Origin of the sequence: Bifidobacterium subtile (assembly GCF_000741775.1) — a bacterium.
GTDB classification, from domain to species: Bacteria; Actinomycetota; Actinomycetes; order Actinomycetales; family Bifidobacteriaceae; genus Bifidobacterium; species Bifidobacterium subtile.
On record NZ_JGZR01000001.1, the window covers coordinates 115,344 to 171,502 of the forward strand.

General features: G+C 62.0%; 57 protein-coding genes, 4 tRNA genes, 3 pseudogenes and 1 riboswitch (2 of these 65 cut by a window edge). Of the genes and pseudogenes, 55 read left to right on the forward strand and 9 right to left on the reverse strand.

Features of this window, described 5'->3' with window-relative positions; genetic code table 11:
• The 12 genes from BISU_RS00475 to dapC all read left to right on the forward strand — a co-directional run.
• Positions 1–249, forward strand: partial view of a hypothetical protein gene (locus tag BISU_RS00475; protein WP_024464306.1) — the final stretch only. It extends 1,260 nt beyond the left edge of the window; 249 of the gene's 1,509 nt are visible here — the last part of the coding sequence; the start codon falls outside the window, past its left edge; it ends in the stop codon at positions 247–249.
• A gap of 263 nt (positions 250–512) precedes the next feature.
• Positions 513–806, forward strand: a complete 294-nt coding sequence (gene groES, locus BISU_RS00480) for a co-chaperone GroES (RefSeq protein ID WP_024464307.1) — start codon at positions 513–515, stop codon at positions 804–806.
• Positions 807–1,069: 263 nt separating this feature from the next.
• Positions 1,070–2,182, forward strand: coding sequence for an AAA family ATPase (locus BISU_RS00485; RefSeq protein WP_024464308.1), 1,113 nt, complete (start codon positions 1,070–1,072; stop codon positions 2,180–2,182).
• A gap of 10 nt (positions 2,183–2,192) precedes the next feature.
• Positions 2,193–6,695 carry a transglutaminaseTgpA domain-containing protein gene (locus BISU_RS00490; RefSeq protein WP_024464309.1) on the forward strand — a complete coding sequence of 1,501 codons (4,503 nt, stop codon included), beginning with the start codon at positions 2,193–2,195 and terminating at the stop codon, positions 6,693–6,695.
• A 184-nt stretch (positions 6,696–6,879) separates the two neighbouring features.
• Positions 6,880–7,959 (forward strand): histidinol-phosphate transaminase, encoded by a 1,080-nt coding sequence (locus BISU_RS00495; protein ID WP_024464310.1) that lies wholly within the window; start codon positions 6,880–6,882, stop codon positions 7,957–7,959.
• Positions 7,960–8,235: 276 nt separating this feature from the next.
• Positions 8,236–8,317, forward strand: a tRNA-Tyr gene (locus BISU_RS00500).
• Between the two features lies 1 nt (position 8,318).
• Positions 8,319–8,390, forward strand: a tRNA-Thr gene (locus tag BISU_RS00505).
• A 4-nt stretch (positions 8,391–8,394) separates the two neighbouring features.
• Positions 8,395–8,468: transfer RNA gene (locus BISU_RS00510), tRNA-Met, on the forward strand.
• A 46-nt stretch (positions 8,469–8,514) separates the two neighbouring features.
• Positions 8,515–8,685: a 50S ribosomal protein L33 gene (gene rpmG, locus BISU_RS00515; protein ID WP_024464311.1), complete on the forward strand. Its 171-nt coding sequence runs from the start codon at positions 8,515–8,517 to the stop codon at positions 8,683–8,685.
• Between the two features lie 498 nt (positions 8,686–9,183).
• On the forward strand, positions 9,184–10,413 hold the full coding sequence (locus BISU_RS00520; protein WP_024464312.1) for an FAD-binding protein: 1,230 nt from the start codon (positions 9,184–9,186) through the stop codon (positions 10,411–10,413).
• Between the two features lie 346 nt (positions 10,414–10,759).
• The gene (gene fdxA / locus BISU_RS00525) at positions 10,760–11,083 is read left to right on the forward strand and encodes a ferredoxin (protein WP_024464313.1); all 324 of its coding nucleotides are present in this window, start codon (positions 10,760–10,762) and stop codon (positions 11,081–11,083) included.
• 9 nt (positions 11,084–11,092) lie between these two features.
• On the forward strand, positions 11,093–12,214 hold the full coding sequence (gene dapC / locus BISU_RS00530) for a succinyldiaminopimelate transaminase (RefSeq protein ID WP_024464314.1): 1,122 nt from the start codon (positions 11,093–11,095) through the stop codon (positions 12,212–12,214).
• Between the two features lie 406 nt (positions 12,215–12,620).
• Here the strand turns inward: dapC and dinB are convergent, their stop codons facing one another.
• Positions 12,621–13,895, reverse strand: coding sequence for a DNA polymerase IV (dinB, locus tag BISU_RS00535; RefSeq protein ID WP_024464315.1), 1,275 nt, complete (start codon positions 13,893–13,895; stop codon positions 12,621–12,623).
• 146 nt (positions 13,896–14,041) lie between these two features.
• Here dinB and BISU_RS00540 point away from each other — a divergent pair.
• The 3 genes from BISU_RS00540 (at position 14,042) to BISU_RS00550 (ending at position 17,018) form a co-directional block, all read left to right on the forward strand.
• Positions 14,042–14,129 (forward strand) — tRNA-Ser (locus tag BISU_RS00540).
• Positions 14,130–14,393: 264 nt separating this feature from the next.
• Entirely contained in the window at positions 14,394–15,914 is a 1,521-nt protein-coding gene (locus BISU_RS00545) for an amino acid permease (RefSeq protein WP_024464316.1), read from the forward strand.
• Positions 15,915–16,088: 174 nt separating this feature from the next.
• Entirely contained in the window at positions 16,089–17,018 is a 930-nt protein-coding gene (locus BISU_RS00550; RefSeq protein ID WP_161787734.1) for an AAA family ATPase, read from the forward strand.
• A 273-nt stretch (positions 17,019–17,291) separates the two neighbouring features.
• On the opposite strand, the gene BISU_RS00555 is transcribed toward BISU_RS00550, so the two are convergent.
• A complete protein-coding gene (locus tag BISU_RS00555; protein ID WP_024464318.1) occupies positions 17,292–17,999 on the reverse strand; it encodes a TenA family protein in 708 nt (235 codons plus the stop codon).
• Positions 17,996–18,703: a TenA family protein gene (locus BISU_RS00560; RefSeq protein WP_202805530.1), complete on the reverse strand. Its 708-nt coding sequence runs from the start codon at positions 18,701–18,703 to the stop codon at positions 17,996–17,998. Before BISU_RS00560 ends, BISU_RS00555 begins: the two co-directional genes overlap by 4 nt.
• Positions 18,704–18,819: 116 nt before the next feature.
• Positions 18,820–18,914: riboswitch (TPP riboswitch) on the reverse strand.
• 778 nt (positions 18,915–19,692) lie between these two features.
• On the opposite strand from BISU_RS00560, the gene BISU_RS00565 reads away from it, so the two are divergent.
• From BISU_RS00565 to rpsI, 5 genes are all read left to right on the forward strand, one after another.
• Positions 19,693–20,424 (forward strand): IMPACT family protein, encoded by a 732-nt coding sequence (locus BISU_RS00565; RefSeq protein ID WP_081672804.1) that lies wholly within the window; start codon positions 19,693–19,695, stop codon positions 20,422–20,424.
• Between the two features lie 109 nt (positions 20,425–20,533).
• Positions 20,534–21,370 (forward strand): AbrB family transcriptional regulator, encoded by an 837-nt coding sequence (locus BISU_RS00570; RefSeq protein WP_226839126.1) that lies wholly within the window; start codon positions 20,534–20,536, stop codon positions 21,368–21,370.
• Between the two features lie 103 nt (positions 21,371–21,473).
• The gene (gene malQ / locus BISU_RS00575; RefSeq protein WP_024464322.1) at positions 21,474–23,642 is read left to right on the forward strand and encodes a 4-alpha-glucanotransferase; all 2,169 of its coding nucleotides are present in this window, start codon (positions 21,474–21,476) and stop codon (positions 23,640–23,642) included.
• A gap of 352 nt (positions 23,643–23,994) precedes the next feature.
• Complete coding sequence (gene rplM, locus BISU_RS00580; RefSeq protein WP_024464323.1) at positions 23,995–24,444, forward strand: 50S ribosomal protein L13; 450 nt, start codon at positions 23,995–23,997, stop codon at positions 24,442–24,444.
• A 23-nt stretch (positions 24,445–24,467) separates the two neighbouring features.
• Positions 24,468–24,959 (forward strand): 30S ribosomal protein S9, encoded by a 492-nt coding sequence (rpsI, locus tag BISU_RS00585; RefSeq protein WP_033502755.1) that lies wholly within the window; start codon positions 24,468–24,470, stop codon positions 24,957–24,959.
• Positions 24,960–25,159: 200 nt separating this feature from the next.
• Here the strand turns inward: rpsI and glgX are convergent, their stop codons facing one another.
• Complete coding sequence (glgX, locus tag BISU_RS00590) at positions 25,160–27,436, reverse strand: glycogen debranching protein GlgX (RefSeq protein WP_024464325.1); 2,277 nt, start codon at positions 27,434–27,436, stop codon at positions 25,160–25,162.
• 324 nt (positions 27,437–27,760) lie between these two features.
• Between glgX and BISU_RS13305 the strand changes: the two are divergent.
• Positions 27,761–28,766 (forward strand): annotated as a pseudogene (locus BISU_RS13305) (zinc-dependent alcohol dehydrogenase family protein).
• A 263-nt stretch (positions 28,767–29,029) separates the two neighbouring features.
• Here BISU_RS13305 and BISU_RS00605 read toward each other — a convergent pair.
• Entirely contained in the window at positions 29,030–30,226 is a 1,197-nt protein-coding gene (locus BISU_RS00605) for an ROK family transcriptional regulator (protein WP_024464327.1), read from the reverse strand.
• A 371-nt stretch (positions 30,227–30,597) separates the two neighbouring features.
• Here BISU_RS00605 and adhE point away from each other — a divergent pair, with 371 nt between their 5' ends.
• From adhE to BISU_RS13455, 32 genes and pseudogenes are all read left to right on the forward strand, one after another.
• Positions 30,598–33,336, forward strand: coding sequence for a bifunctional acetaldehyde-CoA/alcohol dehydrogenase (adhE, locus tag BISU_RS00610; protein ID WP_024464328.1), 2,739 nt, complete (start codon positions 30,598–30,600; stop codon positions 33,334–33,336).
• An 848-nt stretch (positions 33,337–34,184) separates the two neighbouring features.
• Positions 34,185–34,493, forward strand: a complete 309-nt coding sequence (gene rpsJ / locus BISU_RS00615) for a 30S ribosomal protein S10 (protein ID WP_003827292.1) — start codon at positions 34,185–34,187, stop codon at positions 34,491–34,493.
• Between the two features lie 17 nt (positions 34,494–34,510).
• The gene (rplC, locus tag BISU_RS00620; protein ID WP_024464329.1) at positions 34,511–35,161 is read left to right on the forward strand and encodes a 50S ribosomal protein L3; all 651 of its coding nucleotides are present in this window, start codon (positions 34,511–34,513) and stop codon (positions 35,159–35,161) included.
• 4 nt (positions 35,162–35,165) lie between these two features.
• On the forward strand, positions 35,166–35,831 hold the full coding sequence (gene rplD, locus BISU_RS00625) for a 50S ribosomal protein L4 (RefSeq protein ID WP_024464330.1): 666 nt from the start codon (positions 35,166–35,168) through the stop codon (positions 35,829–35,831).
• 5 nt (positions 35,832–35,836) lie between these two features.
• Entirely contained in the window at positions 35,837–36,133 is a 297-nt protein-coding gene (gene rplW / locus BISU_RS00630; RefSeq protein ID WP_024464331.1) for a 50S ribosomal protein L23, read from the forward strand.
• 35 nt (positions 36,134–36,168) lie between these two features.
• Positions 36,169–36,999, forward strand: a complete 831-nt coding sequence (gene rplB / locus BISU_RS00635) for a 50S ribosomal protein L2 (protein ID WP_024464332.1) — start codon at positions 36,169–36,171, stop codon at positions 36,997–36,999.
• Positions 37,000–37,014: 15 nt separating this feature from the next.
• Entirely contained in the window at positions 37,015–37,293 is a 279-nt protein-coding gene (gene rpsS / locus BISU_RS00640) for a 30S ribosomal protein S19 (protein ID WP_024464333.1), read from the forward strand.
• 17 nt (positions 37,294–37,310) lie between these two features.
• Positions 37,311–37,670 carry a 50S ribosomal protein L22 gene (gene rplV, locus BISU_RS00645; protein ID WP_024464334.1) on the forward strand — a complete coding sequence of 120 codons (360 nt, stop codon included), beginning with the start codon at positions 37,311–37,313 and terminating at the stop codon, positions 37,668–37,670.
• A 2-nt stretch (positions 37,671–37,672) separates the two neighbouring features.
• On the forward strand, positions 37,673–38,497 hold the full coding sequence (gene rpsC / locus BISU_RS00650) for a 30S ribosomal protein S3 (RefSeq protein ID WP_024464335.1): 825 nt from the start codon (positions 37,673–37,675) through the stop codon (positions 38,495–38,497).
• Positions 38,498–38,503: 6 nt separating this feature from the next.
• The gene (rplP, locus tag BISU_RS00655) at positions 38,504–38,923 is read left to right on the forward strand and encodes a 50S ribosomal protein L16 (RefSeq protein ID WP_024464336.1); all 420 of its coding nucleotides are present in this window, start codon (positions 38,504–38,506) and stop codon (positions 38,921–38,923) included.
• Entirely contained in the window at positions 38,923–39,180 is a 258-nt protein-coding gene (rpmC, locus tag BISU_RS00660) for a 50S ribosomal protein L29 (protein WP_024464337.1), read from the forward strand. Before rplP ends, rpmC begins: the two co-directional genes overlap by 1 nt.
• Before the next feature lie 2 nt (positions 39,181–39,182).
• On the forward strand, positions 39,183–39,449 hold the full coding sequence (rpsQ, locus tag BISU_RS00665; RefSeq protein WP_024464338.1) for a 30S ribosomal protein S17: 267 nt from the start codon (positions 39,183–39,185) through the stop codon (positions 39,447–39,449).
• Between the two features lie 71 nt (positions 39,450–39,520).
• Positions 39,521–39,889, forward strand: a complete 369-nt coding sequence (gene rplN / locus BISU_RS00670; RefSeq protein WP_024464339.1) for a 50S ribosomal protein L14 — start codon at positions 39,521–39,523, stop codon at positions 39,887–39,889.
• Between the two features lie 2 nt (positions 39,890–39,891).
• Positions 39,892–40,227, forward strand: a complete 336-nt coding sequence (gene rplX, locus BISU_RS00675) for a 50S ribosomal protein L24 (protein WP_024464340.1) — start codon at positions 39,892–39,894, stop codon at positions 40,225–40,227.
• Entirely contained in the window at positions 40,224–40,796 is a 573-nt protein-coding gene (gene rplE, locus BISU_RS00680; RefSeq protein ID WP_024464341.1) for a 50S ribosomal protein L5, read from the forward strand. Before rplX ends, rplE begins: the two co-directional genes overlap by 4 nt.
• A gap of 1 nt (position 40,797) precedes the next feature.
• Positions 40,798–40,983: a type Z 30S ribosomal protein S14 gene (locus BISU_RS00685; RefSeq protein WP_024464342.1), complete on the forward strand. Its 186-nt coding sequence runs from the start codon at positions 40,798–40,800 to the stop codon at positions 40,981–40,983.
• 85 nt (positions 40,984–41,068) lie between these two features.
• Positions 41,069–41,467, forward strand: coding sequence for a 30S ribosomal protein S8 (gene rpsH, locus BISU_RS00690; protein ID WP_024464343.1), 399 nt, complete (start codon positions 41,069–41,071; stop codon positions 41,465–41,467).
• A 16-nt stretch (positions 41,468–41,483) separates the two neighbouring features.
• Positions 41,484–42,023, forward strand: coding sequence for a 50S ribosomal protein L6 (gene rplF / locus BISU_RS00695; RefSeq protein WP_024464344.1), 540 nt, complete (start codon positions 41,484–41,486; stop codon positions 42,021–42,023).
• Position 42,024: 1 nt separating this feature from the next.
• Positions 42,025–42,396 (forward strand): 50S ribosomal protein L18, encoded by a 372-nt coding sequence (gene rplR, locus BISU_RS00700; protein ID WP_024464345.1) that lies wholly within the window; start codon positions 42,025–42,027, stop codon positions 42,394–42,396.
• Positions 42,397–42,407: 11 nt separating this feature from the next.
• Complete coding sequence (gene rpsE, locus BISU_RS00705) at positions 42,408–43,181, forward strand: 30S ribosomal protein S5 (RefSeq protein ID WP_024464346.1); 774 nt, start codon at positions 42,408–42,410, stop codon at positions 43,179–43,181.
• Positions 43,181–43,363 (forward strand): 50S ribosomal protein L30, encoded by a 183-nt coding sequence (rpmD, locus tag BISU_RS00710; RefSeq protein WP_024464347.1) that lies wholly within the window; start codon positions 43,181–43,183, stop codon positions 43,361–43,363. Before rpsE ends, rpmD begins: the two co-directional genes overlap by 1 nt.
• Before the next feature lie 2 nt (positions 43,364–43,365).
• Complete coding sequence (rplO, locus tag BISU_RS00715) at positions 43,366–43,824, forward strand: 50S ribosomal protein L15 (protein WP_033502754.1); 459 nt, start codon at positions 43,366–43,368, stop codon at positions 43,822–43,824.
• A gap of 192 nt (positions 43,825–44,016) precedes the next feature.
• Positions 44,017–45,351: a preprotein translocase subunit SecY gene (secY, locus tag BISU_RS00720; protein WP_024464349.1), complete on the forward strand. Its 1,335-nt coding sequence runs from the start codon at positions 44,017–44,019 to the stop codon at positions 45,349–45,351.
• Between the two features lie 139 nt (positions 45,352–45,490).
• The gene (locus BISU_RS00725; RefSeq protein WP_024464350.1) at positions 45,491–46,051 is read left to right on the forward strand and encodes an adenylate kinase; all 561 of its coding nucleotides are present in this window, start codon (positions 45,491–45,493) and stop codon (positions 46,049–46,051) included.
• Between the two features lie 151 nt (positions 46,052–46,202).
• Positions 46,203–46,421, forward strand: coding sequence for a translation initiation factor IF-1 (infA, locus tag BISU_RS00730; protein WP_003808114.1), 219 nt, complete (start codon positions 46,203–46,205; stop codon positions 46,419–46,421).
• A gap of 23 nt (positions 46,422–46,444) precedes the next feature.
• Positions 46,445–46,558 carry a 50S ribosomal protein L36 gene (gene rpmJ / locus BISU_RS00735; protein ID WP_024464351.1) on the forward strand — a complete coding sequence of 38 codons (114 nt, stop codon included), beginning with the start codon at positions 46,445–46,447 and terminating at the stop codon, positions 46,556–46,558.
• A gap of 130 nt (positions 46,559–46,688) precedes the next feature.
• Positions 46,689–47,066, forward strand: a complete 378-nt coding sequence (gene rpsM / locus BISU_RS00740) for a 30S ribosomal protein S13 (protein ID WP_024464352.1) — start codon at positions 46,689–46,691, stop codon at positions 47,064–47,066.
• A gap of 87 nt (positions 47,067–47,153) precedes the next feature.
• Entirely contained in the window at positions 47,154–47,552 is a 399-nt protein-coding gene (rpsK, locus tag BISU_RS00745) for a 30S ribosomal protein S11 (protein ID WP_024464353.1), read from the forward strand.
• A 78-nt stretch (positions 47,553–47,630) separates the two neighbouring features.
• Positions 47,631–48,626, forward strand: a complete 996-nt coding sequence (locus BISU_RS00750; RefSeq protein WP_024464354.1) for a DNA-directed RNA polymerase subunit alpha — start codon at positions 47,631–47,633, stop codon at positions 48,624–48,626.
• A gap of 83 nt (positions 48,627–48,709) precedes the next feature.
• On the forward strand, positions 48,710–49,276 hold the full coding sequence (gene rplQ, locus BISU_RS00755; protein WP_024464355.1) for a 50S ribosomal protein L17: 567 nt from the start codon (positions 48,710–48,712) through the stop codon (positions 49,274–49,276).
• A 116-nt stretch (positions 49,277–49,392) separates the two neighbouring features.
• Positions 49,393–49,965 (forward strand): 16S rRNA (guanine(966)-N(2))-methyltransferase RsmD, encoded by a 573-nt coding sequence (rsmD, locus tag BISU_RS00760; RefSeq protein WP_024464356.1) that lies wholly within the window; start codon positions 49,393–49,395, stop codon positions 49,963–49,965.
• Between the two features lie 232 nt (positions 49,966–50,197).
• Positions 50,198–50,371, forward strand: a pseudogene (locus tag BISU_RS13455) (hypothetical protein); the annotation flags it as partial.
• Here BISU_RS13455 and BISU_RS00765 read toward each other — a convergent pair.
• The 3 genes and pseudogenes from BISU_RS00765 to BISU_RS00775 form a co-directional block, all read right to left on the reverse strand.
• Positions 50,300–51,259, reverse strand: a pseudogene (locus tag BISU_RS00765) (tRNA (guanine(37)-N(1))-methyltransferase); the annotation flags it as partial. The pseudogenes BISU_RS13455 and BISU_RS00765 overlap by 72 nt on opposite strands.
• A 240-nt stretch (positions 51,260–51,499) precedes the next feature.
• On the reverse strand, positions 51,500–52,525 hold the full coding sequence (locus BISU_RS00770) for a Gfo/Idh/MocA family protein (RefSeq protein WP_051246261.1): 1,026 nt from the start codon (positions 52,523–52,525) through the stop codon (positions 51,500–51,502).
• Positions 52,525–52,797, reverse strand: coding sequence for a hypothetical protein (locus BISU_RS00775; RefSeq protein ID WP_051246263.1), 273 nt, complete (start codon positions 52,795–52,797; stop codon positions 52,525–52,527). Before BISU_RS00775 ends, BISU_RS00770 begins: the two co-directional genes overlap by 1 nt.
• 419 nt (positions 52,798–53,216) lie before the next feature.
• On the opposite strand from BISU_RS00775, the gene BISU_RS00785 reads away from it, so the two are divergent.
• Both BISU_RS00785 and BISU_RS00790 read left to right on the forward strand, forming a co-directional pair.
• A complete protein-coding gene (locus tag BISU_RS00785; protein ID WP_024464359.1) occupies positions 53,217–53,414 on the forward strand; it encodes a hypothetical protein in 198 nt (65 codons plus the stop codon).
• Positions 53,415–53,815: 401 nt separating this feature from the next.
• A complete protein-coding gene (locus tag BISU_RS00790; protein WP_034532883.1) occupies positions 53,816–55,480 on the forward strand; it encodes a helix-turn-helix transcriptional regulator in 1,665 nt (554 codons plus the stop codon).
• Positions 55,481–55,582: 102 nt separating this feature from the next.
• On the opposite strand, the gene rimM is transcribed toward BISU_RS00790, so the two are convergent.
• Positions 55,583–56,159, reverse strand: partial view of a ribosome maturation factor RimM gene (gene rimM, locus BISU_RS00795; protein ID WP_033502750.1) — the 3' portion only. It continues 26 nt past the right edge of the window; only the last 577 of its 603 coding nucleotides appear in the window; its start codon lies beyond the right edge, outside the window; its stop codon occupies positions 55,583–55,585.

A 56,159-nucleotide genomic window follows, 5' to 3' on the forward strand; every position in this document is an offset into this window, starting at 1 on the left:
TCCGCAGGAGTCGCCGTGTCCCAGCATGCTGCAGCTGCACCCGCAGACGACGCCGGCCAGGCTCCGGCTGCGCAGAAAGAGCCGGCGCAGGACTCTTCGCAAACCGCGCTGCAGACGACCGATCGCCCGGTGAACGACGCGCGGGCCTTCCACCGCGCTGAGGTCGAGGCTGACATCGAAGTGCCTGATGCTACATCGGATTCGCTCGGCAGCGACATCGAGGCAGTGCTCGCCCGTCGCGTTTCCTGAGCGCCGAGCGGTTCTGCGGTCACCGCGCTGCCTCTCTGTGCCTTGGCAGGGTGGATTCGCGTGGACACTTATCGGCGGGTGATTCCCGCAATTACGAGCGTTTCACTCTCAGCGTTAGCACTCGAGTTGGCAGAGTGCTAATTTTCGCGCTACGATAAGGCACGAGCGCAACGGGACGATGCGGACAGTGATCGTCAGCCCTGGAAGCGGTGCCCCCGCGCGGGAACAATCGATTTCTCTCACATAGAAAGAGGAGGTCCACAGTGTCGATCTCACTCACACCGTTGGAAGACAAGATCATCGTCAAGCAGGCTGAGGCCGAGACGCAGACCGCTTCCGGCCTGTTCATCCCGGACAATGCCAAGGAGAAGCCCCAGCAGGGCGAGGTCCTGGCCGTTGGCCCCGGCCGCCGCGATGATGACGGCAAGCGCATCCCCGTGGATGTCAAGGTCGGCGACAAGGTGCTGTACTCCAAGTACGGCGGCACCGAGGTGAACTACAAGGGCGAGGATTACCTGATCGTCGCTTCGCGCGACGTGCTCGCCATCCTGAACTGATCGGCTTCGACGGATCGCGTTCATTTCGGCCCCGGACGGCTTCATGCCTTCCGGGGCCGAAGCGTATGCTGACGATGCCGGGCAGGCGGTCGCTCGCGAAAAACTTCCGAAAATACCATTTGTAAAAATAACGTGCAGATCGTTGTTGCACCGCCTTATCTCGCTTCCGGGGGAATCCAAGGCGATTCGATGCCAAACGCCAAACTTGTGACATATTGTGGGCTTACCGTTTTGCGATACCACGACGCGCACAGGGGGTGCTTATGACTGAACCAGCCGAAGGCGCGGCCCTAGCAGGCCTGCATGGGCTGTCGGAATCGGCCGACAGGGGCCATATCGGGCTCGGCGTCGGATACGACGCTCGCGACACTGACGACAATTCGCAGATCATGGCGGATCTCATCGACACGCTCGACGCGGTGCTCTCCTGTTCGCGCGAAGTGGTCGAGCTGGCGGTCGCCACCTTCGTCGCCGGCGGCCATCTGCTGCTTGAGGATGTGCCGGGCGTGGGCAAGACCACGCTGGCGCGGGCATTAGGTCGTGCCATCGGCGGCTCATCGCGCCGCATCCAGTTCACTCCCGATCTGCTTCCCGGCGACCTGACCGGCGTGGATGTCTTCTCGCAGGCCAGCGGCTCCTTCGTCTTCCATCCCGGGCCGCTGTTCGCGAATGTCGTCATAGCCGACGAGATCAACCGGGCCAATCCCAAAGCGCAGTCCGCGATGCTGGAGGCCATGGGCGAGGGGCATGTCAGCGTTGACGGGGAGACCTACGAGCTGCCCGACCCGTATTTCGTCGTGGCCACGCAGAATCCGATCGAACTTGAGGGCACGTACCCGCTTCCCGAAGCGCAGCTTGACCGCTTCATGGTCTGCACGAGCTTCGGCTACCCGCAGGCTGCTGCGGAGTCCGCGATGCTGCGCGACGCCGACGGCTCCGACCCGCTGGAAGGTATGCGGCAGGTATGCAGCGAGCGGCAGATAGCGGCTGTGCGCGGCGCCTGCGGCAAGGTGTTTTTATCCGCCCCGGTTGCTGATTACATCGTCGATCTGGCGCATGCCACCCGCGAGCACCCGGATGTGCGCTACGGCGTATCGCCGCGCGGCAGTCTTGCTTTGGCGGCGATGGCTCGGGCGCATGCGCTCGGGCAAGGCCGAAATTTCGTCATCCCCGAGGACGTGCAGCGCATGGCGGCCCCGGCGTGGGCGCACCGGCTGGTGATGGCGGAGCGACCCTTTGGCGCTTCGCCGCTCGAACAGTCGCGCACGACGATTGCCGGCATCGTCGGGCGAGTTCCCCCACCCCGTCCTCAGGCGCACGACGGACGCGTCGGTCGTCTGGCGGTCCGTCGCGACGTGCTCAGCGCGGAACGCTAGGAATATGCCTATGCCGCGCAACGGATTGCATCGGTCTGAGCGGGCTGCGCGTCGTTTCGCGACGCATGGCTCGCTCAGGCCGAGTCTCTCCGGCTGCGTAGCCCTCGTATTGGATGCAGCGGTATGGTATGCCGCGCTGCTGTTCGATGAGCGCACGCTGGTTGCCGGAGCTCTGGCCGGGGCTTTGGCGCTTGCCGTCGCCTTGCTGATCGCTGTGCTGCAAGCGGTATGCGTGGCTCGGGTCGACCGTCGCGACATCGGTCGCGGCACTGGTCGCCGCAGCGTGATGCTGCGCGATGGCCAGCGGTCGAAAGGCGATTCGCATGTTGGAAGCGCTCGTCTCGGACGCTGGCTGCGTTTCCAACTGCGTTTCCAATTATGGCCGCACGGCGTAACGGTGATGCGCCAGTATGAGCAGCGCGATCAGGACGGCGAGGCAATCGCACGATTCGCAGGGGAGCTGCCCCAAGCAAGAGGGCTGTTCTGCAGCGCACGCGAAGCCTGGCGTTGGAAGGACCCTTTCGGCCTGTTCGTGGTGCGCGTGGTGCTGCGCAGCGATGCGGAGCATGCGATGCTCGCCAATCCCGAACCCGCCGCAGGAGCCAAGGCTGCTGGCCTGGGGCCGCATCCGCGCGATCGCACGCAAGGGGAGAGCACGCCGCTGGTGCGTGACTATGTGGCTGGAGACCCACCCAAGCTGATCGCCTGGCGGCAAAGCGCTCATCGGGGCACATTGATGACCCGGGAGACATCGCGCGAATCGAAGCCAACGATTGTGATCGTGCTCGACGTGCGCACGCCGGGAGTCACGCAGGCCCAGGTCGAATTCGAGGTCATGCAGGCATTGATGCTCATACGTGGCGTCTCAGGGCAGGAACGGGATATCGTCGTCACTGATGGCGTGCAGAGCGCCGCGACTGCGCACGAGCGCATTCGGCTGCTGGCATCCATGCGCGCGATTGCGGGAACCGCAGCCGAGGCGTTTGCACCCGAAATACGGCGTCTGGCTCAAGTGGGCCAAGGCCCAGCCACGGTCGTCCTGCTGACCGCCGCAAACGAAGGTGCGCTATCTTCGGCCTTGCGCGAGGAGCTGCCTCCCGGAAGCCTGCGGATACAGACCGTTGATGGCGCGGCCGGCGACGAACGCAACCCGCCGCTTCGCCATATCGCGCTCAGCTCATCGCCAGATGCGATTTATCTCGGCCAAGCGCACGGACGAACGCACGGCCAAGCGCAGCCAGGTCGAAACGCGGCAATGAACGCTGCAGCGGCGCAGCGCCCACAATCCAGCCGCTTGCATCGCAACGATCTAGTCACTGCGCTGGCATTGCTGGCGTTCTTCGAACTGGCCGTGCACGGCTGCGCCGTGCTGGTCGCGCCGGACGGCTTCTGGGTTTGGTTCGCGCGGATCGCCTTCGCGATGATTGCCGCGGGCCACGCCCTGCCGGAGCGCAGCGATGTGCGGGAGCTTGCGCGCGCTGCCATTGCGAGCCTCGCCATAGTGCTGGCCGCTGCGGCAATGGTGCTCGTTCGAGTGCGCAGCATCACCGGGATATGGCTGTTCGATGCGGCCGCGTATACCCGCAGCGCCTCGGGCATGCCCAGTGCTCCAAACGACTCGTTCTGGCAGCGTGCGTGGCAGTTGCTGGAAAGCTGCTTCCAACAGGGTTTCGATGCCTTGATCGAGCAACTGCCTCCGGTCAGCGTGCGGCCGTCATCCGATTTGGTGCTGATCGTCGTCGTGGCCGTCGCGGCGCTGATAGCCCGCTGGCTGCTCGTCTACCGGACGCTTGCACCAGTCTTTGCGCTCATGCCGCTGGCCGCACTTGCCGCGGATGCCATTTTGCTCGGCCACAAGAGTCCGGCATGGTTCATGACGCTGGCGACTGTCGCATTCATGCTTTCGCTGTGGTCGAGAAAACCCGCCTGGTCAGCGGCCTACGAATCGGCGGAGAGCGCACGCCCTGAAGATGCTGCGGAATCCGAGCAGCCGGGACACGCTGACCCCATAGCCCTGCCGACACTGTCCTCGGTGCTCGTCGCCGCGCTGACCATGGCGCTGACCGGCAGCGCGATGAATCTGGCGTACGCGGTGCCGTTGTCGATCGGCGATTCGACGGGCCTGCTGTCGGCGAACACCATCAACCCGATGGTCGATCTCAAGCGCTCGCTTGCGCAAGGATCAAGCGCAACCGTGCTCGAATACGCCTCCGAGCACCCGCGCTACCTGCGCATGAGCACGCTTGACGACTTCAACGGCGACACGTGGCGATACGACCGAGAGCTCGCGCGCAACGGTGATTTCTATGGCTCGCCGCTGCTGTCCGCAGGCGAGGGCCAAGGCGGGCGTTCGCGAACCTGGTGGTTCGACGATCCGCTTGCGGTCTATCTGAATCTGCAATACCTCGGCTTGGGAAGCGCAACGACGAGCTTGTATGGCGACGGCGGCGACTACTCGACGATATCCGGGAATTCCGGATCGGCAACGCCTTCGCCCTTCATGGCCCGGGCGGATATCCGCATCGAATCGCTCAGCTCGCGCTTCCTGCCGGTGGCGGGCGATCCCGTGAACTTCACCGGTGTAGACAGTTCATGGCTGGTCGACGATCAGGGAATCGTATACAACCCTGCGCGGCCGACAACGCGCAATATGCGCTATTCCGTCCTCGGCGCGTATCTTGAGCCGATTTCCTCGGATTCCGGATTCGACCAGATCAGCCGCGTGGAGGCGCTGCGCGAATCGATGATTGCCGAGCAGCCGGGCACCTCCATGTCATGGCGTGAGCGGAGCGCCAGCAGGCGTGCGGCGGCGAGCGATGCCGCGGGCAGCGGAACGAGCATCGACGGCAACTGGCTGCTCATGCCCCTTTCCATCCGAGCCGGAGGCGACGTCGTCGACGCATCCGGAGCCGTGGTGGGCGAGGTCGGCGAATCGTCGGGGACACTCGCCGATGCTGGCGGCAAGTCGACCGAGCTGAGGAACATCGTCTTCAACGATGCCCTGAATCAGCGCTTGGGATTCAGCACCCGGGATGAGCCATACGGATTGGCCTTCGAAAACGCTGAAACGCTGACCTTGGCGATGCTTGTGGACGCTTCGGCAGCGCCTGCGCAAGGCTGGGAGGGCGGCGATGCCGGTGCGGCAGGCGATGATGGACTTGCAGCATGGCAGCGCAATCCCGGCAGCACGTTGGCCGACATGTTCCGCAGGCATGATCTGGGCGCGGCCGGCGTCATCACGTCCGGCGCTGAAACGAATGATCGCACCACGATTCCCCGATCGGCCATGCAGCGGATCGCGGCTTCCGAACAGCGCATCCAGCAGCAATACACGCAGCTTCCCGTGCAGCTTCCGGCCAGAGTGCGTGCCATCGTGGATGCCGCACGCGCAGCAGGAACGCCTGCCGCAGGCAACGACGCCGACAGCCAGATAGCGGCGATGCGATATCTTGTCGACTACTTCGCCGACGCCCGCAATCGCTTCGCCTATTCGCTCGACGCCCCGGACGGCGGGGGAAGAAACAACATGCAGGTCATCGACGACTTCCTGGAAACCCGTAGCGGCTTCTGCATCCACTATGCCAGTGCGCTTGCGGTGCTGGGCCGCGCGATGGGTGTGCCGACCCGCATGGTGCTGGGATATCGCGCCGGCGATGAGACAAGCGAACGTAATGGAAGTTACGCGGTCGCGGCCAAGCAGCTGCATTCCTGGGTCGAGGCCTACATCGATGGCGTCGGGTGGGTGCCCTTTGATGTGACGCCGGCATCCGAAGATCAATCCAGCGTGGCGACGGGGATCTCATCGGCTTCTTCGAACGCGTCGGCGACGGCGGCTCCTTCGCAAAGCACCCCCTCAAGTGCGTCGACATCGCGCGAGAACGCTCCTTCGCCTACTTCCGGCGACTCTGCGGCTGCGGATGCGAAACCGGCGCAAGGGGCCGATAACGGCATCTTCGCCATGCTGCTGGGAATGTCGCGCTGGGTGCGCATCGTGCTGTGGCTGGCGCTTGGCATGCTGCTTGCTGCTGCGGCTGCTTGCGCTCCGGCGGCGCTGCGCGCCAAGCGGCGACGGCGGCGGATGCGGACCATCGGCTCGGCCTCCCAGCTGGTGCATGATCGCGGCAAGGCCGCGCAGGCGTGGATTCTCGCCTGGGATGAGCTGCAGGACACGGCGTGGGATGCGGGCGTGCGCTGGAATCAGAACCGCACGGATCGAGACATTGCCGCCGCGATCATTCAGTGGCTTGGGCAGCGGGTCGAGCAGCGCTCTGAAAGCAGCCAGTCAGGCGGGCTTGCTGATGATGTCGAACGCCTAGCCGATGCCGCGCTCGCGGCTGCGTTCTCGCCCGATGGCGGTGCGCCGGTCGGCGATTTGCAGGAGCGTCTGGAGGCTCTGATCGAGACGTTGCTGCAGGCCAGGCGCAAGAGCTCACGGAAGGGCTGGCTGGCGGCGAAGCTCCTTCCTTCGTCATTGTTGAGACGGTCGCGGAACGACGCGCGGTCAATTGCCTGATGATCGTCTGATGATCGCATGGCAGCTGCGAGGGTTTCGCGCGGCATCTGCGCGGGAGCGTGGCGCGGCCGAGACGCGAGGCTGGAGTGCGGCTCTGGATCGAGAATCCGGCAAAATGCCTTTGGCGAAGCTCACCGCGCCAGCAATGTGACCGAATGCGGCGGGAAGGGATTACGATGGACGCATGACTTACCAGCATCGTGCGATCATCGACACCATCCCCGGATACAAGCAGGGCAAGCCCGCCCCCGAAGTGCAAGGGCAGCGCAGCTTCAAGATATCCAGCAACGAGAACCCCTTCGAGCCGCTTCCCAGCGTGGTGGAGGCCATCAGGCAACAGGCGTTGGACCACATCAACCGCTATCCCGACATGCGTGGCTGGGATCTGGTCGAGCGTTTGGCATCGTTGAACGGCGTCGGGCCGGAGAACGTGGTGCTGGGCTGCGGATCATGCGAGGTCATCACGCAGCTCGTGTCCTTGGTCGCCGGCCCCGGCGACGAGATCGTCTACCCGTGGCGCAGCTTCGAGGCCTACCCGATTATTGTCGCAGGAGCCGGCGCTGCCAGCGTGCAAGTGCCGAATCGGCCTGACGGCTCGCATGACATCGATGGCATCATCGGCGCGCTGAACGAACGCACCCGCCTGGTCATCCTCAACAACCCGAACAATCCCACCTCGACTTCGCTCGGCGACGAGGAGGCCCGGCGCGTTATGGAGGCCGTGCCTTCGGACGTGCTGGTGCTCTTCGACGAGGCGTATTTCCAGTTCAACACCGATGCGGGCACGAATGTGGCCATGAATCTGTTCCGCGAGTACCCGAATATCGTGGTCGCGCATACTTTCTCGAAAGCCTACGGGCTGGCTGGTCTGCGCGTGGGATATGCGGTCGCGCCCGCAGACGTGATCGACGGCATGCGCAAGGTGTCCCTGCCTTTCGCCGTGAGCGACGTGGCCCAGAGCGCGGCGCAGGCTTCGCTGGACGTTTCAGGGGAGCTTGAGGTGCGTGTGAAGTCGATCATCGGCGAACGCGATCGCGTCGTGGCGGCGCTTCATTCCCAAGGTTGGGACTTTGCCGAGCCGTACGCGAACTTCTTCTGGCTGGCGTTGGGGGAGCGGACCGACGAGGCTGCGGCGATCTTCACCCAGGCCGGGCTGTCGGTGCGCGTGTTCAGCGGTGAGGGCATTCGCATCACCATCGGCGAGCCGGAGGCGAACGACATCGTCATCGACGTATGCCAGCAGCTGAAGACGCAGGGATTCTGAATTCGGCAACTGACGAATACCGGCAGCGATGTGCGCCTGAATGGACTTTGCGGAAGGCCCGTGTGCATCGCTTTCGGATCGTCTGCGCACGGCCGTCGGCCACGAACCGCATAAAGTCCACGCAAAGGCTGCGGCCGCAGGGCCTTGGTGCGTATGCCGCTGCGAGAAGCGGGTCTGCCAGGCATCGCACGGCGTGTCCCCGACTTGCGCATGTCGGGCAATCGTGGCATTATAGCCAAGTTGCCAATTTACGGCTTACGTCGTGAGCGGCAGCATGCCGGATTTCCCAAGCGGTCAAAGGGAGCTGACTGTAAATCAGCCGTCTACGACTTCAGTGGTTCGAATCCACTATCCGGCACGCCTCGATAGCTCAGTGGTAGAGCACTTCCTTGGTAAGGAAGAGGTCGTGAGTCCGATTCTCACTCGAGGCTCTCTGGCGGGGTAGCTCAGCTGGTTAGAGCGTACGACTCATAATCGTAAGGTCAAGAGTTCGAGTCTCTTCCTCGCTACAAAGACTGGCATACGCCAGTACCAACGACCACAGAGGTGAACGAAATGGCAAGCAAGAGCGCCGATATCCGTCCCGGCATCACGCTGGCATGCACTGAGTGCAAGGAACGCAACTACATCACGACGAAGAATCGTCGCAATACGCCGGACCGTCTTGAGCTGAAGAAATTCTGTCCGCGCTGCGGCAAGCAGACCGCGCATCGCGAAACCCGCTGACCTTCAGGGGAGCATGCCCCCACAATCATGCGCAATCGTTGCAAGCCCGACTTCGGTCGGGCTTTTCTGCATTTCCGGACGTTTGCCTGGATCGGTCGGCTGAGGTGCCTGCCCCTACCGTGCGTGAGAGCATCGAGGTCGACAAAAGTTCCTATGACTCCCGGGCGCACCCAAATAACTGCGTATCTCGCTTATGTGTAGTGCTATTGGGGTGCTGCTGAGGTCTATCTGCGTTATGTGAGGCGTTAGATCTATGGGACCTCAAGTAGCGCCGCCCGAAAATGGCGGTTTCCGATTGCCCTATACTCGGCTCATCAGGAAATAGCGCCTCACATAACGCAGATAGACCTCAGCAAGGCCAAGTTAACGCCTCACATAACGCAGATACACGCGCGAATGGGGAAAGCGGGCGACACGAGACGCGAAGGGCCTTGTTTCGCTCGAGGGTTGCAGACCTGTGAGCTGGTTGGATAGACCGGTTGGCTAGAATGGCACATCATGAACGTATTTCCGTCTTTCGCCGAGCTGGCTTTCGCTGACCTGACCACCATCGGGGTCGGCGGCCCCATCTCGCATTTCGTGGAGCCCACGAGCCGAGTGGGGATCATCGAAGCTGTCGAAGATGCCGACCGGGCTGGATTGCCGCTGTGCGTGATCGGCGGCGGCTCGAATATGCTCGCCGCGGACGACGCCTTCGAAGGCGTCGTCGTGCGTGACGGCTGCCGGGCGATAACCGTTCCCGATGAGGCTGCGCCGGTCGAAAACGGCGAACCTGTCGTGCATGTCAATGCGGAAGCGGGCTGTAATTGGGATGATTTCGTCGCCTTTGCCGTGGGGCTCGGTCTGACCGGAGTCGAGGGGCTTTCCGGCATACCGGGCACGGTCGGCGCCTCGGTGGTGCAGAACATCGGCGCCTATGGGCAGGAAGTCGCCGCAAGCGTGGAATCGGCGGAAGTCTGGGACCGCGAGACCAAGCGCGTGCAGTATTTGCCCGCTGCGGATCTGCGTTTCGCCTATCGTTCGTCGGCGTTGAAGACCAGCATGTACGCGGCGCCGGGAATTCCGGGGCCGAAGTACTTTCCCACGCCGCGCTATGTCGTTCTGTCGGTGACCTTCCGGCTTACTCATCGCAGTCATGGCGTGGTGGGCAACGGACAGCTTGCCAAGGCGTTGGGAGTGGAAATCGGCGACAAGCTGGAAACCACCGCCATTCGCGCGGCCGTGCTCTCCGTACGTGCCGCCAAAGGCATGCTGGAGGACGCCGGGCGCTATGCCAATCCGGCCATGCAGGGCACGAAGCGCGAAGAAAACATCCGCGCGGCTTTGGACTCTCAGCGGGCGGCGACCGGCGTCGAAGGCCCCGACTGGGACCGGCATAGCTGCGGCAGCTTCTTCATGAACCCGATTCTGCCGGCTGCCGTTGCCTCTGCGTTGCCTGCCGACGCGCCACGCTTCCCGGCGCTTGCCGCCGACGGCTCGCCAGCTGTCAAAACCTCCGCGGCATGGCTGATTGACCATGCCGGCTTCCACAAGGGCTACGCACTGGTCGCTGAGGCTCCAGCCGCATTGTCGAGCCGGCATACACTGGCATTGACCAATCGCGGAGGAGCCAAGTCCAGCGACCTCGCCGCATTGGCTGCCGCCGTGCGCGACGGCGTGCGCAGCGCCTACGGTGTGCGCCTCGTCCCCGAGCCCGTCGTCATCGGCATGAATCTGGTCGCAGACTGAATCCCCGGCTCAGCGCCCAATACCTGCCCCGGCCTGACCCTCGCCGGCCCAATTCTCCTCGCTCAGCCCCATTTTCCCGTGAAACTGTTGTTTCTGGAGCTCTGGAGGCGCTGTTTCGCGTAATTCCTCGGGATCACGTTGTTTTCGAGTTTGCGAGAAGGTCCGCAACAGCACGAGCACGGGAAAATATGAGATGGGGCATACGATGGGAGCAGGCTATGCGCTGGGATGCAGTACTCTCTATTCTCTTATGCCGGCGTACCCGCCAGAGTCCGCTCTCGCGGGTACGCTGGAATGCAGTTTTACACCTGTGCGGCAAACGAATTCGATGCAAGGAGGTCGGCCGATGGCTTATGTGATCGCCCAGCCATGTGTGGATGTCAAAGACAAGGCCTGCGTGGACGAATGCCCGGTCGACTGCATCTACGAAGGTTCGCGCTCGCTGTACATCAATCCCAACGAGTGCGTGGACTGCGGAGCATGCGAGCCGGTGTGCCCTGTCGAGGCCATTTTCTACGAAGACGATGTGCCTGAGGAATGGGCTTGGTACAAAGACGCGGCGGAGAGCTACTTCGCCGAAGTCGGTGATCTGGGCGGTGCCGCCGCCGCGGGACCGCTCGGCAAGGACCCTGTACAGGTCGCTGCGCTGCCGATTCAGAATCAGGACTGAGACGCACATATGGGTTTTCATACCTTCCAAACCCCCTATGACTGGGGTCGGCTTGATGAATGCAAGACAATCGCAAGCCAAGTCGAAGGCGGCATGATCGATCTGTCGGTCGGTTCCCCCGTCGACCCGGTGCCCGAAAGCGTGCGCCAGGCGCTTGCCGGAGCCGCAGACGCGCCGAACGCGCACGGCTATCCGGCCACGATAGGCACGCCCGCGCTGCGCACTGCCATCGCTGACTGGTTCCTCAACTGCCGCGGCATCGACCTGCGGCCGATCAACGCTGGTCTGGTGCCTACGGTCGGCTCCAAGGAGGCAGTGGCCATGATGGCCTCGCTGCTGCACTTGGGCGAAGGCGATCTCGTCGTGCAGCCGCGCATTTCCTATCCCACGTATGAGATCGGCACGCAGCTCGCCGGAGCTGGAGTCCTCAAAGTGGATGACGTCTCCGACGTGGAGTCGTGGAAGAATACGCCCGGAGTACGGGCCATCTGGGTCAATTCGCCGTGCAATCCCAGCGGCGAGGTGCTCTCCGCCGCGCAGCTGACCAGCATCGTCGCCGCGGCGCGTCAAATCGGGGCCGTGGTGCTCAGCGACGAATGCTACGCATTGATGAGCTGGTGCGCCGATGCCTCGCCGAGCGCGCTGGGCGTCAACGTGTGCGCTGGGAGCGCCGAAGGCATTCTGGTGCTGTATTCTCTAAGCAAGCAGTCGAATATGGCGGGCTACCGTACTGCGTTCATCGCGGGCGACAAGGGCATCATCGACGAGATGAGCGTCTACCGCAAGCAGATCGGCCAGATCATTTCCGGTCCGGTGCAGGCCGCCATGGTGGCTGCGCTGCGCGACACCACCGCGGTTTTCGAGCAGCGCAAACGCTATCAGCAACGGCTCGCCAAACTGGTGAAGGCTTTGGGCGCTTACGGGTATGAGGTCAAAATGCCTGCGGGGGCGCTCTATATCTGGGTTCGTGCACTGTCCGGCGGCTGCTGGCAGGATATCGAGGACCTGGCTCGGCGCGGCATCCTCGTAAGCCCCGGCGAGTTCTACGGTGCACCCGACTTCCTGCGCATCTCCTCTACTGCGACCGATGAAGCCATCGATGAAGCCGTAGCGCGATTGCTGAGCCACTGAGCTGCTGAGCCGTTAAGCGGGCAATCCGGTGGATTGCCCGTAGGCGAAGTGAGGCCCCGCCAAGGGGCCGAAGGATGGCGCCCTATATCAGTACCGTCTCGTTAAGCGCACAGACCAAGGTCACTTGCGGTGGTCATCATCAATAATCCTCAGTAATCCGTCACAAAAGAGGTTTTATCCTCGCGACACTGCCCCTTTTGTGACGCTAAACTCACCTTAGCGTCACGAAAGGGGCGTTAAGGGCAGTGTTGTCGCTTACTGTGTCTTGTTTGCGACACTTAGCGGGGGTTATTGTCACAAACAAGACAGAGTTCACGAGGGGCGGATGAGACTCTGTCTTGTTTCTGTCGTTAGGGTCGGCTTGCTGTCATAAACGACACAGAGTCGGCAATCCGGTCGGGTCGATTCACGCCCCGAAGGTCGCGGCCTTCTTGCCGTAGCGCTGCCGCACGGCATCCAACGCCTGCTCGGCTTCGCGCAGCCGAGCGGATTTCGTCACGCCGCCAGGCGATTGCGTCTCCTCAAGCAAGTCGTCCAACGATGGCTGAGTGACCACGCTATGGACGCTTTCCAAACCGCTGGCGCTGACTCCGGCGAGCCTTACCTCGCGAGGAAGCGGCATTTCGTCGTCTGCGTCGACGGGCAGTCCGGTCATTGCGGCCAGCAGCTCGCAGGCCTGCGGATACAGAGCGCTTGCCGTATCCATAGGCCGCTGCAACGTTCGCGCCTTGGTCGCATAGCTCAGATCGGCGAAGCGCAGCTTGACGGTCACGGTTCGCGCAGTGAGCCCGCGCCGGCGCAAGGTGCTGGCCACCTCGTCGCAGCAACGGCGCAGCAGCGAGCGCACGCGGCGAATATCGCGGGTGTCGTCAAGAAATGTGCTTTCGGACCCGATGGATTTCTCGGGCGCGCGCATGGTCACTTTACGCGCGTCTTGCCCCCGCGCTGCAAGGAACAAGGTATGCGCCAGCGTTGCGGAGCCGCACGCCTGCGCCAGCGTGGACTCGTCGGGCTTGGCCAGGTCGGCCACATCGTTGATGCCCCAGCCGTTGAGGCGCTTCTCAAGCGACGGCCCGATGCCCGGTATGCCGCGCAAAGGCATCATCTGCACGAATTCGGCCTGGCGGTCTCGGGGGATGAGCAGCATGCCGTCCGGCTTCGCGTTGGTCGAGGCCATCTTCGCCACGAGTTTGTTCGTCGCGATGCCCACGGAGCATGTGATGTGGAAGCGCTCGGCGACCCGGCTGCGAATCCATGCGCCGATAGCGCTCGGAGCCTGCCAGCGGATGAGCGCCGCCGAAACGTCCATATAGGCTTCATCGACCGAAACCTGCTCGATGCGATCGGTCACCGCGCCGAATACCTCGCTCACAATCCGATGTGATATCGAGCGGTAGTAGTGCATGTCGACCGGCAGAAACACGCCGTCCGGGCACAGCTGACGGGCGCGGGCCGAGGCCATCGCCGAATTGATGCCGTAGCGGCGGGCCTCATAGCTCGCTGCGGAGACCACTGAGCGCGGTCCGGTGCCGATGATGACGGGCTTGCCTCGCAGCGCTGGATTGCGTGCGATTTCCAGCGACGCGTAGAAGGCGTCCATGTCGATGTGCAGCACCGTGCAACCGGACTCGTCATGTCCCCAGTCGCGTTTGGCGGCTTGGATCCTCGGTGCTGTGCTCATGGTTCCATGGTAGTCAACGTGTGCGCCAGCGGCTTTCGCTCTGGACTTGCGCAAACAGCCAACACCAATTCTGCAAAACCGGCGGTTTGAGTCTCGCGCAGATGCTAGAGTAGATTGCTGTTGCGCCACGCACGTGTCGCAATGCCGGAGTCGTGCCTGAGTGGCCGATAGGGGCACCCTGCTAAGGTGTTAGTCGCTTACAGCGGCTCGAGGGTTCGAATCCCTCCGACTCCGCTCCGCGATAACAGCCGGAAACCGTTGAAAAACAGCGGTTTCCGGCTGTTTCGTTCTCGATCTGCGGTAGTACTCATGACAGTGCTGGCAGCCGTGACGATTCCGGCGCCGATCGTTCACGGCTAAAGGCTATGGCGGCTGTATGCACAACATTCGCAGCGGACCACTATTCAATCCCTACCCTTGATACTCCTGTGACCTGGTATTACTATGTCGGTTTTGGCGGCGTCATAACGGCGTGCCTTGAGAAGGAGACGGTCAACGATGCAACTCTTTAGAACCAAGTCGGTGGAGCAGACGCTCGCCGAAACCGGCGACAGCAAGCGCAAACTGGTGCGCAGCCTCAATGCGTGGGATCTTGCGGTCATGGGCGTGGCGGTCGCCGTGGGCGCGGGCATCTTCTCGGTGGGCGCTCAAGCCGCCGCCTACCATGCCGGGCCTGCAGTCATCGTCAGCTTCCTGATCGCCGGCGTGGTGTGCGGCGCGGCTGTGATGTGCTACGCGGAATTCGCCTCGCTTATCCCCGCCGCAGGTTCCGCCTACACGTTTACGTACACGACCATGGGCGAGATCGTCGCCTGGGTCATAGGCTGGGATCTCATCCTCGAAATGCTCATGGCCGGGTCGGTCATCGCCAAATACTGGGGCGTCTACCTCAATGATCTTTTTCATCTGATGGGACTCAATTTCAACACCGTATTTCATTTCGGGTCCTTCACCTTCGATGTCGCACCGCTGATCATCGTCGCCTTCTTCACCGTGCTGCTCGTCTTCGGCACGCGTCTGTCCGCCCGCGTGGATGGCGCGCTCACCGTGCTGAAGATCGCCATCGTCGCCTTCGTCGTCATCGTCGGCTTCTTCTACATCAAGGCATCCAACTACACCCCGTTCGTTCCGCCGTCACAGCCTGCGAGCAGCGTGCCGGGCGCTGCGGCGAGCGGCATCATGGGCCAGCCGCTGTGGCAGTGGGCCACAGGCCTGCAGCCGTCGATCTACGGCGTTTCCGGCATACTTTCCGGCGCGGCGCTCGTGTTCTTCGCCTTCATCGGCTTCGACGTGGTGGCCACCGCCTCCGAGGAGACGAAGGATCCGCACAAGAACGTGCCGCGCGGCATCGGCCTGGGCATGCTGTTGGTGACGGTGCTCTACATTCTGGTCGCGATCGTGACCACCGGCATGGTGTCGTACAAGGATCTCGCCAAGGCGGCGAGCCCTTCGCTGGCCACCGGCTTCGAACTGGTCGGCGCTACATGGGCGGCCAAGATCATCTCCTTCGGCATCGTCGTGGGGCTCACCACCGTGGTCATGGTGCTGCTGCTCGGCCTGACCCGCGTCGTCTTCGCGATGAGCCGCGACGGGCTGCTGCCGCGCAGGCTTTCGACTGTCGGCAAGCATGGCACTCCGGCCAGCTTGCAAATCGTGCTGGGCGTCATTGTCGCTCTGGTCGCCTCGTGCTTTGACGTCGGCGTGCTCTCCGACATGGTGAATATCGGCACGCTTTCGGCCTTCACGCTGGTGGCGGTTTCCGTGCCGATCATGCGAAGGAAGCGCCCCGAACTGCCCCGCGCATTCAAGATGCCTGGCAGCCCGTGGGTGCCGATTCTCATCGCGCTCGCCAACCTGTGGCTGATGCTCAATCTTTCCGTGCTGACCTGGATCCGCTTCGTCGTGTGGCTCGTCATCGGCTTCGCCATCTACTTCGGCTATTCGTACCGGCACTCGCGGCTCGGCAATAAGGAGCTGTCCGCGGACCTTTCCGAGGAAACGAAAACGAGCATCGGCTGACTGAGGCGCTGCCAACCCTCTCAAGGCACGCAAAAAGTATGATTTTGTGGTATGAAAAACGCCGATGTTTCATGACTGTTCATATGGCTTGCTGAAGTTACGATAGCATTTCCTCAAAGTATGCAGAGAAGCGTGAGCAATTGCGTTGCAGAAAGCAAATTGAGAGGGGAACTCGTGGGCTTGTCTTCAGAGTCGTCATTGCATTCGGGAAAGGCGCTTTTGGGAGAAGAAGGTCCCTCCGAGTGGATTCCGGGGGAGTGGAAGAGTCTGTTTCGGGGTTCTGCGGCGATGGTGACGATTCCGAGGCGTCGGCTGCTTCGTTCGGTTGTGGTGGCGAGGCATCGCTGGGTGAACATCAGCGGGGCTCCGGGTTCGGGCAGAACGACTTTATTGCGGCAGCTTGGCGGCGAGCTGGGGCGCCGGCGTCGCCCGCATGTCATGGTTTCCGATTCCGGCAATGAAGGCCGCACCCCCTCGCAGATCCTCAGCAGCCTTTGGAGTGAACCCGGCCGGACTGAGGGTTCGCAGGAAAATCCACAGGCCTCTCAGGGTTCGCAGCTTCCGCAGTCTCAGCAACGAGATGCCGTGCTGCTTGTCGACGATTTCGATTATTGGCTCGATGACGGCCGCGCCGAGGAGCTCAGGGACATATTCCGTGAGTCTGCCTCGCTGACGGCCGTCGTGGTGACGCTCAATCCGATGGCCAAGCCTGGTTCCGCTCCGATCACGTCCACCGTGTTCGACAACGGCAAGACCGTGAAGGAAGTTCCTAGCGAGGGCACGTGGACGATCAAGGTCGTCGACGGCCAGCCGGTCGCCACCTTCACTCCGGCCAAGGGCTTCTCGGGCAAGGCCACGCCGCAGCGGTACACGGTGACCGACTCGAACGGCAAGACCGCTGAGGGCACGCTGAGCGTGGAAGTGCCCGCGGCTCCGGCTGCTCCTGGCAAGGGTTCGGTCAAGACGCCTGCTCCGGCCGAGAAGCCGCAGTCCATTCTGGCCAGCACTGGCGCCAGCGTGGGAATCGCGCTGATCGCCATGCTCGCCTTGGCTGCCGCTGGTCTGGGTCTGCGCAAGCTCTCCCGCCGCAACGGTTCGGACTGACCGGGCCTGACCCGATCTGATCCGGTCTCCCGGGCCTGCCGGCTGAATGGCTGGCCGGCCTAGGAAAGACGATAACTGAATTCCGCGCATGAGGCGCTGGCGAAGTCATTGCACGGTGACTATCGCCAGCGCCTTTTTGCGATTTGCAGCATGGGAATAACGTGCTCGGTAGGGTTGTTTAAATTTCCTTTTCTCAATCAGCGAGGGCCGCCGACATATCGCTATGTCGGCGGCCCTCGTGCGTTTACCGCTCAGGGTTAAGGGTTACGGCCCTCAGCTTTTTCCGGCGTAGGCATCGTCGAAGAAGCCGAGTTCGTAATGCACGGCTTGCGTGAAACGCTCGCGCTGCTCGGGATCGTCAGTGTCGGCGACGCGATTGAGTTCGCCGATCAGGAATGCCACCCACTCAGCAAAATCCTCGCCTCGGTGCACGTCGACCCAGCCTCTGTTCTGGGCCAGCTTGGGCATGCGGGTGCCGTGCGCGGTCTGCAGTTCGGCCCAGTCGAGATAGAGCGACTCCGCGACGGTGAGCACGATGAGCGCGTCGGCGTATGAGCGCGTTTCGAGCGTCGAGCGATACAGCTGCCGGAATCCCTGCGCTGAAGGCGTGAGCTGCGGGTTGTCGATCTCAGCCTGCGGCACTGCAAACTGGGCGAAACGGTCTTGGAAGTACGCGTCCTCATCGTTGGCGATGAAGCCGAGCTGCCGGGCGAGCCGGTTCTTGGCCGGCATCGTGTCGGACGAAGCGAGCGCCTGACCGAGCAGGGACAGGAAGTCGAAGGAGAACTGATTGTCTTGAATCAGATAGTCGCGCAGCACATCGTCGGGCAGCGTGTCGGCCACCAGCTCGCGCACGAAGCGGTGATCGATGGCGGCTTGCCACTCACCGTGCGCCAAAGTGCGGAAACGGTCGTAAGGTGTGGCGCTCGTGGCTTCGGATGCGTCAGCGGATGTGGCAGCAGTCGTAATCGGAGTACTCATCGAAGGTCTCCTCGCATATTGAATCGTGTATCGGATTGCGCATCGCCGTTGTCGGCTTGCGCATCGCTGCGCACGCCATCGTCGGAGAAATCAGGCCAAGGGCGGCGGTGCAGTGCCGAATCCCAGAAGAGGTATTCGTACCGCGTGGCGGTGCGGTAGGCGCGTCGCATCTCGTCGCGTTCCGCAGGCGAAGCCGATTGCGCGGCAATGTCCACATTGCGGCGAGCCTGTTCCACTGAAGCATGGAACTCTTCGCCGTCGTATTCGGCGATCCACTGGGCATATGGATGCTCGGGGTTGCGTTCCAGCAATGCCCCGGCCTGATGCGCCAGCCGTTCGGCGACATGCGCATACACCCAGAAGCAGGGGAGCACGGCTGCGGCACCCACCGGATACGGCGCCTGCGAGGTCTGCGCGACGAGGAACGACGTGTAGCCCAAGCATACCGGCGATGGCAGCTGGTCGGCCGGCGAAAGCAGATCGGGGCCGTTCGGCAGGACGCTGCGGTGCAGCTGCGTCTCCTCGATGCTGGCTCCGCGCGCGGCCTCGGCCCATGCGGCCGTCAGCTCGGAAGTGGGGCTTCGAGCGGAGAGCAGGGCGAGCGACTGCGCATATCCGCGCAGGTACAACGTGTCCTGATGCATGTAGAACTGGAAGTCGGTGGCGTTCAATTCGCCCGATCCCAGCAGCCTCAGGAACTCCATCCTATGAATGGCCGCCAATTCGGGGGCTGTCGACTCCCAAAGCTCATCGGTGAAGCGGCGGTCGTTCGACGGCGAAGCCGACGTTTGCGGTGATATTGATGATGACTGCGATCGCGAAAACTCGTCCATGACATCCCTTCGTCAGCATGATCTGCATCAGGTTCAACGGGTGTGGTCTCAGTCGCCGGCGGCGACACCCCGTGTCGATTGCCGATTGTAGCAGCGCAGGCGGATGCGGTCCAGACCGGCTTGCGTCGGTTGAGAGCGTGCGGTGGTTGGGACCGTGCTTGGGCAGGAGACTAATGGAACGAATGCGCCGTTGAGTTGCGGGGGTGCGGACGAAAAGTTGGATATGCTTTTCGTCCGCACCGTTTCGTCCGCACCCCTTCGATTAGCGTCCGGATTGTAGCGCTGATTTTGACCGAGCGCTACAAAACGGTCTCTGAGACTTCGTTATCGTCCGGATTGTAGCGTTAGGGTGTAGCTGACGCTACAAAACGGTCTGTAAGGCTTCGTTATCGTCCGGATTGTAGCGTCAGGACGTGGCTAGCGCTACGAAACGGACGCTGAGGGGGGCGTATTCGTTCCATGAGCCGATGATGTTCGTGCGTTCTTCGATAACGTGTTGCGTGAAGTGGAGCCGGAGGTACGCCTTTGTCCGTCCGCCTCCAGTTGCCAGTCTATAGGCACTTCATAGCGAGCAACCACGTGCCCCATTGCGATATGGTCGCACGCGGCGTGTCGCAAGCGTATGCCTTACGCGCCCCCTGCACGCTGCACTCCCTGCGCTTCGTCAGCGTACGTTTCATGACACGTTTGCAGGTCTGTATTGGAAAACGTACGCTGCCGACGGCTTAGCGTACGTTTTCCGATACGGGGTCGTGCAGCATGCTGAAAAACGTACGCTTGGGGACCGTGGGCTGCGTGCCTGTCGCTCAGCCGCAAGCAATACAGCCGTGAGTCGGGGGTCGTGGACACCATAGGTATCGATGAACAATGCAGCACGTATCGGCCACGCAGAATCCGCGGATTCCACACCCTTCCCGGTTTCCACGGACTACACCGTGCTCAATGAGCCCGAGCGCCCGGCGCAGGGTTCCTTCGTCGAACGCAAATCCGAATTCATCGGCAACGCCTGCCATGTGGCCACACTCGATGAGGCGCTCGCCTTCGTGCAGACGATTCGCGAGCATCATCCCAAGGCCCGGCATGTGGCCTATGCGGGCGTATGCGGTGCCAGCGAGCAGCTGAGCGAGCGCATGAGCGATGATGGCGAGCCTTCGGGCACGGCTGGAAAGCCCATTCTGGATGTGCTGCGCACGAAGCGTCTCACCGATTGCGTGGTGAGCGTCACGCGGTACTTCGGCGGGGTACTGCTGGGGTCGGGAGGCCTGATTCGCGCTTATGCAACGGCGGCTTCGATGGCCTTGGAGGCTGCCGACACGGCTGCTTTGATGCCCAGTCGGCACTACCGGGTCGCACTGGAATACCGGCATTTGGGCGCATTCGAACACTTGCTGGAATCGGTGCAGGGCACCAGAGTGGATGTGAGCTATGCCCAAGGAGTCGTATTCGAGGTGCTGGTGCCATGCGAGCGGTGCGATCGCTTCGAATCGCGGCTGCGCGACGCATTCAGCGGCACGGTGCGGCCGCAGGCGCTAGACACGGTCAATCAGGTCGTGCCGCAGACAGCGCCCCCGCAGACCGTGCTTCCGCAATGAATTGTGCTTCCGCAGTGAGCCGTGCTTCGGCTGGGCAAGCTGCTGTGAGATGCTCCCCAGCGGTTCTGTCTCGGTGAAGTTCTTAAGGGCAGGCGATATGCTGGGCGATATGAGCGAATTGCAGGAAACGGCGCAGGAACCGGCACGGCAGGCCGGAGCGGAAGACGCCAATCAGTCGCAGAAGGATGCTGTGCGGCCAGGAGACGCTGCTGCCGCTGAGAGCACCGAAACGAATACCGGGGCGAGCGGCTCAACGGCGGATAGCGACAATGCGACGGACAATGCCCTTCCCGCCTCTTCCTCCGCGCTCGCCGCCATTTCGGCCGTCCCGGTCAATTCCGGCAAACCCGACGATTTTGAACCGTTGACCGATACCTACGAGCGGCTGCGACATTCCCATGACAGCGCCGAGCTGAGCGAATTCGCGCGCAGGCCTCTGCCCGACAAGGCCGATCAGGCGGCGTTCTCCCGAGCGACCGCATTGCTCGAAGCGGTGGCCGGCAACCCCAGCACTCCGATCGAGGACCGTGTGCAGCTGGCGCAGACCATGCCGTTCCCGAATGTGCTGGTCAAGCTTTCCGTCGACTCTGCGCCTGAAGTGCGCCGAGCGGTGGCGGGCAACGCCGACGATAAGAACTGGCTGGTCGGGCGGCTCACCAAGGATGAGGATGCCCAAGTGCGCGATATCGCCCTGCGCAACGGGCGCACCTCGTGGAAGATGCGTCTGGAAGGTGCGCAGAACCCGCAGACCAGTCCTGAAACGCTTGATTTTCTAGCCAAGCTGGGGGCGGAGCTTGAGTCCAGCGCCTCCGATGTGCTTTCCTCGATGGTCCGCCGCGCCGTCGCGCTCAATCCGCAAGCGGCGCGGCCGACGCTGGAACGGCTCGCCGCGGATTCCTCGCCGCAGGTTGCCAAGGCCGCCCGCTCGCGGCTACAGGACCAATGAATGCCGACGAATGCGTGGATTACAAGGTGAGTTACGCCACATGACCCTCGCTATGGTGGACGCAGGTGCCGTATAGAGCCAAATTAGGGGTTATACTGGAGGAATGACACAGAAAGTCGAAAGCGAAGAACGCTTGGCGCGTCCTCTGATCCGATTGGCTCGGCTGGTCGGGGTGGAGACCAGCTACATCGGGCAGAGCAGCGATTACCACGAAATCGAAGATGATGTCCTGATCGCTGTGCTCGGTGCCTTGGGCGTTGACGCTGCGAGCGATAAGGCCGTAGCGCAATCCATCACAGCAATACTGAACGACCGGCATCGGCGTTTGGTGGCACCCACCGTGCTGCACACCGTAGGCGAGGAGAGCGCGGTTCCGGTCAATACCGGCGTGCTCGACGTCCCCTCGGCCAGCATCACCTTGGAGAATGGCGAGGAATTCGGCGGCGACGTGGCCATCGGCGTGGGGGACGGTTCGCCGGTATACCCGCTTGAGGATTCCTTCGTGACCACGGCCTCGATCATGATTCCTGCGGATCTGCCTATGGGCTACCACACGCTGCATGTCGCGGTCGGGGAGCGCACGCAGGACGCCACGCTGATCAGCGCGCCGGAGAGGATCGAGCCCTTGGAGCCGCTCAAGGACGGCCGGATGTGGGGTTGGATGGCCCAGCTGTATTCCATTCGTTCGGCTCAGTCGTGGGGCGTGGGCGATTTCGCCGATCTGAAGACGCTGCTGGTGGAGTCGAAAGGCAAAACCGGCGCCGATTTCCTGCTGATCAACCCGCTGCATGCCGCCGAGCCGGTGCCGCCGCTCACGCCGTCGCCCTACTTGCCGGTTTCGCGCCGTTTCGTGAACTTCACCTACATCCGGCCCGAAGACATCGAGGAATACGGTTTCCTGGACGAGGACACGCGGGCGCAGATCGACGATTTGAAAGCCCAGGTCGAGGCGCTCAATGGCGATGCGCAGCTCATCGATCGCGATGCGATGTGGCGCTCGAAGATGCGTGCGCTCTGGCTCATCTTCAAAGCCGGTCTGGGCGCTGCGCGGCAGGCGCAGTTCGACCAGTTCAAGCAGGCCACCGGCGACGAGCTTGAAGCCTACGCGACCTGGTGCCTGTGCTACGACAAGTGGGGCGCTCCTGACGACAACGACCCCAACAGTTGGATTCACACGCTGTCTAAGGATTCCGAGCAGATCGCGCAGATTCGCGAGCAGTTCCCCGACACGCTCGACTTCTACTGCTGGCTCGAATGGGTCGCCATCGGACAGCTCGAAGACGCTCAGCGCGCGGCCAAGGGCGCGGGCATGGGCATCGGCATCATGTCGGATATGGCCGTCGGCGTGCACCCGGCCGGCTCCGAGGTGTGGTGGAATCCCGAGCGCTTCGCCAAAGGCGCTACGGTCGGCGTCCCGCCGGACTACTTCAATCAGCAGGGCCAGAATTGGAGTCAGCCGCCGTTAAGCCCGCTGTCGCTGGAATCCACGGGATACCAGGTCTATCGTGACTTGGTGCATGGCATGTTCTCGCAGGCCGGTGCGGTGCGCATCGACCATATTCTGGGTCTCTTCCGGCTGTGGTGGATACCGCAGGGCCATACGGCCACGCAAGGCGCCTACGTGCGCTACGACAGCGAGACCATGCTCGGCATCCTGGCCATCGAAACTGAACGCGCACATGGCGTGATCGTGGGCGAGGATCTCGGCGTGGTGCCCAAATTCGTGGTCGATTCGCTCAAGCGTCACGGGATTCTGGGCTGCACGGTCGAATGGTTCGAGCAGAAGGACGGCGTGTTCCTGCCGCCCGACACTTGGCGTCGCGATGCGCTCGCCTCCGTCAACACGCATGACCTGCCGCCGGCCGCGGGGTATCTGAGCTATGAGCATGTCGAGATACGCGATCGGCTCCATCTGCTCACCATGCCCGTCGAGGAGTTCAAGGCCGAAGCGATTCAGGAGCATAACGCGATGCTCTCGATGCTGGTCGACAAAGGCTTCCTCGATCCGGCGCTCATCACCGAGGAAACCGAGCACGAGCAGCTGATCGTCGAGGCGCTCTACCGTGGGCTCAAGGCTGCGCCGAGCAGGCTCTTGGCGGCTTCGCTGACCGATGCGGTGGGAGAGCACCGCACCCAGAACCAGCCGGGCACCAACAACGAATACCCGAATTGGCGCATCCCGCTGGCTGACGAGAATGGCGACGTCGTGCCGCTCGAGACGCTTTTCGACAACTCCCGTCTGCAATCCCTTGCCGCGATCATGCGCGACTGAGCACCCCGGCCTAGCGTTTTCCCGGGATTTTGCGGCGGCTGCGCCTCGGAACCGTTGCAGGCACCGCTGAGGGTTCCGGTTCGGCGCAATCCCGGGAACATGCGGAACACGCGAATAAGGGATGGCTCGCCATAGCCGGCTCGCCGCATGGCGTGTCGGGCGTGTTGCAGGAAGTCAAGGCTCGCGATATAGTTGAGGATTGTTGTGTTTCCCTAAGGGGTCCTTCAAAGCGCTTTCCCACTCGCAACCGAGGACTTTCAGGGAGCCCACGGATAATGAGGCTGAAACTGTCGTGACTTTTCACCACGGCTCTCGAAGCCCGGAACACAATAACCTAAGAAAAGGTACACTCGTGAAAACTTTCACACCGAAGCCAGCTGATCTGACTCACGACTGGTACGTCATCGACGCGACTGACGTGGTGCTCGGCCGTCTTGCCACCCAGGCGGCGACGCTGCTGCGCGGCAAGAACAAGCCGACCTTCGCGCCTCACGCCGATTCCGGCAACCATGTCATCATCGTCAACGCCGCGAAGATCGCGCTGACGGGCAACAAGCTGGGCAAGGAGCTGTACATGCACTCCGGACGTCCCGGCGGCCTGCGCAGCGACAACTACGGCGATCTGCTGCAGCGCAACCCCGAGCGCATCGTCACCACGGCGATCAAGGGCATGCTGCCCAAGAACCGCCTGTCCAAGGTGCAGCTGGATCGACTCCACGTCTTCGCTGGCGCCGAGCACCCGCACACCCCCCAGAAGCCCCAGAACTACGAGATCTCCCAGGTCTCGCAGCAGGCCAAGTGAACCGAAAAGGAGACAAGAGAAACATGGCTGAAAACACCAACGACTCCGCGGTTCTCGAGACCGAAGAGGAGCTCACTTCCTACAGCACCGAGACCAACTCCGGCGCAGGCACCGGCACCTCGGCGATCGAGCCGGGCTACGGCACCGGCCGCCGCAAGGAAGCCGTCGCCCGCGTGCGACTGATTCCGGGTTCCGGCAAGTGGACCGTCAACGGGCACACGCTTGAGGAGTACTTCCCCTCTCGCCTGCAGCAGCGTGAGGTCAACTCGCCGATCGTGCTGCTCAAGCTCGAAAACAAGTTCGACGCGATCGTCCTCGTCGAGGGCGGCGGCACCACCGGCCAGGCCGGCGCAATCCGCTTGGGCGTGGCCCGTGCGCTCAACGCCATCGACCGCGACGCGAACCGCGCGGCTCTGAAGAAGGCCGGATTCCTGACTCGCGACGCCCGCGCCGTCGAGCGCAAGAAGGCCGGTCTGCACAAGGCCCGCCGCGCTCCGCAGTTCTCGAAGCGCTAGGTTTTGCGCGTTATATGCAATACGACATTGGCCCCCTGCGATGCACTCGCAGGGGGCCAATGTCGTTGAGAATAGACATGTCTGGGATTCCATACACAAGTCGGTAGATAAGTGATTTGCATCATTGCAATGATGCGGATGAGAAAAACTATCTACCGACTTGTGTATAGCAGTCCTGACGCGTCGCCGCCACGCCGGCCCTACACGATCTGACGCATCAGGCAGATGCTTCGTCCGGGGATGTCCCATCCTTCCGGCTGCTCGGGAACGGCGTCCGCATCGTCGCCCGCCGAGGTCCACAGGCACCGCCATTCGCTGTCCTGCGGCAGCCGGAAGCTCTGTGCGCCCGCGTCGCCGTTGATGACGATGAGGATGTTCACTTCGTCGTTCGAGGTCAGGCGCATCGTGAAGGCGCGTATTTCGGTGTCGAACCAGTCGCGCTCCATCGGCGTGGTGCCGTCGGGCAGGAACCACTGCACGCGGCTGGACTGCTTGAACAGACCCAGCTGGGTGAGCCGCGTGAAGAAGTCCTCGTGATGGTAGAGGTCAAGGGATTTGCGAATCGAAACGAGCCGTGCGACGGATCGCATCCGGCTCAATTGCGGACTCGGCTCGTCTTTGTCCAGCCAGTCCCATTGCAGCCATGAGATGTCGTTGTCCTGGCAGTAGGCGTTATTGTTGCCCCGCTGCGAGTTGCCGAATTCGTCGCCCGCCGCCAGCATCGGCGTGCCGAGCGAAAGCAGCAGCGTGCCGAGCATGTTGAGCGCGGCACGTTCGCGCCGCTCGCATATCTCCGGATCGTCGCTGGGGCCTTCCACGCCGAAATTGGCGGAATTGTTGATATCCGATCCGTCGGTGTTGTTCTCGCCGTTGGCCTGGTTGTGCTTGCGCGAGTACATGGTCAGATCGCTCAGCGTGAAGCCGTCATGGCTTACGACGTAGTTGATCGAGGAAGTGGCGCCGCGGCCCGGTTCGGTGGCGAACAGGTCGGCCGAACCGCACAGCCGGGTGGCCATGTCCTGCATGCCCACGGCGTTTGCGGTGGGGGATTTCTCGGCGTCGGAGAGCCAGAACTTGCGCGTGGTGTCTCGGAAGCGGTCGTTCCATTCGGCGAAGGGCGAGCCGAACTGACCGGTCCGCCATCCGGCATTGCCTAGGTCCCACGGCTCCATGATGAGCTTGAGATTGCCGAGCAGCAGATCGCTGCGCAGCGCGTACAGGAAGGGATGGTGGTGGGTGAATTCGCCGTCGAGCCGGGCCAGCGAAGCCGCCAGATCGAAGCGGAAGCCGTCGATGCCGATGCGCTTGGCCCAGTAGCGCAGCGAATCAATCGCATAGGTGACGACATGCGTGTTCGTGAAGTCCATGGTGTTGCCGCATCCGGTGGTGTCTTCGAGAATGCCGGGATTGTCCTTCATGCGGCGGTAGTACGACAGCTCGTCCAAGCCGCGCCAGCATACGGTCGGCCCCTCCGGACCGCCTTCGCAGGTATGGTTGTAGACCACGTCCATGATGACTTCCAGACCCGCCTCGTGCAGGGCGTGCACCATGTCGATGACCTCCTGGCGCACCGCCTTGGCCCCTTGGCTGCGCGAGGCCTCGGTCGCATAGGAGGGCTCCGGCGAGAAATAGCCCAGCGTGGAGTAGCCCCAGTAGTTGGTCAGCCCGTTCTCGCGCACATGCAGCTCGTCCTGCTTGGCCTGAATGGGCAATAGCTCGATCGACGTGACGCCCAGCCGCTGCAGATACGACAGCGTCTGCGGATGCGCGAGCCCGGCGTAGGTTCCGCGCAATTCTTCGGGCAGCCACGGCGCGTTCGCCGTGAAGCCTTTGACATGCAGCTCGTAGATCACCGTCTTGCTCCACGGCACATGGGGGTGCGTAGGGTCGCCGACGTGCTTAAAGGTGTCCCGATCATCGATGGCGACCGAAACCGGCACCGAGCCCAGCGAGTCGATGGTGCTCATCCCGTCGAAGGCGGAGCCTTTGACCACGTTGTCCACGACATCGCAGGTATAGGAGAACGCCGCCGGGGTGAGTTCCATATGCCCGTCGATGCCTTTGGCATACGGGTCGAGCAGCAGCTTGTACGGGTTGAAGCGCACGCCGTGCTTCGGATCCCAGGCCCCGTCCACCCGGTATCCGTAGCGCATGCCGTCCCAAGCCTTCGGCAGATGCACGTACCACAGGCCGTAGTTGGGTCCGCTCATGCGGAACAGCGTCTCGCGCATGCCGAGCGACTGCACGATGCGCGTGCTTCTGTCATGGGTGTGGATGTGCTTGAGCATGCAGGTAGCCTTGCCGTCGAGCACTTGGATGGAGTCTGAGTAGAACGCGGAAGGCCGGGTGACCGGCTCGTAGACGCACAGCCATACCTGATCGGCCGTTTCCGAGCGGACGATGGCGTCGGCGCCGCCGTCTTCGGTGAAATACAGTCCGGGTCGTGTCGCGTAGCGGTGAAGTGGAGGATTGCGCATGCATTCATTGTATGTTGCCGCATGGCACATTCCAAATGCCTGTCTTGGATGTGGATTTGGCGGATTTCAAGGGAATCGCAGGAACGATGTGTGTCGGATGGGCGCTGGGTCGGTGCTGGATGGGGGCCGGTCGGCCGCTTGGTTGGCCGCTTCGGACGATTTGCCGCGCGACGCGATGAAACTTTTGTAAATGTGATTTGTAAAAGTATGGTTTTCGGCTTACACTCAGTGTCGGAACATGCGGGGCGAGCGCTCCGGATGGCATCCGTAGAAAGACAAGGTAGTCGGCTGCGGGGCGATGCGGCCTCGCGGAAAGGAACGGTCATGAAAGCACTGGTGCTGACCGGAATCAAGCAATTCGAGATCATGAATCGTGACACCCCCTTCATCGGGGAGAACGAGGTGCTGGTGAACACCGCCTATGCGGGCGTGTGCGGCACCGATCACGATCTGTACGCAGGGCGGCCAGGGTCCGCGCCCGCGGTGCCGCCGATCGTGCTGGGCCACGAGAACTCCGGCGTCGTCGCTGCGGTCGGCTCGCAGGGTCACGAACGTCAAGCCGGGAGACCGGGTGGCGGTCGACCCGAATATCTACTGCGGGCAGTGTGAATTCTGCCTGACAAGCAGGCCCGAGCTGTGCGACCACCTCAGTGCGGTCGGCGTCACCAGGGACGGCGGGCTGGCGGAGCAGTTCGTGGCCCCGGCCTCGGTGCTGTATGCGTTGCCCGACAACGTCCCGCTCAAGGACGCTGCGACCATCGAGCCGATTTCATGCGCGGTTCACGGCGTCGATCTGCTTGAACTGCATCCATACCAGAAGGCGCTGGTCATCGGCGATGGCTTCATGGGCCAGCTGTTCGCGCAGACGCTGCAGGCGTATGGCGTGCATCGCGTCGACCTCGCCGGCATCTTCGATGACAAGCTCGAGCGCAACAAGGCGCTGTTCGGCGTGGCCGGCACCTACAACACCAGGCGCGAGCGGATTCCCGAGGAATCCTACGACGTCGTCATCGAGGCGGTGGGACTGCCCAAGACGCAGAGCGACGCGGTGAAAGCCACTAAGAAGGGCGCGCAGGTGCTCATGTTCGGGGTGGGGCCGCAGGAGGCCCATTTCGAGATGAACACCTATGACATCTACAAGAAGCAGCTGGCGATCAAAGGCTCCTTCATCAATCCGCACACCTTCCGCGACGCCATCAGTCTGCTCGCCAGCGGCAAGATCAACGTCGCCCCGCTCATCAGCCACGAATTCGAGCTCGATCAGGTGCAGGACTTCCTGGATGGCAAGGTCGAAGGCGTCTCCAAGGCAGTGGTGAAGGTCGCCGCGTAGGCGTCATGAGCGAGGCGTACTGCGTTTCGGCTGGGCTGGAGGTGCGGATAATGGGTCGCTTCCTCGACCAAAGTCCGCCCGGCGCATTCGGGCGTTTCATCGTTTCAGACGCCCGAATGCGCCGGGCAGGTGGGACCAGTCATGTGATGCTGTCCGGATTGCCGCGTTTCGGTCAGCCAGATGCGGCAATCCGGACAGCGGGCTATCCGATCGGCTAAGCAGCTAGGCGGCTAACCATGAGGCGCTGCCGCCGATCGCCTGATTCATGCCCGTGCGCTCGCCTGCCCGCACAGCCGCGCGACGAAGGGCTCCACGTAGCGCAGCGCTGCTCCTATGACGTCCTGATCCGGTGCGCAGATGCTGAAACGCAGCGCATATTCATCGGCCCCGAAGGCGCTTAGGCCATCAATGCGGCTTTTGAGCTCGCGCAGATCCTCGTCGTTGAGATGCTGCGCAAGCTCGCCGCCGAGAATCACATCGGCGCACAGCACGGTTCGTGCATTCGCGATGGCTTGAGCCAGATAGCCGATCCATGCGTCGAAACGACTCCGGGCCAATGCGTTGCCCGGCGCATTCCCGTCGCGCAGCGCTGCGAAGAACTCGGGCAGATCAGCGAAATCGCCTTCGGTCAGCCGTTCGCAGGAGCAATAGGGATCCATGCAGCCGCGTTGCCCGCAATAGCACGGCCGGCCTCCCGGCACGAGCGTCATATGCTCGATGGTGCCATTGCGCCGTGTGCGACCTTGGCGCAAAGTCCCGTCGATGACCACGGCCCCGCCGGGCCGGGCGCCCAAATACACGCATAGCGCATCGCGCACGCCGTCGTTCGACCACAGCTCCGCCATCGCCGACGCGTCCGAATCGTGAATGAGCAGGCAGGGCAGCTCGATCGATTGCGCGATGGTGTCCAAGCTCAGTCCGGTGTTGCCCAGAATATTGCCGAAAGTGATGCTTCGGGCGTCGGCCGAGACCAGGCCCTGCATGCTGAAAGCCACGCCGAGCGCAGGGGAGCCCGAGCCTGCCAGCTGTTCGGCGAAATTCTGCACGGCAGCGCCGATGCGCTGGAAGAAGGCATCGGCGTTCGCATAGTCGAGGTCGAGCGTGCGCTTGGCGAGGACCGAGCCATGCAGGTCGATGGCGCATATGACGCTGTGGTGCCGGTGCAGCCTTACGCCCAGGGCCGTATGCGCGGAAGGCGCGAAGGCATAGGCCTGCGCCTTGCGTCCGCCGGTCGAGGCCAGGCGCTCGCCGCGCGATACCAGTCCTTCGCGCTGCAGCGCGAGCAGGTTGGCGCGAACCGTAGGCCGGCTCAAGGCAAGAGCGTGCTCCAGCGCGAGCATGGTGGCGTAGTCGTGCCGGTAGAGGTAATCGGCGATGAGGCTGCGGTTGTGCCTTTTGATTGCCGCGGACGATGACTGCCTCGTCAGCGCCGTGCGCGTAGTGCCCTGCTGTGACCCCATAATTCCTTCATTCTATCGGCTTCGGCCGCGGCTGGCTGTAATCGGTTGCGCCGGCTGCGGGAGCGGATGATCGATATGGTTGCCATAATGTGAACTGTTAGCGTGAACATTGGCAGCATTGCAATGGGCGAACCTCCGAATGCAACGAAATCGCTCAGATTTGATAGTAAGCGAACATTTTTTACAACAAAAAATATACAATAATGGACAAATGTCAATCGGCTTCACTCATGACACGCTCAAAAAATGGCAGCCTCGACAACGTACATGCGGTTCGCTAGTTTGTGACCTAAGTCACAGATGCATGCTCTGCGACCGGACCCCAGACCGCGTGCAAAGCGGTCTCACGACCGCATCAGAGGAGGACCCAAGTGGCCGACGCGAAGAAGAACAGTACGGCAGGCAAACCCAGCGCCGAGGACAAGCAAGCCGCAGCGCAATCCGAGGTCGATGCCTTGGTGAAACGAGGGCTGAAGGCGCTCGAGGAATTCGAGGAGCTGGACCAGGAGCAGGTGGACAGGATCGTGGGCAAGGCCTCGATCGCCGCGCTCAAAAACCATCTCGTGCTGGCGAAGATGGCCGTCGACGAAACCGGGCGCGGCCTGGTGGAAGACAAGGCCACCAAGAACATCTTCGCCTGCGAGCATGTGACCCACTATCTGTCAGGCCAGAAGACGGTGGGCATCATCAACGAGGATGATGTGCTGGGAATAGACGAAGTAGCCGAGCCGGTAGGCGTGGTCGCCGGCGTCACCCCGGTGACGAACCCGACATCGACCGCGATCTTCAAGTCGCTGATCGCCTTGAAGACCCGCTGTCCGATCGTCTTCGGATTCCATCCCTTCGCTCAGAAATGCTCGGTCGAGGCCGCGCGCATCGTGCGCGACGCCGCAGTGGCGGCCGGCGCTCCGAAGGACTGCATCCAGTGGATCGAGCATCCCTCGATCGCCGCGACCGGCGCGCTGATGCAGCATCCCGGCATCGCCACCATTCTGGCCACCGGCGGCCCGGGCATGGTCAAGGCCGCGTACACCTCCGGCAAGCCGGCCCTCGGCGTCGGCCCGGGCAACGCTCCGGCCTACGTGGACAACGATGTCGATGTGGTGCGTGCGGCCAACGATCTGGTGCTGTCCAAGCACTTCGACTACGGCATGATCTGCGCCACGGAGCAGGCCATCATCGCGCATGCGGACATCTACGATCCGCTGGTCGCCGAGCTCAAGCGCCGCAAGGCGTATTTCGTCAACGAGGAGGAGAAGGCCAAGCTTGAGCAGTACATGTTCGGCTGCACCTCCTATTCCGGCGGCACGCCTTCGCTCAACTCGGTCGTGCCGGGCAAATCGCCCCAGTTCATCGCGCAGGCCGCTGGCTTCGAGGTGCCGCAGGACGCGACGATTCTGGTCGCCGAATGCCGCGAGGTCGGCGAGATGGAACCGCTGACGATGGAGAAGCTCTGCCCGGTCCATGCGCTGCTCAAGGCGAAGGACAAGGACCAGGCCTTCACGATGTGCGAGCAGATGCTGGTGCACGGCGCAGGGCACAGCGCGGCGATTCACACGAATAATCAGGATCTCGTGCGCGAGTACGGGCTGCGCATGCACGCCTGCCGCATCATCTGGAACCAGCCTTCGTCGCTGGGCGGCATCGGCGACATCTACAATTCGATCGCGCCCTCGCTCACCTTGGGCTGCGGCTCCTACGGCGGCAACTCCGTGTCGGGCAACGTCCAGGCCGTCAACCTCATCAACGTCAAGCGCATCGCGCGGAGGAACAACAACATGCAATGGTTCAAGGTTCCGGCCAAAACGTATTTCGAGCCCAATGCGATTCGCTACCTGCGCGACATGTACAACATCCGCAGGGCCGTCATCATCTGCGACAAGGTGATGGAGCAGCTGGGCGTCGTCGACAAGGTCATCGACCAGTTGCGCGCCCGTCCTGAGCTCGTCACCTTCCGCATCATCGACTATGTCGAGCCGGAGCCGTCGGTGGAGACCGTGGAGCGCGGCGCGGCCATGATGCGCGAGGAATTCGAGCCCGACACGATCATCGCCGTGGGCGGCGGCTCGCCGATGGACGCCGCGAAGATCATGTGGCTGCTTTACGAGCACCCGGAGATCTCCTTCGACGACGTGCGTGAGAAGTTCTTCGACATCCGCAAGCGCGCGTTCAGGATTCCGCCGCTGGGCAAGAAGGCGCGGCTCGTGTGCATTCCCACATCGTCCGGCACCGGTTCGGAAGTGACGCCGTTCGCTGTGATCACCGACCACAAGACCGGATACAAGTACCCGATCACCGATTATGCGCTGACGCCGACCGTCGCCATCGTCGATCCGGTGCTGGCCCGTACCCAGCCGCATACGCTGGCGCAGGACGCGGGCTTCGATTCGCTCACGCACGCGATGGAGTCCTTCGTGTCCGTATACGCGAACGATTTCACGGACGCGATGGCGCTGCACGCAGCGAAGCTGATCTGGGACAATCTCGCCGATTCGGTGAATGCGGCTCCGGGCCTGCGCAGGACCGAGGCGCAGGAGAAGATGCACAATGCGGCTACGATGGCCGGCATGGCCTTCGGGTCTGCGTTCCTGGGTATGTGCCACGGCATGGCGCATACGATCGGAGCCTTGTGCGGCATCGCCCACGGGCACACCAACGGGGTGCTGCTGCCGTATGTCATCCGCTACAACGGAAGCATTCCGCAGGAGGCGACGAGCTGGCCGAAGTACAACAAGTACGTGGCGCCGCAGCGTTATCGCGAGTTCGCGAAGGTTCTTGGAGTCGACCCGGGAGCCACGGACGCCGAAGGCGTCGAGAATCTCGCCCGCGCAGTCGAGGACTACCGCGACAACAAGCTCGACATGGACAAGAGCTTCCAAGCGTGCGGCGTCGATGAGGATTACTTCTGGAGCATTCTCGACCAGATCGGCATGCGCGCCTACGAAGACCAGTGCACGCCCGCGAACCCGCGCGTCCCGATGATCGAGGATATGAAGGACATCGCCATCGCCGCGTACTACGGGGTCTCCCAGGCCGAAGGCCACCGTCTGCGCGCCGAGCGAGAAAGCAAGTCCGCCACGATCGAGGCGTCGCAAGTAGCCAAGGACTGAGTCAAGTCCTCGCTGCCTCATCGCGGCAAACCCCAATCCGCCTTCAGTCCCCCTGCCGTTGCCGGCGCAGTGTCACCATTGCGCCGGCAACGGCAGGGGGACTCTTATATGCTCTGTTCTGCTCCGCCCGTACCAGATGTCGGGTTCGGCCGATCAGCGTTCGTTTTGTAGCGCTCATGGCGGCCTGTCGCTACACAACGGTCTCTAAGACTCGGTTATCGTCCGTTTTGTAGCGTCAGCCGCTCGTTAGCGCTACAATCCGGACGCTAAACTTCGTCATGGGTTCGTTTCCTCCAGTCGTCGTAAAGCATTCGAGCGCCACCGTTATGCGGGCAGTCCGGTGGACTGCCTGTAGGTGGCGCTGAGGCTCCACGAAGGGGACGAAGTGAAGAAAAACAATTCCCGCGACATGCGCCACCGTTAAACAGGCAACCCGGTGGGTTGCGTGTAGGTGGCGCTGAGACCCCGCTAAGGGGGCGAAGTAAAAAAGACGATTTGCGCGTGACACGCGCCACCGTGAAGCGGGCAACCCTGTGGGTTGCTCGTAGGTGGCGCCGAGTTTCCGCTAAGGAAACGAGGTAGAGGGAAACGATTCCCGCGACACGCGGGAATCCCTTGTAATACCCCCTCGATGCTTTAATAGAGAAGTTGCCTGTTTTGGGCTCGCATATTGGAATCAAAAAAGCGAGTGCGGCGGCGGGTTCGTGGTGTGATGCACATCGTGAACGTCGCGTGCTGCACACTGATGCGTTGGACCGCGGGGTCATACCCGGGGGTCCTGTGCGCCGGTGTCCTTGAAGAGCAGGCTGGTAAACAGTAAAACGAATCGCTAGAAAGGGCGGACGGCAATGGCGGGACAGAAAATCCGCATCAGGCTTAAGTCCTATGACCATGAGGTCATCGACCAATCGGCGAAGAAAATCGTCGAGACGGTTACGAACGCGGGCGCCACTGTGGTGGGTCCGGTTCCTCTGCCGACCGAGAAGAACGTGTTCTGCGTGATCCGCTCTCCTCATAAGTACAAGGATTCTCGCGAGCATTTCGAGATGCGCACGCATAAGCGCCTCATCGACATCGTGGACCCCACGCCCAAGGCTGTGGACTCCCTGATGCACATCGATCTGCCTGCAGATGTCAATATCGAGATCAAGCTGTAGGGGAGGAGGAAACCGCAATGTCGCAAAAGGCAAATCGCAACGCGCTACTGGGCAAGAAGCTCGGCATGTCGCAGGTCTGGGATGAGAACGGCTTCTTCGTCCCTGTCACGCTCGTAGACGTCTCCACCAACGTGGTCACGACCGTCAAGACCGAGGAAAGCGACGGCTACAACGCCGTGCAACTCGGCTACGGCCAGATCGACCCGACCAAGGTGACCAAGCCTCTCGCAGGCCACTTCGCCAAGGCCGGCGTCACGCCGCGTCGCCACCTCGCCGAGGTGCGCACCGAGAACGCCGCCGAGTTCGAGCCCGGCCAGGAGCTGAGCGCCGAGGTCTTCGGCGAAGGCGCCGTGGTGGATGTCACCGGCACCACCAAGGGCAAGGGCTTCGCGGGCACCATCAAGCGTTGGGGCTTCAAGTCCTATCGTCGTACCCACGGCTCGCACAAAAACGAGCGTCGCCCCGGTTCCGTCGGCGCGTGCGCTACTCCGAGCCGCATCCTCAAGGGCAAGCGCATGGCTGGCCGCATGGGCCATGTCACCTCCACCGTGCAGAACCTCACCGTGGTTTCCGCGGATGTGGAGAGCGGCATCATCGCGCTCAAGGGTGCCGTTCCCGGCCCCAAGGGTGCCATCGTGCTTGTCCGTTCCGCAGTGAAGGGAGCCTGAGACAATGGCTAACGTTACTTTGAACGTCACTGACGCCAAGGGCAAGTCCGCCGGCTCCGTTGAAGCTCCTGCCGAGATCTTCGGCATCTCCGACGAAGACGTGCAGGCTCATGTGCCGCTGATTCACCAAGTGGTCATCGGCCAGCTCGCGGCGGCCCGCCAGGGCACACATTCCACCAAGAACCGTGGCGCTGTTTCCGGCGGCGGCAAGAAGCCGTGGAAGCAGAAGGGCACCGGTCGTGCCCGCCAGGGTTCGATCCGTGCGCCGCAATGGGCTCACGGCGGCGTGGCCCATGGTCCGGTTCCGCGCAACTACGAGCAACGCACCCCGAAGAAGATGAAGGCCAGCGCCCTGCGCTACGTCCTGTCCAATCGGGCCAACGCCGGCCGCATCGCCGTCGTGGATCTGGGCATCACCGATACCCCGTCCACCAAGACCGCGATCGCCGCACTGAACCCCGTGACCGAGAACAAGTTCACCACCGTCGTGCTGTCGCGCGACAACGTGAACGAGTGGCTCTCCGTGCGCAACATCCCCACCGTGCATGTGATCTTCGCCGATCAGCTCAACACGTACGATGTGGTCACCGCTCAATACATCGTCTTCACCAAAGACGGCTTCGACGCCTTTGTGGCTTCGAAGACCGAGCCGATCGCCAAGGAGGCCTGATCCACATGGTCGCTATTCACAAGCCAGCACATGACATCATCCTCAAGCCTGTCGTCTCCGAGAAGAGCTATGCGGCCTCTGACCGCGGGCAGTACACCTTCGTGGTGGCGCCCAGCGCGAACAAGGTGCAGATCAAGCAGGCCATCGAAGAGATCTTCAAGGTCAAGGTGACGAACGTCAACACCCTCAACCGCACCGGCAAGCGCCAGCGCACCCGCTCGGGCTTCGGCCAGCGCGTGAGCGAGAAGCGCGCGATCGTGTCCGTGGCCGAGGGCCAGACGATCGACATCTTCGGTAACTGAAGGTTAGCCGAGAAAGTCAAAGGAAGAACTACATTATGGCTATCCGTACATATAAGCCGACCTCTGCGGGCCGTCGCAACGCTTCGGTTTCGGACTTCTCCGAGATCACGCGCTCCACGCCCGAGAAGTCGCTGGTTCGCAAGCTGTCCAAAACCGGCGGACGCAATTCATACGGCCGCATGACCTCCCGCCATCGCGGCGGCGGTCACAAGCGCCAGTATCGTCTCATCGATTTCAGGCGCTGGGACAAGGACGGCGTGCCGGCCAAGGTCGCTGAAATCGAGTACGACCCGAACCGCTCCGCGCGCATCGCGCTGCTGCACTATGCCGACGGCGAGAAGCGCTACATCGTCGCTCCTGAAGGCATTGGCCAGGGCGACGTGATCGAGACGGGCGCCCAGGCCGATATCAAGCCGGGCAACAACCTGCCGCTGCGCAACATCCCGACCGGTACCATCGTGCACGCCATCGAGCTTCGCCCGCTGGGCGGCGCGAAGATCGCGCGTTCCGCAGGCGCCGGCGTCCAGCTGGTCGCCAAGGACGGAGCCTACGCTCAGCTGCGTATGCCGTCCGGCGAAATCCGCAACGTCGACGCACGCTGCCGCGCCACCGTCGGTGAGGTCGGCAACGCCGATCACGCCAATGTGGAGCTGGGCAAGGCAGGCCGCGCGCGCTGGATCGGCAAGCGCCCGATCACCCGTGGCGAGTCCATGAACCCGGTCGACCACCCGCACGGCGGCCGCACCCGTGGCGGCAAGCCGCCAGTGTCTCCGTGGGGCAAGGGCGAAGTTCGTACGCGTCATCCGAAGAAGGCTTCGAACAAGATGATCGTTCGTCGCCGTCCGAATGGTAAGAACCGCAAGTAAGGGAGTGTCGAGCAGATGACTCGAAGCATCAAGAAGGGCCCCTTCGTCGACGCCCACCTACAGAAGAAAGTCGACGTTCAGAATGAGAAGGGCACGCACAACGTCATCAAGACGTGGTCGCGCCGTTCGATGATCACGCCTGATTTCATCGGGCACACCTTCGCCGTTCACGATGGCCGCAAGCATGTCCCGGTGTTCGTCACCGAGGCCATGGTCGGCCACAAGCTCGGTGAATTCGCCCCGACCAAGACCTTCCGAGGTCATGTGAAGGACGACAAAAAGGCACGCCGCTAAAGGAGAGTAAAGACTTTATGGAAGCTAAAGCAATCGCACGTCACGTACGCGTGACGCCGCGCAAGGCTCGCCGCATGGTCGACCTCATCCGAGGCAAGCAGGCGACGCAGGCCATCATCACCCTCAAGTTCGCCCCTCAGGACGCTGCCACTCCGGTGCGCAAGGTTCTGGAGAGCGCTGTAGCGAACGCCCGCGTCAAGGCCGACAAGGCTGGCGAGGCGTTTCACGAGAACGATCTGTATGTCACGGAGACGTATGTGGACGAAGGCGTGACGCTCAAGCGTTTCCGCGCTCGTGCGCAGGGCCGTGCCGCTCGTATCAACAAGCGCACCAGCCACATCACGGTCGTCGTCGCCAACAAGGAAGGAGCCCGCTAAAGATGGGTCAGAAGATCAATCCCTTCGGATACCGCCTGGGCATCACCGAAGACCACCGTTCCAAGTGGTTCTCAGACTCCAGCAAGGCCGGCGAACGCTACCGTGATTTCGTCCTCGAAGACGATGAGATCCGCAAGGTCATGAGCAAGGACCTCGAGCGTGCGGGCGTTTCCCGCATCGTCATCGAGCGCACCCGCGACCGCGTGCGTGTGGACATCCACACCGCCCGCCCGGGCATTGTGATCGGCCGCCGCGGAGCTGAAGCCGAGCGCGTTCGCGCCAAGCTCGAGAAGCTCACGGGCAAGCAGGTCCAGCTCAATATCTTCGAAGTGAAGAACGCCGCGCTCGATGCGCAGCTGGTCGCTCAGGGCATCGCCGAGCAGCTGACCAACCGCGTCACCTTCCGCCGTGCGATGCGCAAGGCCCAGCAGGACGCCATGCACGCCGGCGCCAAGGGCATCCGCATCAAGCTCTCCGGCCGCCTCGGCGGCGCGGAAATGAGCCGTTCCGAGTTCTATCGCGAGGGCCGCGTTCCGCTGCAGACCCTGCGCGCCCTGATCGATTACGGCTTCTTCGAAGCCAAGACCACCTACGGCCGCATCGGCGTGAAGGTGTGGATCTACAAGGGCGACATGACCGAGCATGAGTTCGAGGAGCAGCAGGCCCAGCAGGGCGCGGGCCGCCCCGGCCGTCGTGGCGGCGATCGCCGCCCGCGCCGTGGACAGCGTCCGGGCTCTCAGCGCAGGACCGAAGCCGGCTCGCCGGCCGAGTCCGAGACCGCAGCCCCGGCTGCTGCCGCGGCTCCTGCTACAGAAGTGAAGGAGTGAGCATCAATGCTTATCCCAAAGAGGACCAAGTATCGTAAGCAGCAGCGTCCGACCCGCCGTGGCATGTCCAAGGGCGGCAACGAGATCGCCTTCGGCGATTACGGCATTCAGGCGCTTGCCCCCGCATACGTGACCAACCGCCAGATCGAGGCCGCTCGTATCGCCATGACCCGCTACATCAAGCGTGGCGGTCGTGTGTGGATCACGATCTTCCCCGATCGCCCGCTCACCAAGCACGCGCTTGGCTCGCGAATGGGCTCCGGCAAGGGCACGCCCGAGTTCTGGATCGCCAACGTGCGTCCTGGGCGCGTCATGTTCGAGATCGGCGGCGTGAGCGAGGACATCGCCCACGAGGCGCTGCGTCGAGCGATCGACAAGCTCCCGATGAAGTGCCGTATTATTGCTCGCGAAGGCGGTGACATCTGATGTCAGTCGGAACTGCAGACTACACCATCAAGAATCTCAATGAGAAGACCAATGACGAGATCGAAGGCTTCCTGAAGAAGTCCAAGGAAGAGCTGTTCAACCTGCGCTTCCAGAACGCCACTGGCCAGCTCGACAACTCCGCTCGTCTCAAGGCCGTCAAGCGCGATGTCGCCAGGATGTACACTGTCCTGCGCGAACGCGAGCTGGGCATCAGCCAAACTCCTGAGGCAAGCGCAACCAAGACCGAGGAGAAGTAAGCATGGCTGAGAAGCAAGAGCGCAACTTCCGCAAGACTCGCAGCGGCTATGTCGTGTCCGACGCTATGGACAAGACGGTCACCGTCGAGCTCGAGCAGCGTTCGACCCATCCGCTCTACGGCAAGGTCGTCCGCACCACTCGCACGGTCAAAGCCCATGACGAACACAACGACGCCCACGTTGGCGACCTCGTGAGTATCATGGAAACTCGGCCTTTGAGCAAGACCAAGCGTTGGCGCGTCGACTCCATCGTCGAGCGCGCCAAGTAACAAGTTCGGCAAGGCTCCGCGAGACACCTGCAAGGGTGCTCGGGGAGAACCAGCTCGGCTAAGGAGAATCAATGATTCAGCAGGAAACGCGGCTTCATATCGCCGACAACACGGGTGCCAAGGAGATCTTGGCCATCCGCGTGCTCGGCGGGTCGAAGCGACGCTATGCCGGCATTGGCGACGTGATCGTCGCCTCCGTCAAGGACGCGATCCCTGGCGGGTCGGTCAAGAAGGGCGACGTGGTCAAGGCCGTCGTCGTCCGCACTGTCAAGGAGCACCGTCGCGCTGACGGCTCCTACATCAAGTTTGACGAGAACGCCGCCGTCATTCTCGGCTCTGGCCGTGAACCCAAGGGCACTCGTATCTTCGGACCGGTCGGTCGTGAACTGCGCGACAAGCGCTTCATGAGGATCGTGTCCCTCGCCCCGGAGGTGATCTGAAAATGGTAGCCAAGATCAAGTCCGGCGACCAGGTCAAGGTCATCCGCGGCAAGGACCGCGGCAAGGAGGGCACCGTCACCCGCGTGCTCGCCAACGACCGTCTGATCGTCGAAGGTGTGCAAATCGTCAAGAAGCACGTGCGCGCCACACAGCAGGGCCAGCAGGCCGGCATCGTCTCCGCCGAGGCGCCGATCCATCGCTCCAATGTGATGCTGATCGACCCCGAGACCAAGGAGCCCACTCGCGTGGGCGTCGCGGTCAAGGAAGAGGCCCGTGACGGCAAGGTCAAGGTCGTGCGTACGCGCGTCGCCAAGAAGTCCGGAAAGGAGCTGGCATGAGCGCCACAGCAGTTGAAGCTCCAGCAACTCCGCGTCTGAAGCAGAAGTACAACGACGAGATCGTCGCCAAGCTGGAGAAGGAGTTCAAGCACTCCAACCCCATGCAGGTGGCGCACCTCAAGAAGATCGTCGTCTCCATGGGCGTCGGTGCCGCGGCTCGCGACTCCAAGCTCATCGAAGGCGCCGTCAAGGATCTCACGCTGATCACCGGCCAGAAGCCCAAGATCACCAAGGCCAAGAAGTCCGTCGCGCAGTTCCACCTGCGTGAAGGCCAGGCCATCGGCGCCTATGTGACGCTTCGCGGCGAACGCATGTGGGAGTTCCTCGATCGTCTGCTGACCCTCGCCCTGCCCCGCATCCGCGATTTCCGCGGCATCAACGGCAAGCAGTTCGACGGCCAGGGGAACTACAACTTCGGCCTCACCGAGCAGTCCATGTTCCATGAGATCGATCCCGATTCCATCGACCACCAGCGTGGCATGGACATCACCGTGGTGACCAGCACCAAGGACGACAAGGAAGCAAGCGCGCTCTTGAAGCACCTGGGCTTCCCCTTCAAGGAGAACTGATATGGCAAAAACCGCTCTTAAGAACAAGGCGGCCGCGAGCCCGAAGTTCAAGGTGCGCGGCTACACCCGCTGCCAGGTTTGCGGGCGTCCCCATTCCGTGTACCGCAAGTTCGGCCTGTGCCGCATCTGCCTTCGCGAGAAGGCTCACCGTGGCGAGCTGCCCGGAGTTACGAAGTCCAGTTGGTAAACATCGACGCTGAAGGTCCCTCATTCGCGCAGCCGAATGCTGCGCGGGTGGAGGAAACCACGGCGAGAAAGGGCGTACGCCCACAATGACAATGACAGATCCCATCGCAGACATGCTTACGCGTCTGCGTAATGCGAGTGCGGCAAAACACGAGACCGTGGACATGCCGTATTCCAAGTTCAAGGCGAACATCGCCGAAATCCTCGAGCGCGAAGGCTATATCAAGGGTTTCTTGGCGAAGGAAGCCAAGGTCGGCCAGACCTTGGAAATCGCCCTTAAGTACGGCCCGACCGGGGAGCGTTCCCTGCAGGGCATCAAGCGCATCTCGAAGCCGGGATTGCGCCGCTATGCGAAGTCGGACTCCCTGCCCATGCCTTTGGGCGGACTCGGCATCGCCATCATCTCGACCAGTTCGGGATTGCTGACCCAAAAGGAATGCCTCGACCGGGGCATCGGCGGCGAAATCGTCGCCTACGTGTGGTGAGAAAGGAGAGCTGAACATGGCATCGCATATTGGCAAGCTCCCCGTCGCCATCCCGGCAGGCGTGGAGGTCTCCATCGAGGGACAGAACTTCTCCGTCAAGGGCTCCAAGGGCTCTGACTCCTACACGATTCCCGAAGGCATCACCGGTGCGGTCGAGGGCGATCAGATCGTGCTGACCCCGGCCGACGATGAACGCCAGACCCGCGCATACCACGGCCTGAGCCGTTCGATCATCGCTTCGATGGTCAAGGGCGTGCACGACGGGTACACCAAGACGCTTGACATCATCGGCACGGGCTACCGTGCGCAGATGAAGGGCAAGGGCATCGAGTTCTCGCTTGGCTACTCGCACACCATCACCGTGCAGCCGCCGGAAGGCATCGAATTCGAGCTGCCGAACGCCAACCAGGTCATCGTGAAGGGCACCGACAAGCAGGTCGTCGGCCAAGCTGCGGCTAACATCCGCAAGCTGCGTGCGCCGGAACCTTACAAGGGCAAGGGCATCAAGTACACCGACGAGCACATCCTGCGCAAGGCTGGAAAGGCTGGTAAGTGATATGAGCGTGAAGATTTTCGGCAAGGGCAAGTACGTCGCACGACTTCGTCGCCATTCCCGTCTGCGCAAGCACATCTCCGGCACCGCCGAGCGTCCGCGTCTCGTGGTCACCCGTTCGAACCGCCACATGGTCGCCCAGATCGTCGACGACACCAAGGGCATGACCTTGGCAAGCGTCTCCACGCTGCAGGCTGACTTCAACGGCTTCGAGGGCACCAAGTCCGAAGCCGCCAAGAAGGTCGGCGAGCTGATCGCCAAGAAGGCCCAGGACGCCGGCATCACTGCGGTCGTCTTCGATCGTGGCGGCAACAAGTACCACGGTCGCGTCGCGGCTGTGGCCGATGGCGCCCGCGAGGGAGGTCTGGCACTGTGAGCGACAACACTGTGAGCGTCAACGATAAGGAAACTCAAGTGGCTGAAGAAACTCAGAACACTCAAAGCTCCGCCCAGGGCGGCAACGATCAGCGCGGGGATTCCCGCGATGGCCGTCGCGGCCAGCGCGGCGAGGGCCGTCGTGGCGAAGGCCGCGGTGAGGGCCGTCGCGGCGAGCGTCGCGGCCGTCGCGAGGAGAATCGCGGCGACGAGCTGCTCGACCGCGTGGTGACCATCAACCGTGTGTCCAAGACCCATAAGGGCGGACGTACCTTCAGCTTTGCCGCTCTTGTAGTGGTGGGCGACGGCAACGGCACGGTCGGCGTCGGCTACGGCAAGTCCCGCGAGGTCCCTGCGGCCATCGCTAAGGGCCAGCTGGATGCCAAGAAGCATATGTTCAATGTTCCGCGCGTTCGCGGCACGGTCACCCACCCGGTGATCGGCCATGACGCCGCGGGCACGGTCCTGCTGCGTCCTGCGGCCCCCGGCACCGGCGTTATCGCCGGCGGTCCGGTGCGCGCCGTCATGGAGTGCGCCGGCATCTCCGACATTCTCACCAAGTCGATGGGCTCCACCACCGCGGTGAATGTCGTGCGTGCCACCGTGGACGCCCTGAAGAACCTCGAAGAGCCTGAGGAAATCGCCGCCCGCCGTGGCGTCGCCCTCGAGGAAGTGGCTCCCGACGCCATGCTGCGCGCTCGTGCGGCCGGCATCGCCGAGGCTCGCAAGGCCCGTGAAGAGGCTCAGGCCAAGAAGGCCGCCTCCGACGCAAAGGATGGTGAGTGATGGCTAATCTCAAGATCACTCTGGTGCGTGGCTTGGTCAATAGGAAGCCCGCCCAGCGCGAGACGGTCAGGACTCTCGGTCTTCACAAGATCGGCCAGAGCGTCGTCCGTGAGGATTCGCCCGCCAATCGTGGTCTGGTGCACGCCGTGCGTCACCTGGTCACTGTCGAGGAGGTCGACTGATTATGGCAAACGAAGAAAACAGCATCCTGCAGATGCATGATCTGCATCCTGCTCCCGGCGCCAAGAAGGACCGCATTCGTGTGGGCCGAGGCGAAGGCTCCAAGGGCAAGACCTCGGGCCGTGGAGACAAGGGCACGAAGAAGCGCTATCAGGTTCGTATGGGCTTTGAAGGCGGCCAGCTGCCGCTGTACATGCGCCTGCCGAAGCTGCGCGGCTTCAAAAGCCCCTTCAAGAAGGAGTTCCAGGTCGTCAACATCGCGACGCTTGCCGAGCTCTTCCCCAAGGGCGGCGAAGTGAGCGTCGAGGATCTGATCGCCAAGGGCGCCGTGCGTTCCGGCTACCCGGTCAAGGTGCTTGGCGACGGCGAGGCCACGACTGCTTTCACGCTCAAGGGCGTCAAGGCATCGGCCTCGGCCAAAGCCAAGATCGAAGCTGCAGGCGGCTCCATCTCCGAAGACTGATTGTCTATGGGGATACGCTTGATATAAAGCAAAGGATATGGCCCTCCCCGCGTTGCGCGGGGAGGGCCATATCGTTATCATCACGCCTCGGCTAGGCATGCGTCTCTCGTAGACGCTCTACGCTAAACTCGACGATTAGAGTCTGTTTGCATGGGTGCGTAAGCTACGCACGACAAGGGAAGGAAACCCCAGGTGAGGACGTTAATCCAGGCCTTCAGGACCAAGGAGCTCAGGAACAAGATCCTGTTCGTCTTTGGCATGATCATCATCTACCGCATCGGTTCGTTCATCCCCACGCCCGGGGTGGATTACAAAGTGGTGCGCCAGTGCGTCGCCACGCTGTCCTCGAACCAGGAGAACTTCATAGGCCTGGTGAATCTGTTCTCCGGCGGCGCGATGCTCCAGCTGTCGATCTTCGCGCTCGGCGTGATGCCCTACATCACCGCATCCATCGTGATTCAGCTGCTGCGCGTCGTCATTCCGCGCTTTGAGGCGCTGCATAAGGAAGGCCAGTCCGGCGAGGCGAAGCTCACCCAGTACACGCGTTACCTGACCATCGGCCTGGCCGTGCTGCAGTCCACCACGATTCTGGTCACCGCCCGCTCCGGCGCGCTGTTCAACTACCAGTGCTCGCAGGTCATCCCGAACGGCTCGGTGTGGAACCTGGTCGTCATGGTGCTGGTCATGACCGGCGGCACTGGCCTGATCATGTGGATGGCCGAGCTCATCACCGAGAAGGGCATCGGACAGGGCATGTCCGTGCTCATCTTCATGTCGATCTGCTCCGGCTTCCTGCCGCAGCTGTGGGAGATCGGCTGGGGCACCAACGGCACGAACGGCGACTGGACCAAGTTCGGCATCGTCACCGCGGTGCTGCTGGTCATCCTCATCTTCGTGGACTTCGTGGAACTGTGCCAGCGCCGCATCCCGGTGCAGTACACCCGGCGCATGATCGGGCGCAAGATGTACGGCGGCTCCTCGACGTACTTGCCGCTGAAGATCAATATGAGCGGCGTCATCCCGCCGATCTTCGCCTCCTCGATTCTCGCCATCCCCACGCTGATCGCGCAGTTCGGCAAAACCGACCAATCCTGGGTCAAGTGGATCAACGGGAATCTGGCCAATACCACTTCCATCTGGTACATCGGCCTGTATTCGCTCATGATCGTCTTCTTCTGCTTCTTCTACACCGCGATCACCTTCAACCCGGACGAGACCGCCGACAATATGAAGCAGTACGGCGGATTCATCCCCGGCATCCGCGCCGGCAGCTCCACAAGCCGCTACCTGAGCTACGTGATGAACCGGCTTAATACGGTCGGCGCCGTGTATCTGCTCTTCGTGGCACTCATTCCGACGGTGCTGATCATGGCTATGAACCTGAATGCCAAGCTGCCCTTCGGCGGCACGACGATTCTAATTATCGCCGGCGTCGGACTGGACACCTTGCGCCAGGCCAAGGCGCAGACCGAGCAGTTCCAATACACCGGATTCCTCTTCGAGAACACCGATCACAAAGAGGGCTGACAGCGAAGGCTGACCGCTGCGAGAGGCTTCGCCTTTCACAAGCCGACTAGGGGTTTGCCGGGATGCGCTTCGCTCATCGCGGCTTCGGCTCCGCTGCAAAATCCGGAACAACAAACACACATCAAGCAAAGGATATGATATGCGACTGCTGATTATGGGCCCGCAGGGCGTAGGCAAGGGCACTCAGGCCGCGCTGCTGAGCGAGCACTACGGCATCCCGGCCATTTCCACCGGTGATATCTTCCGCTACAACATCAAGAACCAGACCGCGCTCGGCAAGGAAGCCCAGTCCTACACGGACAAGGGCGAGCTGGTGCCCGACGAGGTGACCAACCGCATCGTCAAGGACCGCTTGGCGCAGGACGACGCCAAGAACGGCTGGATCCTCGACGGCTACCCGCGCAACGCCGCCCAGGTGCAGGCGCTGGACGAGATGCTGGCAGAGATCGGCACGCCGCTCGACTATGCGGTCGCGCTCGAAGCCGACCACGATGTGCTCATGGAGCGCATGCGCAAGCGCGCCGAGCAGGAAGGCCGCGCCGACGACACACCCGAGGCGATCGCGGAGCGACTCGCGATCTACGAGCGCGAGACCGCGCCGCTGATCGACATCTACAAGAGCCGCGAGCAGCTGGTCACGGTCAACGGTGTCGGCGACATCGCGCAGATCAACGCCAAGATCGTTGAGTTGCTTGGCTGACTGCAGCCGGTTTTTTATATAGCACTGCAACTGCAAAACGGGAGACACGACACGCCGAGCGTGCCATGTCTTCCGTTTTGCTGTATGCTTTGAATTTGGTGTGTTTTCGCAACACCCATAAGTAAGCAAGCCAAAGAACGGATTGAGGCTCATGGCAAAAGACGGTGTGATTGAAGTCGAAGGACAGGTAGTGGAGGCACTGCCGAACGCGATGTTTCGCGTTGAACTCGAGAACAAGCATATCGTGCTCGCCACCATCTCAGGCAAAATGCGGAAGAACTACATTCGCATCCTGCCGCAGGATCGTGTGGTTTTGGAAATGAGCCCGTATGATCTCAACCGCGGTCGTATTACGTACCGTTACAAGTAACTGTACACAGCAAAAGGAAAACCATGAAGGTCAGCCCTAGCGTGAAGAAGATCTGCGAGAATTGCCGCGTGATCCGTCGTCACGGTCGCGTCATGGTGATCTGCTCCAACCCGCGCCATAAGCAGCGTCAAGGCTGAGCAATCCCAGCGACAACCAAATAATACGCTAAGTCGCAGCACTTCGCAGTGCTGAACCCCGGGTACGCAGGCTCGGGCCGGGAAACCGGATGACTTGGTGCAAGACCTGCGGAAAACAGAAGGAATCGCAATGGCACGTCTTGCCGGAGTCGACATCCCCAATGAGAAGCGCATCGAGATCGCCCTCACCTATATCTTTGGTGTAGGCCGCACTCGTGCGAAGGAAACCCTCGCCGCCACGGATATCAATCCTGATACGCGCGTGAAGGATTTGACGGATGAGCAGCTGATTACGCTGCGCGACTATCTTGAGTCCAACTACAAGATCGAAGGTGATCTGCGTCGCGAGGTCGATGCGGATATCCGTCGCAAGATTCAAATCAATTGCTACCAAGGCCAGCGTCATCGTAGGGGACTTCCTGTGCGCGGACAGCGCACCAAGACCAACGCACGCACCCGCAAGGGCCCGAAGCGCACGGTCGCCGGGAAGAAGAAGGCCACCAAGTAGTCGGTGGCATGATTCGGGCCACGAGAAGCTTCACGCGTCTCATCGTCCGAACAACCAAATAGTTCGTTACAAGGAAACGAGGGTCAGTTGGCAGCTCAAAAGCAAGCCACGCGCAAGCCGCGTCGCCGGGACCGCAAGTCGGTGCCGGTCGGGCAGGCGCATATCAAGTCCACATTCAACAACACGATCATCTCGATCACCGATCCGTCCGGGGCCGTCGTGTCCTGGGCTTCCGGTGGCGATGTCGGTTTCAAGGGCTCACGCAAGTCCACGCCGTACGCCGCAGGCATGGCTGCGGAATCCGCAGCTCGCAAGGCGATGGAGCACGGCGTCAAGAAGGTTGACGTCTTCGTGAAGGGTCCCGGCTCCGGCCGCGAGACCGCTATCCGCTCCCTGCAGTCCGCAGGTCTTGAGGTCGGCTCCATCACCGACGTCACCCCGCAGGCACACAACGGTGTCCGCCCCCCCAAGCGCCGTCGCGTCTGAGCACTCAAGAATCCATCCATCCAACCCGCCTATGGCCGGTGAGTGCACCACCGATCAGAAGCTGAAAGGATAACTATAGTGCTTATCGCACAGCGTCCGACATTAACTGAGGAATCACTGAATCCGCAGCGTTCCCGCTTTGTCATCGAGCCGCTTGAGCCTGGCTTCGGTTATACGCTCGGCAATTCGCTGCGTCGCACGATCCTGAGCTCCATCCCTGGAGCCGCTGTGACTTCGGTGCGCATCTCCGGTGCCCTGCACGAGTTCACCACTCTGCCTGGCGTCGAGGAGGATGTGACCGAGATCCTGCTGAACATCAAGGGCATCGTGCTCACGAGCGAATACGACGAGCCGGTTGTCATGTATCTGCGCAAGAGCGGCAAGGGTGAAGCGCTCGCGGGGGACATCACCCCTCCGGCCGGCGTCACCATCGCCAATCCCGATATGCACATCGCATCGCTTGCGGAAGACGGGGAGCTCGAAATCGAGTTCACCGTCGAGCGCGGCCGCGGCTACGTGCAGGCGCAGATGAACAAGTCGGATAGCGACGAGATCGGCCGTATTCCGGTCGATTCGATTTATTCCCCGGTGCTCAAGGTGAGCTACAAGGTCGAGGCCACACGCGTGGAACAGCGCACGGACTTTGACAAGCTCATCCTCGACGTGGAAACCAAGCCGGCTATCTCGCCTCGCGATGCCGTGGCATCCGCAGGCTCGACGCTGGTGGAGCTCTTCGGCCTGTGCCGCGAGCTCAACACGCAGGCGGAGGGCGTCGAAATCGGCCCCGCACCGGTTGCCGAAGAGTCGAATCCGGAGATGGCCGTGCCGATCGAGGATCTCAACCTCACGCAGCGCAGCTACAACTGCCTCAAGCGCGAAGGGATCCACACCATCGGCGAGCTGGTCGCCCACACGGAGCAGGATCTGCTGGACATCCGCAATTTCGGTATGAAATCGATCGATGAGGTCGAGGAGAAGCTGCAGACGCTCGGTCTGTCGCTCAAGGCCTCGCCGTTGGGATTCGATACCAACAACCTTGAAGGGGGCACGTTCTTCTCGCCGGAAGACGAGTGACGCGCAGCCATTCATCAAACCGCCGTCGGGTCCGGACGTTCGGGCAGCTGCCCACCTGGACCCTATGGCAATAAGGAGTAATAATGCCTACACCCAAGAAGGGCCCGCGCCTGGCTTCGAGCCCCGCGCATGAGCGCTTGATGCTCGCGAACATGGCGACCAGCCTGTTCGCCAACGGCCGCATCAAGACCACGCTGCCCAAGGCCAAGCGTCTGCGTCCGCTGGTCGAGCGCCTGATCAGCTTCGCCAAGCGCGGCGATCTGCACTCGCGTCGTCGCGTGATGCGCGTGATTCGCAACAAGTCCATCGTCCACAAGCTCTTCACCGAGATCGCCGAGCAGATGGAACAGCGCGAAGGCGGCTACACCCGCATCATCCGCGTCGCTCCGCGCAAGGGCGATGCCGCGCCGCAGGCCATCATCGAGCTCGTCACCGAGCCGGTGAGCCCCAAGCAGGCCGTCGTGAAGGAAGCCGAAGCCGCAGCCAAGACCGCTGCCGCTGCTGACGCCGAGGTCTCTGAGCAGGCCGTCGCGGATGCCTCAGCCACTGCCACCGAGCAGGCTGTCGAAGCCGATAAGGCCAACGCAGAGGCTGTCGTTGCCGAAGACAAGGCTACTGAAGCCGAGGCCGCTGCCGCTACTGAGGAGTGAGCGACTGAAGGTCTGACGGCCTTCTGACAGCTTTCCCTAGCACTGAAAACCGGTTGGTCGAAGTCACTATGACTCCGACCAACCGGTTTTCTTTATAAGGCGATAGAGTACGAAGCATGCGTGTTATTGCTGGACGATTCAAGGGCATGACCCTGCCCGCCGCCAAAACCGGAACGCGGCCGACAACCGACCGAACCAAGGAGGCGCTGTTCTCCCGGCTGGATGCGCTTGGCCTGATTGAGGATGCACGGGTCCTTGACCTGTTCGCCGGCACCGGCGCACTCGGCATCGAGGCCTTGTCCCGCGGCGCACGGGAGCTAGTGGCCGTGGAATCCGCCGGCCCTGCGGCGGCATTGCTGACGAAGACGCTGGGGTCTTTGCACCATCAGCACGAATGGCAGCCGGGCATGTCGGCCCGGGCAATGCGTCGTCGCGCCGAGCGATTCGTGGCTGACTACGCCGGAGCGCCCTTCGAGCTGATTCTCATCGACCCGCCGTATGCCTTCGCGACCAATGAATGCGAGGAGCTGCTTACGGCGCTGGCCTCGGGCGAGGCGACCGATGATAGCAGCACCATTATTCTGGAACGCTCCACACGCTCGCAGGCCCCTCAGCCGCAGGAGAGCTGGGGCATCACCGACCAGCGGCATTACGGCGAAACCGCAGTATTCTTCATCGAGCCGGAGTGACGCGGAGATGCTGGTAGGAGGGTGGACGGCATGTGCCGCTGGCATCCGCAGGGCGGAAGGTGCCGAGTCCGCTCTAGCAGATTCGAAAGTGCAATTCAAAAGTGCAGGGTCGAGGGTGCCGAAAGTGCAGTCGGCACTGCATGGCTGACGATGCAGAGTCGAAAGTCGCCAGACCACACACGGATAGCCACGAGGAACCTAGGGGCAGCAAACCCTAAGCGACGTGCCGCGGATGCGCCCCCGACACCTCCCAGCCGAGCGCCATCAGGGTTTTGCGATCGAATTTGTCGAGCTGCTGGCAGTCAAGCGCCTCAATGAGATCCGGCCGGATCTCGCTGGTGCGTTGCAGCGCCTCATTGCGGCGGAAGCGATCGACTTTGCCGTGGTCGCCGCTGAGCAGGACATCCGGTACTTCCAAGGAACGCCAGGCCGCAGGTTTGGTGTATTGGCGGTGTTCGAGCAGAGCGTTGCCGCCGGTGTAGGACTCCTCCACGATGGACTCGGGATTGCCCATGAAGCCCGGCAGCAGCCGTGTGATCGCCTCAAGCATTACCGACACGGCCACTTCGCCGCCGTTGAGCACGTAGTCGCCAATCGAATACTCTCGCACGTCGACGCCCTGCGCACGATAATGATCGGGGATGCGGGCATCGTAGCCCTCGTAGCGGCCGCATCCGAAGATCAGCCGATCGGCGTGCGAAAGCTCGGTGGCGTCGCGCTGGGTGAATAGCGGCGCCGAAGGATTGGGGAAGATGAGGACGGTGCCATGTGCATCGGTGCCATGTGCGTCGGCGGAGTTTCCGGGCGCAATGGCGTCCTCCGATATGACGGCGCCATCGAGTGTTGCGGCCTCGCCAGGCATGACGGGGCGATCCGAAGTGCCGATGTCATTCACGGTGTCTGTTGGATGCGGTGCAGATCCACCGTTGGTCAGGGCAACGGATCCCGCACTGTCCGGTTCATGCCGGCCGATAGGGTCTGTGCCAGCTGCTTCGCCCGGGTTGGCATCACCGTCATAGGCGTCGCCACGCAGCCCCAGCAGCTCGTCAAGGCACTCGCCCCAGACCTCCGGCTTCATCACCATGCCGGCCCCGCCGCCCACCGGCGTATCATCCACCGAATGGTGCACGTCGTGGGTCCAGTCGCGCAGATTGTGCGCAGCCACATGCACTAAACCGTTTTCCTGGGCCTTGCCGAGCAGAGAGAGCCTGAGCACGTCGAAATATTCGGGGAACACGCTGACGATATCGATATTCATAAGGTACAAGACTACCTGCAGCCCGGATGGTTGCATACGGCCGGTGCCGACGCGGCTTTCGTCATGCCAGCGCTGTCGTGAGTTCCTGTGTGTCGTAAGTGGCAGTACCAACGCTAATCGATATATATGGCGCACTGTCTGCCGCTCCACGTGCTTTGCATCATATATGCTTCGGAAGGCGGGTCGGCATCCCCGATGATGCACTGCGGCTATAGAAGATATAGAAAGCACAGAGCTTGTTGCACATCGCAGTGATGAGGTGATGCGGCAATGTCATCAGCGCTCAGCAGCGTTCGTCAGTTGCCCGCTATCATCCGCAGGGGAATGGATGCCGGCGCTCTGACGCATCTGCCAGAGAGTTGCGCACACTTCGCGGCTCTGCCTAAGCCAGCGTAAATATCGCGATTGATTCGCCGGTTCATCCGGGGCCTGGATGACTTCGGTAAAATCGCGCACTTCTTCGCTCATCGGGTTGCCGGTCGCGGATCGGCAGATCTCCTGCACCGTACCGTCGCCTTCCACAAGGCGCACGCTGCCGAGATCCCCGCCATTGTCGAAGCTGAGAGTTTGACGACCTGCGTATATTTCGGATCCAAACCGAGAGTTGACGGTTTTCGATATGAGAAGGGTGGCATCGAAATGCTGATAGTGCAGCACGCCGGTGCCCATTGCATCGGTGCCGGTCGAGAGCAGCAAAGGATGATATTGCGCGGCAAGCGGCGCTCCGAAAAGAGCTATCGCGTCATACGCCAGATATACCCCCAGATCCTGCAAGGCTCCGCCCGAGAACCGCGCGGTGAAAATGTTCGGTGTCTCTCCTGCGAGGAAAGCGTCATATTTCGAGGAGTATTTCATATAAGAGAGGACCGCGCCGCTGATCGCTCCCATATTGCCGACCTGCTGTGCGATGCTGCGGAATGCGTCGGTATGGATATGCCGGGCCGCCTCGAAGAAACGCACTCGAGGATGGCGCTGGAGCAGCATCTCGATCTTAGCGAACTCCGCTGGATTCGAGAATGCGGGTTTCTCGACGATGACGTTCTTCCCCGCGTCGATGGCCTTGGCCGCCTGGCTGTAATGCATGGAGTTGGGCGAGGCGATGTACACCGTGTCGATCCTCGGGTCCGCGAGGAACTCCTCGATATCGCCATACGCCGGATACGCCTCGCCGGAGAGTTTGAATCGCTCCGCGGAATCGCGTGTTCTGGAAAGAACTCCTGCCAGCTGCGCACCCTGCTGCCGTTGCACCGCGTCAGCGAACTGACGTGATATCCAACCGGTTCCGATAATCCCTATGTGCATTATTTCGCTCCTTTGCGCGTGCTGCTCCAGCCTGTAAGTCGGGCCTCCGGGCGGGTCGATGGCGAGCGTTCGCTCGTCCAAGTCGACTGGTCTTCGAGATTCACATAATTGTAACCGGGGAAGAGATTGCGCGGCGCCGTGGACTTGGCGCCCTGCCGGGTGCCTGCCACTGACCTGATCGGGAACCGTTGCGCGGTTTGCGTCACTCGCCCCGCCAGTATGCGCGGAATCATGGCAACCTCCCGTCGTGCGAATTCATCAGCATGCACCATGCTAATTCATCAGCGCATACTGTGCGATTTCATCAGCGGCATTGCCGCGTCCTATTGTTTCCGGTCTTCGTTACTGCGCACCCTGCTGACCTTTGTGCATCATAAGTGACGGTTGCGCATCAGCGCCGGCGAACCATGCCGAATCGAAGCGCGCCGTTCGCCAGTCGGTATCCAATGCGTATGTGGAGGCATCCCGCCAATCCGGCAGCAGCGCATAGTTATTTCTGGAACCGATTACTTTGGGATTGCCGACGCGCAGGAATTTCTCGGTCGCTAGGCGGGTTGTGCCCGGCCCTCGAATGCTTGAGCGCCGCCGCTGTTTTCCTACAAGCGGATTACCTCGGTTTCCGTTGGTTCGAGCGCTTTTCATTGATAGCCTTGTTATGTCTGATTATCGAATTCGAAAGGGGTGTGCAAATATGAGTGAGTACGATAAGGATGCCGAGGAAAAGAGCCAGGATACGGCGAAGGTCAATGGCGTGCCGGTTCAGGATGCGCCGCAGTCCTCTAATCCTGAGACTCCTGCGAATACGGCTTCGCAAGAGGAGAAAGAGGATATCGACAGTGCGTCCTCCACAGACGATGTTACCTATGACGTGCCGCCGGCCGACCTGTAGATAAATGACTACGAGTAAATGAATACGGATCTGCAGGAATAATCACCGCATATCACCGCAGGAACGGCGTCCATCGCGAAAGATGGACGCCGTTCTTTGTTTATGGGCAGTTGGGGAATTCAGTGTCCAGATTCACGCTCCGGGGGAGGCGATGAAAACTTTTGCCAGGCCTGTGTCAACAATGACTATGCCAAGCTGTCGTGGACAGCCTTTCCTCGTACGATTTCACTTTGTCACGCCTTATAGACGCGAACCGCTGCGTTCAATGCGAAATGTCGTTCAAATGAAGCGTCTTTTACGGCGCTATCAAGCAGAATCCTAGAAGAGCGGTCAGGTATCGCTGTGCGACTCGCCCTGAAAGGGTGATTTGAAAGGCGGCGACGGGAGGCTTTCCGCTGGCTGTGGGCTTGGCGTTCGATCGCTGGTATGCGCCGGAATGCAGCAAGCTGGAAGGCTTCAATGTTGAGCTGGCGTTGCAGGCCATACGCCGAGCCTACGCCACGAAGTACACCGGTTCGAAAGTGGATACCGGTCATGCGCGCACCTCGATGCTGTTGTCCTTCATGCCGCGTTTCAGCGAACGTCATGTCAGAATGATCGCCAAGTCGATTTCCGGCTTATCCAATTATTCCGTCTTTGATAATTTAATTGTGATCGGTTTGCAGGATGGAAGCGGGCCGAGCGCGACGGGCTATGCTTGGAAGGATTCGGCGTGGCGCGTGTTCCTCAAATGGAACGAGTCGGCGCGTGATGTGCGCACGAACCTGATGCGCATGCTGTTGGATGTGGGAGATTTCGCGCAGGCATTCGATCAGATGATTCTGCTGGAGGATATACCGGCGGCTGAGCAGTTGCTCGCCCGTCATTTCATGAAAGTATATGAGGGATTTGCTCCTGAGGTTCAGGAGGTGCTGCTCGGCCTTTCGCCTGAGGAACTGGATCGTGCGCCCTACCTGCGGCTTACGCTGGCGCTGCTGAAACTTGAGATGGGCGATGCCTCGGCATCTCGGCGACCAGGTGTTCTGGCCAGTGCTGCCGCAGTTATTTCGAAGAGCGAGCATGGCATGCAGGCGGTTATCGCCTCTGCGGCGATCGCGTTGCGCGTGGGGAAAACGCGCGACGCATACAGCAGGGCGGAACGGGCTTTGGCTGGCGCAGCGGGTCCGGATGATGTGTTTCAGGCCGCGCAGCTTATGCTGCGGTGCGGTGCTTTGCCGGAGACGCCCTTTCCTAGACTGTCTGAGGGGCGCATGGCGAGCGTCAACGAGGCGCTGACCGAGACGCTGTTCAATAAAATTGTTGCGGGGGGGGGGGCATCCGCCGACGCCCATAGAGATGTTATGCGATTCCGTTCGCTTATCTGCTCTGACGAGTGGCTGGAGCGGGAGAACGCCAAATGGAGTCTGCTTGACGCGATGTTCGGTTCGCAGGATGCCGCCGTGCCCGCCATGCAGGAGCGTTTTGCCGAGGCCCCGGTGTATTTGGGCAAGCTGTTCGCCTGCGCGAGGCTTCTTGCCGTAGGCAATCTGCCGAAGGCCGTCGATATCGCCGACTCCGGATTCGCCCCGGGGCCGGCGCGAGGAATCGCGCAGGCCATCGTGCTGCTTGCATCAGGGCAAGAGTATAAGCTGCCTGATGTCTTGGCCGAAATTCAATCGGATGGAAGCCGACGTACGAATGCGATTCTTGACGTGCTGCGGGCGGCGTCATTCAACCACCAGAAACTGAATGACGCCGCCAAGCCGTTGCTTGATGATTTGCTGGGCATGCCTCTGCCCATTGCTGCGTTTGCCCTCAGCATCCTTCCGTCTGCAGGCCTTGCTGCGCTGCTGGATCTGCAGCCAGGCCTCGCCGAGGCGGCGGCAATCGCTGCAAGACGCGGAATCGTGGGTCTAGGAGTGCCATTGCCCGTTCAACTCAACGTCGTGGAGCTGACCAAGCGGGAAATGGAGATACTGCATTTGCTGCAGCAGGGCCTCTCGGACAGAGAGATATCGGATATCTGCTATATCTCGCTGAATACCACCAAGACGCATATGCATACGATCAGGAAAAACTTGCAGTAGAACGACGGCGAAATATCCTTGCCCGCGCTCAGGAGCTGCACCTGCTCTGAGCGGTGATCGTGCGGGCGTATGCGGCAGCACGATCGCGTTTCCCCGCCGTTGCTACTGCAATCCGGGAATCAGGCCGCCAGGCGGGTCGATGGCGAGCGTGCGCCCGTCCAAGTCGATATCGGGCACAATGGGATCCACGAAGGGAACAAGCGCTGTGGTGGGCGCATCTTCGACGGTTGCGTCAGCGCTGGATGCAAGGCCACTGGCCAGCCGCAATTTCAGCAGCGACTGTGCGGGGCCGTCTATCACATCGACGATCTTGCCCAGAACCTTGCCGCCGGGCAGACCCAGCGCATTATCGTCGGCAAGCCTCGCCTCAAGACCGATGAGGTCCTTGGGGTACCACGCGTCTTCCTGCGCCATCTCCTCAGGGTCGTCCGCCTCGGCATACAGCTCGATGCCATTGAGCGCCTCGGCTGCGTCGCGGCTATCGATGCCATCGAAATGCACGATCCAGCGGTCCTTGAAAGTCCGCGCGCCTTCGACGGTGTATTCGTCAGAACCGTCGCGGGTGAAGAGCGACGCGCCGGGGGAGAAGCGCCGCCCGGGCTCGTCGGTGGTGATGCGGATGTTGACCTCGCCTTTGAGGCCCTGCGCCCGGCCGATACGACAGACCCTCAACAGCTCG

Excerpts from the sequence above, each read along its gene's own strand:
- BISU_RS00520 (WP_024464312.1), top strand. The coding sequence starts at position 9,184 with ATGAACGTATTTCCGTCTTTCGCCGAGCTGGCTTTCGCTGACCTGACC.
- malQ (WP_024464322.1), top strand. The coding sequence starts at position 21,474 with ATGACACAGAAAGTCGAAAGCGAAGAACGCTTGGCGCGTCCTCTGATC.
- BISU_RS00775 (WP_051246263.1), bottom strand. The coding sequence starts at position 52,797 with ATGGTGCATGCTGATGAATTCGCACGACGGGAGGTTGCCATGATTCCG.
- rsmD (WP_024464356.1), top strand. The coding sequence starts at position 49,393 with ATGCGTGTTATTGCTGGACGATTCAAGGGCATGACCCTGCCCGCCGCC.
- rpsM (WP_024464352.1), top strand. The coding sequence starts at position 46,689 with ATGGCACGTCTTGCCGGAGTCGACATCCCCAATGAGAAGCGCATCGAG.
- BISU_RS00570 (WP_226839126.1), top strand. The coding sequence starts at position 20,534 with ATGAGCGAATTGCAGGAAACGGCGCAGGAACCGGCACGGCAGGCCGGA.
- rpsJ (WP_003827292.1), top strand. The coding sequence starts at position 34,185 with ATGGCGGGACAGAAAATCCGCATCAGGCTTAAGTCCTATGACCATGAG.
- rpmD (WP_024464347.1), top strand. The coding sequence starts at position 43,181 with ATGGCTAATCTCAAGATCACTCTGGTGCGTGGCTTGGTCAATAGGAAG.
- rpmG (WP_024464311.1), top strand. The coding sequence starts at position 8,515 with ATGGCAAGCAAGAGCGCCGATATCCGTCCCGGCATCACGCTGGCATGC.
- BISU_RS00565 (WP_081672804.1), top strand. The coding sequence starts at position 19,693 with ATGAACAATGCAGCACGTATCGGCCACGCAGAATCCGCGGATTCCACA.
- rplF (WP_024464344.1), top strand. The coding sequence starts at position 41,484 with ATGGCATCGCATATTGGCAAGCTCCCCGTCGCCATCCCGGCAGGCGTG.
- BISU_RS00490 (WP_024464309.1), top strand. The coding sequence starts at position 2,193 with ATGCCGCGCAACGGATTGCATCGGTCTGAGCGGGCTGCGCGTCGTTTC.
- BISU_RS00495 (WP_024464310.1), top strand. The coding sequence starts at position 6,880 with ATGACTTACCAGCATCGTGCGATCATCGACACCATCCCCGGATACAAG.
- rplR (WP_024464345.1), top strand. The coding sequence starts at position 42,025 with ATGAGCGTGAAGATTTTCGGCAAGGGCAAGTACGTCGCACGACTTCGT.
- rplD (WP_024464330.1), top strand. The coding sequence starts at position 35,166 with ATGGCTAACGTTACTTTGAACGTCACTGACGCCAAGGGCAAGTCCGCC.
- BISU_RS00725 (WP_024464350.1), top strand. The coding sequence starts at position 45,491 with ATGCGACTGCTGATTATGGGCCCGCAGGGCGTAGGCAAGGGCACTCAG.
- rpsH (WP_024464343.1), top strand. The coding sequence starts at position 41,069 with ATGACAATGACAGATCCCATCGCAGACATGCTTACGCGTCTGCGTAAT.
- BISU_RS00685 (WP_024464342.1), top strand. The coding sequence starts at position 40,798 with ATGGCAAAAACCGCTCTTAAGAACAAGGCGGCCGCGAGCCCGAAGTTC.
- rplX (WP_024464340.1), top strand. The coding sequence starts at position 39,892 with ATGGTAGCCAAGATCAAGTCCGGCGACCAGGTCAAGGTCATCCGCGGC.
- rplP (WP_024464336.1), top strand. The coding sequence starts at position 38,504 with ATGCTTATCCCAAAGAGGACCAAGTATCGTAAGCAGCAGCGTCCGACC.
- BISU_RS00545 (WP_024464316.1), top strand. The coding sequence starts at position 14,394 with ATGCAACTCTTTAGAACCAAGTCGGTGGAGCAGACGCTCGCCGAAACC.
- rpsC (WP_024464335.1), top strand. The coding sequence starts at position 37,673 with ATGGGTCAGAAGATCAATCCCTTCGGATACCGCCTGGGCATCACCGAA.
- rplQ (WP_024464355.1), top strand. The coding sequence starts at position 48,710 with ATGCCTACACCCAAGAAGGGCCCGCGCCTGGCTTCGAGCCCCGCGCAT.
- rpmJ (WP_024464351.1), top strand. The coding sequence starts at position 46,445 with ATGAAGGTCAGCCCTAGCGTGAAGAAGATCTGCGAGAATTGCCGCGTG.
- rpsI (WP_033502755.1), top strand. The coding sequence starts at position 24,468 with ATGGCTGAAAACACCAACGACTCCGCGGTTCTCGAGACCGAAGAGGAG.
- fdxA (WP_024464313.1), top strand. The coding sequence starts at position 10,760 with ATGGCTTATGTGATCGCCCAGCCATGTGTGGATGTCAAAGACAAGGCC.
- BISU_RS00785 (WP_024464359.1), top strand. The coding sequence starts at position 53,217 with ATGAGTGAGTACGATAAGGATGCCGAGGAAAAGAGCCAGGATACGGCG.
- BISU_RS00605 (WP_024464327.1), bottom strand. The coding sequence starts at position 30,226 with ATGGGGTCACAGCAGGGCACTACGCGCACGGCGCTGACGAGGCAGTCA.
- rplV (WP_024464334.1), top strand. The coding sequence starts at position 37,311 with ATGGAAGCTAAAGCAATCGCACGTCACGTACGCGTGACGCCGCGCAAG.
- rplN (WP_024464339.1), top strand. The coding sequence starts at position 39,521 with ATGATTCAGCAGGAAACGCGGCTTCATATCGCCGACAACACGGGTGCC.
- rpsS (WP_024464333.1), top strand. The coding sequence starts at position 37,015 with ATGACTCGAAGCATCAAGAAGGGCCCCTTCGTCGACGCCCACCTACAG.
- rplE (WP_024464341.1), top strand. The coding sequence starts at position 40,224 with ATGAGCGCCACAGCAGTTGAAGCTCCAGCAACTCCGCGTCTGAAGCAG.
- dapC (WP_024464314.1), top strand. The coding sequence starts at position 11,093 with ATGGGTTTTCATACCTTCCAAACCCCCTATGACTGGGGTCGGCTTGAT.
- rplC (WP_024464329.1), top strand. The coding sequence starts at position 34,511 with ATGTCGCAAAAGGCAAATCGCAACGCGCTACTGGGCAAGAAGCTCGGC.
- glgX (WP_024464325.1), bottom strand. The coding sequence starts at position 27,436 with ATGCGCAATCCTCCACTTCACCGCTACGCGACACGACCCGGACTGTAT.
- rpsQ (WP_024464338.1), top strand. The coding sequence starts at position 39,183 with ATGGCTGAGAAGCAAGAGCGCAACTTCCGCAAGACTCGCAGCGGCTAT.
- infA (WP_003808114.1), top strand. The coding sequence starts at position 46,203 with ATGGCAAAAGACGGTGTGATTGAAGTCGAAGGACAGGTAGTGGAGGCA.
- rplW (WP_024464331.1), top strand. The coding sequence starts at position 35,837 with ATGGTCGCTATTCACAAGCCAGCACATGACATCATCCTCAAGCCTGTC.
- rpmC (WP_024464337.1), top strand. The coding sequence starts at position 38,923 with ATGTCAGTCGGAACTGCAGACTACACCATCAAGAATCTCAATGAGAAG.
- BISU_RS00560 (WP_202805530.1), bottom strand. The coding sequence starts at position 18,703 with ATGGAGTTCCTGAGGCTGCTGGGATCGGGCGAATTGAACGCCACCGAC.
- dinB (WP_024464315.1), bottom strand. The coding sequence starts at position 13,895 with ATGAGCACAGCACCGAGGATCCAAGCCGCCAAACGCGACTGGGGACAT.
- BISU_RS00770 (WP_051246261.1), bottom strand. The coding sequence starts at position 52,525 with ATGCACATAGGGATTATCGGAACCGGTTGGATATCACGTCAGTTCGCT.
- BISU_RS00555 (WP_024464318.1), bottom strand. The coding sequence starts at position 17,999 with ATGAGTACTCCGATTACGACTGCTGCCACATCCGCTGACGCATCCGAA.
- BISU_RS00485 (WP_024464308.1), top strand. The coding sequence starts at position 1,070 with ATGACTGAACCAGCCGAAGGCGCGGCCCTAGCAGGCCTGCATGGGCTG.
- rplB (WP_024464332.1), top strand. The coding sequence starts at position 36,169 with ATGGCTATCCGTACATATAAGCCGACCTCTGCGGGCCGTCGCAACGCT.
- rplO (WP_033502754.1), top strand. The coding sequence starts at position 43,366 with ATGGCAAACGAAGAAAACAGCATCCTGCAGATGCATGATCTGCATCCT.